At 42.2% G+C, this 48,983-nt stretch carries 43 protein-coding genes and 1 pseudogene; 29 read left to right on the top strand and 15 right to left on the bottom strand.

Going from position 1 to position 48,983, the window contains the following annotated elements; genetic code table 11:
• From OO184_RS17130 to OO184_RS17175, 10 genes and pseudogenes are all read left to right on the top strand, one after another.
• Window positions 1-531: pseudogene (locus OO184_RS17130) on the top strand (type VI secretion system tip protein VgrG); the annotation flags it as partial.
• A 3-nt stretch (window positions 532-534) separates the two neighbouring features.
• Window positions 535-1,893: a VRR-NUC domain-containing protein gene (locus OO184_RS17135; RefSeq protein WP_265380209.1), complete on the top strand. Its 1,359-nt coding sequence runs from the start codon at window positions 535-537 to the stop codon at window positions 1,891-1,893.
• Window positions 1,894-1,907: 14 nt separating this feature from the next.
• Complete coding sequence (locus tag OO184_RS17140) at window positions 1,908-3,059, top strand: DUF3396 domain-containing protein (protein ID WP_265380210.1); 1,152 nt, start codon at window positions 1,908-1,910, stop codon at window positions 3,057-3,059.
• Between the two features lie 3 nt (window positions 3,060-3,062).
• Window positions 3,063-3,335 carry a PAAR domain-containing protein gene (locus OO184_RS17145; RefSeq protein ID WP_265380211.1) on the top strand — a complete coding sequence of 91 codons (273 nt, stop codon included), beginning with the start codon at window positions 3,063-3,065 and terminating at the stop codon, window positions 3,333-3,335.
• An 867-nt stretch (window positions 3,336-4,202) separates the two neighbouring features.
• Window positions 4,203-5,603 (top strand): condensation domain-containing protein, encoded by a 1,401-nt coding sequence (locus OO184_RS17155; RefSeq protein ID WP_265380212.1) that lies wholly within the window; start codon window positions 4,203-4,205, stop codon window positions 5,601-5,603.
• 60 nt (window positions 5,604-5,663) lie between these two features.
• A complete protein-coding gene (locus OO184_RS25275; protein ID WP_376712576.1) occupies window positions 5,664-5,783 on the top strand; it encodes a hypothetical protein in 120 nt (39 codons plus the stop codon).
• A 96-nt stretch (window positions 5,784-5,879) separates the two neighbouring features.
• Window positions 5,880-7,628, top strand: coding sequence for an aminotransferase class III-fold pyridoxal phosphate-dependent enzyme (locus tag OO184_RS17160; RefSeq protein ID WP_265380213.1), 1,749 nt, complete (start codon window positions 5,880-5,882; stop codon window positions 7,626-7,628).
• Window positions 7,629-7,757: 129 nt separating this feature from the next.
• Window positions 7,758-8,246 (top strand): hypothetical protein, encoded by a 489-nt coding sequence (locus tag OO184_RS17165; protein ID WP_265380214.1) that lies wholly within the window; start codon window positions 7,758-7,760, stop codon window positions 8,244-8,246.
• Window positions 8,247-8,341: 95 nt separating this feature from the next.
• On the top strand, window positions 8,342-9,208 hold the full coding sequence (locus tag OO184_RS17170; protein ID WP_265380215.1) for a beta/alpha barrel domain-containing protein: 867 nt from the start codon (window positions 8,342-8,344) through the stop codon (window positions 9,206-9,208).
• A 17-nt stretch (window positions 9,209-9,225) separates the two neighbouring features.
• Window positions 9,226-9,975 (top strand): creatininase family protein, encoded by a 750-nt coding sequence (locus OO184_RS17175; protein WP_265380216.1) that lies wholly within the window; start codon window positions 9,226-9,228, stop codon window positions 9,973-9,975.
• Between the two features lie 252 nt (window positions 9,976-10,227).
• Here OO184_RS17175 and OO184_RS17180 read toward each other — a convergent pair whose 3' ends face one another.
• From OO184_RS17180 to sbcD, 11 genes are all read right to left on the bottom strand, one after another.
• Window positions 10,228-10,530, bottom strand: coding sequence for an addiction module antidote protein (locus tag OO184_RS17180; RefSeq protein WP_088375005.1), 303 nt, complete (start codon window positions 10,528-10,530; stop codon window positions 10,228-10,230).
• Complete coding sequence (locus OO184_RS17185; protein ID WP_265380217.1) at window positions 10,527-10,826, bottom strand: type II toxin-antitoxin system RelE/ParE family toxin; 300 nt, start codon at window positions 10,824-10,826, stop codon at window positions 10,527-10,529. Before OO184_RS17185 ends, OO184_RS17180 begins: the two co-directional genes overlap by 4 nt.
• 1,342 nt (window positions 10,827-12,168) lie before the next feature.
• Window positions 12,169-12,957 (bottom strand): SDR family oxidoreductase, encoded by a 789-nt coding sequence (locus OO184_RS17190; RefSeq protein WP_265380218.1) that lies wholly within the window; start codon window positions 12,955-12,957, stop codon window positions 12,169-12,171.
• Window positions 12,958-12,984: 27 nt separating this feature from the next.
• Window positions 12,985-14,166 (bottom strand): multidrug effflux MFS transporter, encoded by a 1,182-nt coding sequence (locus tag OO184_RS17195; protein ID WP_265380219.1) that lies wholly within the window; start codon window positions 14,164-14,166, stop codon window positions 12,985-12,987.
• 13 nt (window positions 14,167-14,179) lie between these two features.
• A complete protein-coding gene (locus OO184_RS17200) occupies window positions 14,180-15,925 on the bottom strand; it encodes a thiamine pyrophosphate-binding protein (RefSeq protein WP_265380220.1) in 1,746 nt (581 codons plus the stop codon).
• A 3-nt stretch (window positions 15,926-15,928) separates the two neighbouring features.
• Window positions 15,929-16,381 carry a phytanoyl-CoA dioxygenase family protein gene (locus tag OO184_RS17205; protein ID WP_265380221.1) on the bottom strand — a complete coding sequence of 151 codons (453 nt, stop codon included), beginning with the start codon at window positions 16,379-16,381 and terminating at the stop codon, window positions 15,929-15,931.
• Window positions 16,382-16,428: 47 nt separating this feature from the next.
• Window positions 16,429-16,833, bottom strand: coding sequence for a phytanoyl-CoA dioxygenase family protein (locus tag OO184_RS17210; RefSeq protein WP_265380222.1), 405 nt, complete (start codon window positions 16,831-16,833; stop codon window positions 16,429-16,431).
• 19 nt (window positions 16,834-16,852) lie between these two features.
• Window positions 16,853-18,202 carry a 3-phosphoshikimate 1-carboxyvinyltransferase gene (aroA, locus tag OO184_RS17215; RefSeq protein ID WP_265380223.1) on the bottom strand — a complete coding sequence of 450 codons (1,350 nt, stop codon included), beginning with the start codon at window positions 18,200-18,202 and terminating at the stop codon, window positions 16,853-16,855.
• Between the two features lie 610 nt (window positions 18,203-18,812).
• A complete protein-coding gene (locus OO184_RS25280) occupies window positions 18,813-18,944 on the bottom strand; it encodes a Tn3 family transposase (protein WP_376712575.1) in 132 nt (43 codons plus the stop codon).
• A gap of 137 nt (window positions 18,945-19,081) precedes the next feature.
• Window positions 19,082-22,768, bottom strand: a complete 3,687-nt coding sequence (locus tag OO184_RS17220; protein ID WP_265380224.1) for an AAA family ATPase — start codon at window positions 22,766-22,768, stop codon at window positions 19,082-19,084.
• A complete protein-coding gene (sbcD, locus tag OO184_RS17225; RefSeq protein ID WP_265380225.1) occupies window positions 22,765-24,000 on the bottom strand; it encodes an exonuclease subunit SbcD in 1,236 nt (411 codons plus the stop codon). Before sbcD ends, OO184_RS17220 begins: the two co-directional genes overlap by 4 nt.
• A gap of 261 nt (window positions 24,001-24,261) precedes the next feature.
• On the opposite strand from sbcD, the gene phoB reads away from it, so the two are divergent.
• The 3 genes from phoB (at window position 24,262) to brnQ (ending at window position 27,982) form a co-directional block, all read left to right on the top strand.
• Window positions 24,262-24,951, top strand: a complete 690-nt coding sequence (phoB, locus tag OO184_RS17230; RefSeq protein ID WP_265380226.1) for a phosphate regulon transcriptional regulator PhoB — start codon at window positions 24,262-24,264, stop codon at window positions 24,949-24,951.
• A 23-nt stretch (window positions 24,952-24,974) separates the two neighbouring features.
• Window positions 24,975-26,300 carry a phosphate regulon sensor histidine kinase PhoR gene (phoR, locus tag OO184_RS17235; RefSeq protein WP_265380227.1) on the top strand — a complete coding sequence of 442 codons (1,326 nt, stop codon included), beginning with the start codon at window positions 24,975-24,977 and terminating at the stop codon, window positions 26,298-26,300.
• A gap of 350 nt (window positions 26,301-26,650) precedes the next feature.
• Window positions 26,651-27,982, top strand: coding sequence for a branched-chain amino acid transport system II carrier protein (brnQ, locus tag OO184_RS17240; protein WP_265380228.1), 1,332 nt, complete (start codon window positions 26,651-26,653; stop codon window positions 27,980-27,982).
• Between the two features lie 255 nt (window positions 27,983-28,237).
• Here the strand turns inward: brnQ and ggt are convergent, their stop codons facing one another.
• Window positions 28,238-29,998, bottom strand: coding sequence for a gamma-glutamyltransferase (ggt, locus tag OO184_RS17245; protein WP_265380229.1), 1,761 nt, complete (start codon window positions 29,996-29,998; stop codon window positions 28,238-28,240).
• A 220-nt stretch (window positions 29,999-30,218) separates the two neighbouring features.
• Window positions 30,219-30,821 carry a peroxiredoxin C gene (locus OO184_RS17250; RefSeq protein ID WP_139656741.1) on the bottom strand — a complete coding sequence of 201 codons (603 nt, stop codon included), beginning with the start codon at window positions 30,819-30,821 and terminating at the stop codon, window positions 30,219-30,221.
• Between the two features lie 899 nt (window positions 30,822-31,720).
• Here OO184_RS17250 and OO184_RS17255 point away from each other — a divergent pair.
• Genes OO184_RS17255 through OO184_RS17270 form a run of 4 tightly spaced genes read left to right on the top strand, consistent with a single transcriptional unit; the run spans window position 31,721 to window position 36,886 of the window.
• On the top strand, window positions 31,721-34,732 hold the full coding sequence (locus OO184_RS17255) for a toxin VasX (protein WP_265380230.1): 3,012 nt from the start codon (window positions 31,721-31,723) through the stop codon (window positions 34,730-34,732).
• A complete protein-coding gene (locus OO184_RS17260) occupies window positions 34,729-35,697 on the top strand; it encodes a hypothetical protein (RefSeq protein ID WP_265380231.1) in 969 nt (322 codons plus the stop codon). The genes OO184_RS17255 and OO184_RS17260 overlap by 4 nt, the downstream gene beginning before the upstream one ends.
• Window positions 35,694-36,662 carry a hypothetical protein gene (locus OO184_RS17265; RefSeq protein ID WP_265380232.1) on the top strand — a complete coding sequence of 323 codons (969 nt, stop codon included), beginning with the start codon at window positions 35,694-35,696 and terminating at the stop codon, window positions 36,660-36,662. The genes OO184_RS17260 and OO184_RS17265 overlap by 4 nt, the downstream gene beginning before the upstream one ends.
• Window positions 36,659-36,886 carry a hypothetical protein gene (locus OO184_RS17270; protein ID WP_265380233.1) on the top strand — a complete coding sequence of 76 codons (228 nt, stop codon included), beginning with the start codon at window positions 36,659-36,661 and terminating at the stop codon, window positions 36,884-36,886. The genes OO184_RS17265 and OO184_RS17270 overlap by 4 nt, the downstream gene beginning before the upstream one ends.
• Here OO184_RS17270 and OO184_RS17275 read toward each other — a convergent pair.
• A complete protein-coding gene (locus OO184_RS17275) occupies window positions 36,880-37,476 on the bottom strand; it encodes an acyl carrier protein phosphodiesterase (protein WP_265380234.1) in 597 nt (198 codons plus the stop codon). The two genes, OO184_RS17270 and OO184_RS17275, sit on opposite strands and share 7 nt — an antisense overlap.
• 104 nt (window positions 37,477-37,580) lie before the next feature.
• Here OO184_RS17275 and queA point away from each other — a divergent pair, with 104 nt between their 5' ends.
• From queA to OO184_RS17335, 12 genes are all read left to right on the top strand, one after another.
• Window positions 37,581-38,648, top strand: a complete 1,068-nt coding sequence (queA, locus tag OO184_RS17280) for a tRNA preQ1(34) S-adenosylmethionine ribosyltransferase-isomerase QueA (protein WP_265380235.1) — start codon at window positions 37,581-37,583, stop codon at window positions 38,646-38,648.
• A gap of 151 nt (window positions 38,649-38,799) precedes the next feature.
• On the top strand, window positions 38,800-39,924 hold the full coding sequence (gene tgt, locus OO184_RS17285) for a tRNA guanosine(34) transglycosylase Tgt (RefSeq protein ID WP_088375018.1): 1,125 nt from the start codon (window positions 38,800-38,802) through the stop codon (window positions 39,922-39,924).
• A 91-nt stretch (window positions 39,925-40,015) separates the two neighbouring features.
• On the top strand, window positions 40,016-40,345 hold the full coding sequence (gene yajC, locus OO184_RS17290) for a preprotein translocase subunit YajC (protein WP_011148038.1): 330 nt from the start codon (window positions 40,016-40,018) through the stop codon (window positions 40,343-40,345).
• A gap of 27 nt (window positions 40,346-40,372) precedes the next feature.
• The gene (gene secD, locus OO184_RS17295) at window positions 40,373-42,220 is read left to right on the top strand and encodes a protein translocase subunit SecD (RefSeq protein WP_265380236.1); all 1,848 of its coding nucleotides are present in this window, start codon (window positions 40,373-40,375) and stop codon (window positions 42,218-42,220) included.
• A gap of 10 nt (window positions 42,221-42,230) precedes the next feature.
• On the top strand, window positions 42,231-43,199 hold the full coding sequence (secF, locus tag OO184_RS17300) for a protein translocase subunit SecF (protein ID WP_265380237.1): 969 nt from the start codon (window positions 42,231-42,233) through the stop codon (window positions 43,197-43,199).
• Window positions 43,200-43,314: 115 nt separating this feature from the next.
• On the top strand, window positions 43,315-43,764 hold the full coding sequence (gene nrdR, locus OO184_RS17305) for a transcriptional regulator NrdR (protein ID WP_036775072.1): 450 nt from the start codon (window positions 43,315-43,317) through the stop codon (window positions 43,762-43,764).
• A gap of 4 nt (window positions 43,765-43,768) precedes the next feature.
• On the top strand, window positions 43,769-44,878 hold the full coding sequence (gene ribD / locus OO184_RS17310; protein ID WP_265380238.1) for a bifunctional diaminohydroxyphosphoribosylaminopyrimidine deaminase/5-amino-6-(5-phosphoribosylamino)uracil reductase RibD: 1,110 nt from the start codon (window positions 43,769-43,771) through the stop codon (window positions 44,876-44,878).
• A 126-nt stretch (window positions 44,879-45,004) separates the two neighbouring features.
• Entirely contained in the window at window positions 45,005-45,475 is a 471-nt protein-coding gene (gene ribH, locus OO184_RS17315) for a 6,7-dimethyl-8-ribityllumazine synthase (protein WP_088375020.1), read from the top strand.
• Between the two features lie 26 nt (window positions 45,476-45,501).
• Window positions 45,502-45,918: a transcription antitermination factor NusB gene (nusB, locus tag OO184_RS17320; protein WP_265380239.1), complete on the top strand. Its 417-nt coding sequence runs from the start codon at window positions 45,502-45,504 to the stop codon at window positions 45,916-45,918.
• Window positions 45,919-46,017: 99 nt separating this feature from the next.
• Window positions 46,018-47,007 (top strand): thiamine-phosphate kinase, encoded by a 990-nt coding sequence (thiL, locus tag OO184_RS17325; protein ID WP_265380240.1) that lies wholly within the window; start codon window positions 46,018-46,020, stop codon window positions 47,005-47,007.
• Entirely contained in the window at window positions 47,000-47,491 is a 492-nt protein-coding gene (gene pgpA, locus OO184_RS17330; protein ID WP_139656750.1) for a phosphatidylglycerophosphatase A, read from the top strand. Before thiL ends, pgpA begins: the two co-directional genes overlap by 8 nt.
• 106 nt (window positions 47,492-47,597) lie before the next feature.
• Window positions 47,598-47,870 (top strand): type II toxin-antitoxin system RelB/DinJ family antitoxin, encoded by a 273-nt coding sequence (locus OO184_RS17335; protein WP_139656751.1) that lies wholly within the window; start codon window positions 47,598-47,600, stop codon window positions 47,868-47,870.
• A 148-nt stretch (window positions 47,871-48,018) separates the two neighbouring features.
• Here the strand turns inward: OO184_RS17335 and OO184_RS17340 are convergent, their stop codons facing one another.
• Complete coding sequence (locus tag OO184_RS17340) at window positions 48,019-48,420, bottom strand: Abi family protein (protein ID WP_312023708.1); 402 nt, start codon at window positions 48,418-48,420, stop codon at window positions 48,019-48,021.
• Between the last annotated feature and the right edge of the window lie 563 nt (window positions 48,421-48,983).

A 48,983-nucleotide genomic window follows, 5' to 3' on the forward strand; every position in this document is an offset into this window, starting at 1 on the left:
CAGACGCTTGAAGTGGGTCAAAATCAGACGGTGACGATTAAAGGTCAGCAAGCCGTTTCCATTGGTAAAAGTCATCAACTGAACATCGCCGATAACCAGCAAATTACCGTGGGTAAACATATCACGGTGCACTCTGAAAGCGGGCAAATCATCATTGGGAACGCAGGCGGGCAGATAGTCATTGACCCGATAGGCAATATCCGTATCGAAGGGGCCAGCATCACTATGAATGACCATGTTACCGGAAGAAAATCCGCCGATGCGCTGTTTGATTACTCCGCCCGCTATACCCTGCTCAGTGAACAGAGCGGTAAACCACTGGCGCATACCCCCTATACCATTACCACCGCTGGCGGCCAGACCCTTTCCGGTAAAACCGATGGGCTGGGCAGAACCGTGACGGTACAGAGTGAGGCAGAAGAAAATCTGCAACTGAGTTCACCAGAAGCCCCACCGAAACCGAAGCAAACCTTATACCGTGCCAGCGGTAACACGCAGATAGAGTATGTGATGGAATTTACGGAGAAATAAAGTATGGCGATATCCAACAGCAGTAAGATGTGCCCGGCCGTGACCTCAATTAACTGTACGATGGAAATAGGGGTCTTTCCCGCCGATGAAGATCCCTGTTATCTGGCGGAAAAAGCTGAGTATGCTCTGCGTTTGCCCGCAATGATTATCACCAAGCTAGGCGCTATTCGCTTTCTTAATCAAATTATTATGAGTGGATTGATTAAGGTTGAAGAACTTAAACATGACTTTTTATGGCCTTATAAAGCAGAAGTGGTGTTTGCTATTAGAGGAGAGCAGGATGTCCCTTTACCCATGCTGGCGTCCAGTCAAGACTCTAAGCAACGTTATGGTGGTAATTTGCCGCAATCCAGTAATCCGTTCGTCCGGCCTGCTGCCGAAGATGCAGAGAAATTTGGGGTTGTTGGTATCCGTCGCCCCGATATTATTCTGGTTAAAGATGAGTCTCTCCGCTGGCCGGGCAGAAATGCCACCTACTTCGATGGTTCTGTGCACCCTGATAATCTAAAGATGTTGATTGAGGTGAAATTTCCGGGGGATAAGCTTAGTGAAGATCAAGAAATAGATTACATCCAAATTGCGACCGAAGATCGCTTTGGTGTAATGCGCGTCGATGATAATCGCACTGAGGAGCAAAAACAGTATGATGAAGCGTGGCGAAAACATTATCAACCCGGTTCCCAACACTATAAAAACCCCATCCCACTGGCCCCGCTGCCGCCCGGTTCACCGCCTGATGATAAAGCTTTACCCATCCCTCCCGAAGAGGGAGTACCGGGTACCATTTCACAACCTCTAATAAAAAATTTGCCGCTTGTCAGTACCTCCCCGTGGTCTTTCTTACCGAGCTATGAAGACTGGGTTATCCTCGGACAGGAAGTAGCTGGCCTGACAGAACAGGGACTAGATTATATCCGTAATAGTACCCGCAAACTCCTTGCTCAGTTTGGAGCATGGCTCAATCAAGCCGGCAAGTGGGTGTGTGAAGAGATTATTGATCCGGTCACTCATCAAGTCAGCTACGCGTTTTCCTGGGTCAGTGAACAAACGGGGAAAATCGTGACCTGGACGGAGAGTGAGATAAAAGCCCAGTGGCAGATTGTACAAGAGGACTCAGATATCACCCTGGAAGAGCTAAAAAACATTAGCTGGATGCAGATATTAAAAGAGGTGGGTGAAGGCATGCTGGAAGTAGTGGTGATTGTTGCCGGTGTTGCCGTTGTTATCTTGGTCACCCTTGCCGTCGCTGCTGCGCTGATTGCACTGGTGGAAATTTTAGCTGCCGCCGCCGCAGTCAGCGCCGCAGCATTAGCAGCCGTCCTGGCAATATTGGCGAGTGTGACATTCGCCACCGCTTCATAATTAACGGAGAGAATATGGATACTTCAGATTACTTTACCCAGTTGAGATCACAACTGACCTCTTTTCTTTTTCTCAATGCCGATGAACTGACTGTTTCCCGCCTGGGTCTCTCGATTACCCTGTTTTTTAAACAGGGTTATACTCAGGAGAAAAAACAGCGCATTCTGGCTTGTTATCGTCGTTTTCGCGAAGAGTTCGGTACTCACTTGCGTTTTCATAGTCATTCATTAAAGGGGTTAAGCAAATATTCACCGGAAAATATTATTAAGATAGAGGAAGGTATTCTCGCCACGAAAAAAAACCAGCTCTGTGGTTGGGTTGTTAGTAATGCTAAAAATGAAAATGAGGCACCTAATTATCTGATGCGTTATCTGGATTCCCGAGAAATTGATGGTGACGATGGTAGCTCTTACCTGAGTCTGGTGCTGCCCTGGGATTATCTGAAAGAACAAGAGGGCATGACCCGATTTATGGCCTGGCTGGATTTTCTGTGTGAACAACTCGAACCGGACAGTGGGGACTGTGGTTATTGTCTGGTGCTGCCCAGAGATTACCATGACTACTTTCCCTTAGAATACCAGCTAGCGCAACGTTACCCTGCGTTGCAGGTTAATTCTGCGGTTCATACAGCAAAATTACAGTATGGACATTCCATCCGTGGCATTAACTGGATCACCCTGCTGTCCAAACGCTTTGTAAACCGACTGGGTGGGGAATTCTGGATACGCCATATGCTGGCCCGCCACCGCTACCCGGATGTGGTGATTACGCCTTACTCCGATGGTCTGATGATCCGGGCTGGTCAATACCCGGACTTAACACCGCTACCGGGCAGTGTCCCGGAGAGTTATTTTGCCATTAACCAACTGATACGCCCAATACGGGTGATACCTCGTGAAGGCCATTCATTGCACTTCTATGGTGAAGGTCATTTTAATTCAACTTCTACCCTAGCCTGGTATGCCCGTTATGACCGGGGACCGCTGCAAGTGACACCTTTGAGAAGTAACCATCCGGCACTGGTCAGCGGGATCTGGCAAACCGATAGTTTGCCGGGTCGGCAGTACTTCTTTGCTCAGGGTGCGATGGCTTTTGATGTTGAAGGCGCAGAGACGGGCACAACCGTATGGCATTTAATACGAGAAACGGAAAATATAACGGAGTAAATCATGCGAAGTGTAGTGGAAGGAAAAAAAATTATCCTTAAAGGTGATACCACAACGACCGGAGGCGATGTTTTAAATGGTTCTGGTTTGGTAAACCAGCAACTATCGGTTGCCTGTAAAGGTGATCCGGTGTTTTGTCCCGTTTGTAAACAAACCGGCGCTATTGCGGAAGGTTCTAACTTGTTCAATATACAAGGAATACCTGTTGCGCTGGAGGGACACCTTGTTAATTGTGGTTGCCCGACCGGAGCTTGTCGATTAAAGGTACGGTCATAAATATCAAATTCCAAAGCTCTTAATTAAAATACCCACAAAATCAGAGCAGGTTTTTAACTGTGATTAAAAAATTATTTTTTTAACTTATGATTTTGCAGGCTGTTTCAATGCACAAACAGGTAAAGTCACGTATGTCAGTGGAGTAAGAAAGAATTCTGATTTATTTATCACCCTGTTAAAGGAAATGAATCTCCAATATCACCGTGCAGAAAATATCACGTTGATTTTAGATAACGATGGTATTTATAAAAACCGGAAAGTGAGGGTATGGTTAAAGCAAAACGTTAACTAAATTACTTATTTGATAGTAATAATGTATTAATTATTTTGGTCCAGCTCAAATATCTGGATTGATTCGTGGAGGTTTCTTTTTTTATTGCTACTTTTAAAATCGTCACTGTATTTTTAGTACCTTAGTAAATGACGTTAATTATCATTCCATGCGGGGTAGCCGGGTTATCAATTCCCGATGATGAGGCTCAAGAGATACCATTGAGCATAGATATAAATCTATGCCGATACAATGGAGGTGACTATTTCTTCCAGGCCGGATTGCCATCTACAGATTTTACCCCCTCATTTAATGGATCTTTGGTTAGAGATGATTGGAGAACTTGGAATTGAACAGCCGTTTTTCTCTGGTTATTAATAGCATATCCCACCGTTTTCCGCCTTTTATGGTTGCATAAGTAGAGCGCTGCCGTTCTTGGGATCTTGATCGTTGATGAGAGGTTGAAAAGTTGAAATGCTATTTCTGACGGGCTGTTAACTGATGGAGTAACACTAAGCACAAACGTTGCCTTCTCTGTAACGAGGCTCTTAGCTAGAGGGGGATACTGTTTAAGTATTTATGGAGATTGGCGCATTATGTATAAAGATTGCCCACAGATTAGTGATGAAGAATTGTTGTCCATGCAGCAAAGAGATTTATGGTTCATTGACAATTATACCCCTGGCGATTCCAAATATAATATTTCTATGGCATTCCGTATTCACGGATCGTTTCAAATCGATGCTTTTCGCTATGCAGTCAACCGGCTCGTTTCCAGGAATGCCGCCTTGAGAAGCACTTTCGTTAATGTGAATGGCGAACCAAGGTTGGTCATTAACGAACACTTGCTACCAGAATTGGAAGTTTTCGATGCAACGACCTTGAACCGAGAAGCGCTTGAAGATGCAGTTCAGAACTTTCATTCCATCCCTTTTCAATTAGAAAAAGCGTCGTGTTTGCGTTTCGGTATCTACGTCGTTAGTGCGGAAGAATACGTTTTACATATGTGTGTTCACCATATTGTGTCGGATTTTACTTCACTGGGGCTAATGTTGGATCAACTTGAACGCTATTATCTGGCTGAACTTGGCGAAGATGACGATTCCTGGTTACCGCCCGCTGAGGATTTCAAGGATTATGTAGTCAAAGAACGAGAATATTACCAAAGTGAAAGGGCGGAGAAATCGAAAGCTTATTGGAGTGAATGTTTAAAACAGCCGCCGGCAGTGTTGCAATGGGATAGTTTTTGGCGCAAAGGCCCTAATGACAAGTCATCCATTCTGTTTAGTATTGGTGAAGAGACAACCAGAAAAATCAAACGGCTTGCTTCAGAAATACGTGGATCGATCTTTACGGTCATGTTAGCTGCATGGAGTGCTTACATTGCCAGAGAGACAAAGGCTGCCGATATCGCTATGGGGGTGACGGTGTCGATGCGTCACTCGGCTCATCAGCACATTATTGGCTGTTTGTTTAATATGTTGCCCATCCGTTTATCCGTCGAGCAGACATTTCACCACTTCCTATTGGCAGCGAAGGAGCGATTGTTATCGGCCCTTGATAATCGAAATTTTTGCCTCAGCCAAATGGCCGAACACTTGGCTGTAGAACAATATGCTGATCGTAACCCATTATTTCAGGCGGCGGTAAATATGTTAGGGCAGGTGGGGCAATCGCGTTGGGTGGCGCTGGAGATGGCTGACGATTCTGTTCAGGCATCATGGGCGGGACAGACTATTTCCCCATTCAGGGTTTGTCAGCAGGAAGGCTGGTTTGATATTGAACTGTTGTTTGTGGATGCCGGTTCCCACTTAAGATGTGAGTTTAAAGCGAATAAACATTTTTTCTCACATTTAGGCCTTCAGATATTTGCAGAGCGCTTCAAACAAGCGGTTGAAATGCTGATGGCAGATCCTAATGAAGAGATTAATACTTTGTTGGCGCCAAAATCAGAAGTTGCGGATAACCAACCCAAGTGCGATGTCAGAAAATGTTGAATGCAAGAGAAGAGTATTGAAGGAGAATAAGGGAACAAGATATTTGATAATACGATTGCCATCATTGGCGTAACTTGTCGATTACCGGTGGTGAATAGCTTAGATGTGTTATGGGAGAATCTTGTTGCTGGCCGATTCCTATTCTCGACCAGGTTATTTTTACCAGAGCGAATATCGTAAACGGCTCTCGCTTCCAACTTATCCATTTGAAAGAACGGCAATCTGAGCTGTAAAACCGGTAGAGATCGTCTTCATTTTGAGGAAAGTGAGGTTGATATGAGTAATATTGAAATTATTCAGAGAGAAATAATCTCTATTTTTGCAGAGACATTTTGTTTACCGAAACAAGAGATAAAACTGGAAATACCATTAGTTGAATTGGGGACGGAATTACCCCTATTATTCAAAGCATTGGAGTCCATCGACAAACGATTTGGTATAAAACTTTCAGTACGGCAATTTTTCGCAGAATTACAAACGGTTCGTCAACTCAGTGAATATATCTTGATAGCGGATAAAAACAATGTTGTGGAAGATAGCCATGCAGTAATACAGCCCCAACCTGTCTTGGCTGATAAAGAAAAAAGGCTTGATAAACCTGATACGCCAAATATTCCACCGGCTAAGCAAGAAAGCTTTTTTCAATGGATGTCGAGAAGTGCGCTACCGATTGAATCTGAGGAGAGAAAAAAATATCTGTCTTCATTCATACCTAAATATAACGAGCGAACGATTAAATCAAAAACGCATTCGGTAGCGGTACGTAAAAATATTGCCGATAGCCGTTCTGGGATTGGCTTTAAACCTTCCATAAAAGAGCTACTTTATCCGATTGTCTGCACCAAGTTTGCCGGGCCTATCGTCCAGGATATTGATGGTAATGATTACATTGATATGACAATGGGGTTCGGTGTGCATCTGTTTGGTCATAGCCCACCCTTTGTAGTTAAAGCGCTTACTCAGCAAATAGACAACGGTTTTGGTTTGGGAGCCGGGCATGAGATAGGCTTAGAAGTGGCTGAACTTATCAAGGAGATTACTGGCATGGATCGCGTTGCTTTTGTCAATAGTGGAACGGAAGCCGTGATGAATGCGGTTCGGGCCGCGCGGGCGCTTACTCGTCGTAATCATATTGTGCTTTTTTCTAGCAGTTACCACGGGCATTGGGACGCCGTACTGGCGAGAGCCAGTGAATATGATGAAGCTAATACGACAAAACCTGTTTCAGTGGGCATACCTGAAAATATGGTTGCGGATGTTTCGGTGTTTGAGTTTGGTTCCAATGAAGCCATTGAGTTTCTCAAAACCAATAGCACCGATATCGCCGCGGTGTTGGTCGAGCCGGTACCAACTCGTGACCCAGGACTAAGCAATCCAGATTACTTGCGACGTTTGAGTCAAGTGACCAGAGAATTAGATATTCTGCTGATATTTGACGAAATTGTGACAGGTTTCAGAACCCATCCAGTGGGTATCCAAGGATTATTCGGCATTGAAGCGGATATTGTGACCTATGGCAAAACGATAGGTGGTGGAATGCCATTGGGCGTCATTACTGGTAGGAAAAATATGCTTGATTCGATTGACGGTGGAAACTGGAATTTCAACGATGATAGCTTCCCCGCAGCGGAGCCGACATTCTTTGGTGGGACCTATTTTCAACATCCGCTTTGCATGGCCGCTGCGAAGGCCACTTTGCTGGAGATCAAGAGGAGAGGACAATCTTTTACCAACGCATTGACTCGGCGTACTGAATGGTTTGTTTCACGTTTGAATCAACTGTTCTTAAGTCGCCGGGTTCCCATCGAAGTAAGATCGTTTTCCTCATTTTTTAGATTAATCCATCGCGACAACATGGATTTGCTTTACTACAACCTGTTGATGAGAGGAGTTTATATCTGGGAATGGCGTTGCTGGTTTATCTCTGATGCACATGATGACACGCATCTGGAAAAAGTTTATTTGGCATTTGTAGATAGCTTGGATGAACTTGAGGAAAACAACCTGCTTCCTCGATATAGCTAGATCAAACTGGCCTATTGTGAGCGATAACTTATTGAATTACCAAGCATCCTATCCTCTGGCTGTGCTGAATTCGGTGCTCTGAAACGACGGCTCATAGTCTGTTGGGTAAAGAAAATTAAGGAGAGCGTTATGTCGTTGGCAAATAAAAGCGTTTTCATCGGTGGGCCGATCCAATCCGCAATTTACGATGGCGGTTTTCATGAAGAGTTGAGAATGACCATCCAACTGGCGGTTAAGACGGTGGAGACACTGAATGGCAGGGTATTTTCGGCACATTTGACCGAGAAATTTGGCATTGATACACCCCATTATACGCCGGAGATGGTATCGAAACGGGATTTCCAATGGATGCAGCAGTGTGATTTTTTCATGCCTATTCTTCCTGTTCTTCAAGGTGATGAATTACTGCGTACTGACGGTACACATATTGAACTTGGTTGGGCTTCCGCCCTGAAACGGCCCGTCTTGTTGATCACTCAACTACCGATTGTGCGTGGTGGTAGTCATTTATTAAAGGGATTGGAGCATATTTGCAATTTGTCGAAATTGGATATTCAAGATTTTCGTCGAAATCCGGGGCAAATTGGTGAAATTTTCAGGAACTTTGCAGTTGGGTAACTATTGAGCGTCTTTTTAGGATATACCGCCTCTCTATTGAATTGAAAGGCGGGTTAATAGCAAGTTTGCTTGAATGGGTAATTTGTGGAGTTAGGATGAAAAATCAAGTTGTTGAATCATATGATGTTTTAGGTATGAAGATAAAAAATCCAATTATTGTTGGATCGGGTCTGCTTTCTGATCAAGCTAAAAATATTCGTCAGTTTATCGCTCATGGCGCGGGAGCTGTTGTGACGAAAACGATTTACCCGCGTTCAGAAAAATTGCATATAGAAAAGACCTATTTGTTCAGTACAGGGATGTTGAACAATACGACGTATTCGAAGAAAAGCGTTGATTATTGGTTAACACTTCTCCGCGAATTTAAGGAGGAACAGCTTCCGGTGATAGTTTCTATCCATGCTGAATCGCCTGAGGCGTTAGCTTCATTGGCTGTTCGTATCTCGGAAGTGACCGATGCTCCTTTGGAGTTAGGCATTTCATGCTTGCATGCGGACGACTTCACGGAAGATACACCTGAACGTGTATTCAACTACACCAAAGCGGTGAAGGAGCGAACGGATACCCCTTTTGCAGTCAAACTTTCGCTTGGCGATAATTTGTATGGGCGTGTTCAAGCTGCGGTAGAAGCGGGGGCTGATGCGATAACGTTGAGCGATACCATTTCGGGAATTGCATTCGATACAGAGAATGGCGAAGCGCTGCTTAATGGGGTTTGCGGATACTCTGGACCGGGGATCAAACCAATGGTGCTTGCTGCTATTTATAACCTGCGTAAGCGAGGGGTGACGATTCCAATACTTGGATCGGGAGGCGTACAGGATGGTAATGATGTTCATGAATACATGCTAGCAGGCGCAAATACAGTGCAAGTTTATACCGCCTTACATCGGCATATGTATAAAACATTGCAGCGCATTGTTCATGAATATACGCAAGTCATGACGTCAGAAAAAGTATGAGGAAAATGGATAACATCATGAATAATAATAAAATTAGAGAATTTGCGGAACTGACCAGTGAGCAGGTTTTATCCGCGGTTGAAGGTAAAACGTTGATATGGCCGATTGGCGGGATTGAGCAGCATGGGCCTCATCTGCCATTGAATGTGGATTCAGTGATCCCGGAAGCTTTCGCACGGGTGCTGGCGGAGGATATTAATGGCTTCACCTTGCCGGTACAGCCGGTGTCTGCCAGATCATTGCCGCAGAGTGGGGGTGGGCTTGAATTTCCTGGTACGATTTACCTGGATGGATCAACATTTACCGCTTATATCAACCGAACAATTAAGAGCTTGTGTTCATTACCCTTTAAACAACTGGTGATCATTAATGGTCATTTTGAAAATGAAGGTTTTATTTTCGAAGCGGTAGACGCATTACGGGCGGAGGGACATTTTAACGATCGTTCCGTTATCGTATTTAGCTGGTGGAGTTTGGTCTCTGAGGATTGGACTCGTGAACATTTAGTTGATTTTCCCGGTTGGCACGCTGAGCATGCAGGGTTAACAGAAACGAGTTTAATGTTGCATTTGCGTCCTGATTTAGTGAGAGCAGAGCGACCTGATCATGATAAACCGCCACGCGCTGGGATTTATCAAGTGCCGATTAAAAAAGAATTTTCAACGAGAGGCGTTCTTTCTAAAACATCCGGTTCAAGTGCGGAAATAGGCGAACTCATTTTCGAGCATGTCAGACAGCAAATATTGGAACTGATTACTGCGGATTAATCAGTCGTCATATCGCGGTGTTTTTTCGGTTTTGCCCTAGCTATAGGGAAAAGATTTATCGCTTTTATATTATACAAATGCGCCTTAAAACCTCGTCTTTCAGGGGAAGGTTAATAAGGCGCAGTTTTCTGTATACCCGCGTTGCTAATATTTGCTGCGACGACTTGTATAAAGTCATCATGACAATCAGAAAAAAACACGCCATGATTATCATTGAAGATCTACATGTGACCAATATGTTAAAGCTTAGATTTAAATATTAACGTTAGTGGATTGTAACTCAAATCTTAATCCAAGCGCTTTTACTATTTTCAAAATAGTTGTAAAAGTTGGATTTCCTTTTCCTGATAAGGCTTTATATAATCCTTCCCTGCTTATGCCCACTTCTTTTGCAAGCTGGCTCATATTTCTGGCTTTGGCAATATCTCCCAATGCAGATAATATTAGGGTTGGATTATCTTCTTTCATTACCTCCTCTAAATACAGTTGGATATCTTCTTCTGTTTTCAGGTGTTCCGCAATTTCATAGTTGCTGATTTCGATCCCTTTTTTCATAAATACCTCTCAATTTCTTTAATAATTTTCTTTGCTTGTTGTATATCTTTTGACTGTGTGCTTTTATCACCCCCACACAATAATATAATTAATTGTTCTCCATGTGAGGTAATGTAAATCCGATACCCTTTTCCCTCATCAATCCTTAATTCAGATATTCCTTCTCCGACTGGTTTTACATCACCGAAGTTACCAAACTGCAATCGCTTAATCCTGACCTGTATTTTTGCTTTTGCTCTGGTATCTTTCAATTTATCTATCCATTGGTTAAAAATACTTGTGCTTTTAATTTCCATTTTTATCCCCATCTATACTTTGATTATAGGTATAAAACACAGTTGTGTCAACTTTAGTTAACATTTTTATTTTTAAACAGCTTTCCGATTTTAAACTAATTATGCTCTTGTGTTTGTAGTATCAGATAGTCAGGAAGGGATCGTGATTTTAAAAGTGAAATGATATCTGGATAAATTATAAATAAAGAGAAATCTTACCCTAAGATTGGATATGTTTTATCTGTATGTGATAAAGCAGGTATTAATAAAAGCCATTTTTTATTTGTCAGTGTGGTTTTAAAATCGGGAAAAAAGTGGCAAGCGTATTATGAAAAAACAAGTGAAAAGTTTAATCATCAAACGTAACAAGAAGTAGTTAAGGTTCTTTTTCAGCGGATAAAAAATTCGATGCTATATTGGCATTGAAAGAGAAAAAATCAAGAAAAGCAGATTTTAAGTTTATTTTACATGGCTGTAAGAAATTTACGTAAAATCAGAGATAATCGTTAAAGAAAGCAGATGAACTTTTAGGTTAACCAGATTAACAGCATTAAAGATGGTTAAAGAAATATGCTTTTATTTTAATGCTAGTAATGCACCATTTACTCTCTGTTTTTTAAGGATAGAAAAGGAACATAGAATTATTAAAGTAAAAATGAAAAAAACAAGTATCAGTTTAATAAAAATAGGATTGTTAAATACGAAATGGAAAATAGAATTATTTACCTGTTACAGGCTTTATTTATCATCTTTTTAACATGGTTCAGCTTATCTTTTTACTTGCATTTTCACGTCTGGATAATTGCAAGCTGCTTTCTATCGGTGATTAGTTAGCTAAGGATTGAAAAAATAGGTGCTTCATTAATGCCAGATTTTAAAGAAATACAGAGTGGTTAAAAACGGCTGACTCTCTGTTATATTTAATACATTTATCGGCGATGTTATCCTCCGATTATTTTACCTTTATCTAACCTGATACAATTATTTAAAAGTGATAATACGAAGCTATTAAAGATTTTATATGACTAACAAGTGGGTGTTAAAATTATTTTTCATTATTATTTTACGAATAAAACTATAAAAATGACGTAATAAAAAATAGGTAAAACGGTTGTGTGTTACCAGCGTTCTCAATTGCGGCGCAGCATTTCAGTGAATGCCATTTTCATTATGAACTGTGACTGATTTTTTGCTCAGGCACACCGAGGTGCCTGTCACAATTTCACGTTCACTGTTCTGAAAACTCACGACATCATTTAGGTGAAATCCTTCATGCTTTGTATTATTCGCTGCCGTTGTAACATATTTATGCAACTGGAAAAGCAATCATATAGCTTCATGGTAATTGAATTTTTCAGACCCTCTAAAAGACACCGGGATAAGCACCCCCGTCGATAAGAATATTTTGTCCTGTTATATAACCGGCATGGGTACTACATAAAAATGCACAGTAGGCTCCAAATTCTTCTGGAATTCCGAATCTTCCTGCGGGAATTTTCTGGCTACGTTGCATTGCCATATTTTCCGGTGAATCACCACATCTTAATGCTTTTTGTTTAAATGTTTGTCTCAGGCGCTGCGTCTCAAATGCTCCGGGTAATAGATTGTTTATAGTGACATTATTTCTCATTAATAAATGAGATTTTGCCAAACCACTAACGAAAGTTGTTAGCCCTCCTCGTGCTCCATTTGATAATCCCAACTCATTTTGAGGTGCTTTAACTGTACCAGAAGTAATATTGATGATGCGCCCAAAACTACGGTCAGCCATTTTATTGATCACTGCTTGGATCAGGGTTATTGGTGTAAGCATATTGGTGTTAATTGCCTGATACCATATATCATGACTCCATTCAGAAAAATGACCTGTTGGCGGCCCTCCTGCATTTGTGATCAGGATATCCACCATAGGTGAAGCTGTTAATACTGCCTTTTGTGTCTCCGGTTGAGTTATATCACCCGATATCCATCTTATCGACACGGCTGAATTTATCTCTTGCAACTGTAGCGCTGCCATTTCCAATTGTTCAGTTCGTCGTGCATTAATAACAACATTTACACCTTCTGCAACTAACGCCGCTGCGCAAGCAAAGCCCAGACCCTCGCTGGCTGCACATATAACAGCCCAACGCCCCGTTATTTTAAGATCCATATTCTCTCCATATATGTTCTACAAATGTCAGTTTTCTGTTTCAGACACCCAGTACTGGGTACAAACTATTAAAATGAAACAAATCAGAGCAAGAGCAAAAAGTCCCCACATCAAGCCAGTCGCAGTCGTTGTATGACCACTGGAGAAAAACCATAATACAATAGCTGCCCCGGCCATTTTGAGCGCCCCTTGTAAAGCGCTACCCGTTCCTGATAGTTCAGGATGACCATGTAAACTTATCCCGAGTAATAAAGGGGAAGATAGCCCACACCCCAACCCTATCGCAAAACTATAAATAATGATGAAGCCAATTGATAATATCTGAGTGAGGTGAATAAAAATGAGCGCTATCACTGTGAATGACAGTAATAATGGCAAAGATATTTTAAGAATATGTTCAGGTGGAGCGTGTGATAATCCTTTTTTTGTTAACAATGAACCTATTACAATTCCAGCAGAATAGATTATAAATAGATATCCGTTCTGTGATGATGATAACCCAAATTGGGTCTGGAATACGAAAGGACTAGCAGTAAAATAACCAATCGTAATGGCAAATAAGACAGCAGAGACAACACTGTATACAACAAAATTAACATCTGATAATAAAATTCGAAAACCAGCCAGTCTACCATTGCTATTTGGTCTCATCGGAGATGTTTCCGGCAGTGTCATTTTGACAAAAATCGCGCCTAACAACATCATGATGGCTAGCGCGATAAAATTAAATTTCCACGGCAGATACTCAGTGATATAGCCTCCAATAATAGGGGCAAAAGCAGGAGAAACTTGTGATGCCATAGAAAAAATTGCCAGTGATTTTGATAATTCCGTTTTATCCCTAAAAGTATCACTGAGAATTGCTCTGCTAATAACTGGGCATCCACCTGCGCCAATGCCCGTCAGTAGTCTGAATAATGAGAGTGTGTGAAATGATTCTGCGGTAGAAGTTAGATAGTTACCAACAGCAGAAAATAATAAGGAAAATATGATTACAGGAATACGCCCGTATTTATCAGAAAGTGGGCCATAAAAAATCTGAGATACTGCAAAACCAAGGAGATAATAAACAACCAAGCTCTGTGCCTGATTGTCTGTTATTGAGAGCGCCATTTTTATAATGGGAAGTGCTGGATTATAGAGGTCGATAGAAAACAATCCGAGTACTAAGATAACGCACGAGTTGATGATAATTAGTTTTGATTTCATGCCATTGCTCCTTTCATACAAGAGGGAGTGTTTTTATGCGTCCGTTGTATTCCTTATTTGGCGTAGCGTGTTGGCTATCACATTTGATTTCAATCAAAAAAGGGGTGTTTTGCTGCATAATCCCGACTAGGCACTCCTGTAATTGTTCAGGAGAATTCACGCAAAAGCTATTTACCCCTAATCCCTTAGCCAGTTGACACCAATCATAATTAGGAATTTTCGTTAGATCTGCTCTGTTATCTTTATTATTAAAGTAGCTTGCGGCATAAGAAGCATTGTTGAAGACAATAAAAAGTATATTACGATGGTATTTTGATGCAGTGGATAATTCCATTCCCTGCATTAACATACAACCATCACCTGTGATCACCATACATTTCCTGTCTGGTGCTGCGAAGCTAGCGCCTATTCCGGCAGGAATACTCCAGCCCATAGGCCCGAGTGTCGTAGCGGATAAGTATGCTTCAGGTCTGCGGGCGACCCAATAATGACCAAAGAATGAACGATGCGCACCAGAGTCTACACTGACAATTCCATTTTCTGGAAAATGTTCTTGGAGAATATTGATATAGGATGCGGGGTGTCTTTTTGCATCACCTGTTGCACTAAAATCAATAGGAAAATATTTGGGAACGGTACTGAGGTCTTTTACCCATTTTTCCCGTGTTAGGCATCCAGCTATGAGCGTGTTATGGTAGTACTCGCCAAGAGTCTCTAGAAAAGCACTACTATTTGCAGTAATTCCACAAGTAATATCAAGGTATTTACCAAGATATTCAGGATTTGTATCAACCTGAATAGTTCTACCAGAAAGTTGCAATTCTGGAGACCAGAGCATTGTACTCCATTGGGTTGTATCTACCCCCAATAAAATAATGCCCTCCAATCCCGGATCTTTAAATGCTTCAATAGCTCTGGGACTACCTGAATAACCATAAATACCGAGCGACAGAGGATGATCCTCTGGAAATATCCCCTTACCACTAAGTGTTGTTGCTACTGGAAAATGATACTTTTCTGCAAATGCTAACAACATATCAGCAGTTTCAGATGTTTTACTACGTAACCCCGCGAGAATAATGCAATTATGATTTTTATTTATGAATTGTTCAAGTTTAGGTGAGCATATTTTATTAATATCTACTGGGCGATTTTTCCAGGAATCAGAAACAGTTGAACTAATATCGGGGCGGCTTCCATCATATTCATTCAAAATTTCCTTACTTACTCCCAGATACACTGGACCTCTTTCAACTCCTTTCATTGCCCTGAGTGATTCTCTCAGAAACCGACTGATTGATTGACCCGCTTTAGCTTCAAATGTTGCGCGAGTTACTGGAGAAAAAATCACTTGTTGATTAATCCCAGATTGGGTACTGTCCTGTAAAACATTGTGCATTTCCATTGTTGATGAAATTTGTCCAGCTAAAAGTAAAACAGGGAAATTATCTGTATAGGCAGAAGCTATACCTGTCAGAGTATTCGTAACACCGGGACCACCAATGACCAGACATATACCAAAATTGTCAGAGACACGGGCATATCCTTCTGCCATATAAGCGGCCCCCGTTTCACAGGCGGTAACTACTGGGGCAGGAAAAACATCTAATACTGAATCATTATCTTTCGGGTAACATTTCATGAATGCATTTATGAGTTTGCCTGGCACCATGAAGAGATGAGACGCACCTAGCTGGCGTAGTTGCCTCAATATATAAGATGCTCCACTTTCTTTCTGCTTATAATCTAAATATGTCATAGTTCATAGCCCTATAAAGTGTATATTTTGTGTTTTCATTATTTTTAATGAATCTTGATGAAATGAGTCCGGGTATCGAACATTAGGCATATCTGTAAAATAAGGTTTCGGACTTTTGGGTAAATAATCGGAAACATGCATACTATGTTGTGCACGATCCCGAAGATATTGTAGGTATAGTTCATTATGTTGCTCTGATGCAGAAACTGTCCACTGTAACGCTAATTTTGTGTTGTCAGGCACTTTATCAGGATAAGTACTTCTGTGAGTTATTCTATTATCCCAAAGAACAAGATCACCAGCCTTACTCATGATCACTTTTTCGTATGCTTGCGGAGTATTTAGCATATTCTTCACAGTGGTTTGATTCAGTCGATGAGAAAAAGGGATTAATGTTATTCCTCCTCCATAATCAGGATCATTATCCTGCAAATATATATACCCGTCATCTTTCAAGTTGCCTCTTTGTTGGCTGCACTCACTCACCCCGGTCACATAGTTATCTATGCTCCCGGGGATTCGCTCCTTTGCCGTCGCGATGCATCTTGAAATCCATTGGGTATAGCACATTGCATAAATTGCAATGGTGCATCTGGATTGATTACCTCATTCGATAAAAAATACGCATCATTGTGCCAAGGAATATAAACACTTTCCCTAATAGTAAAATTAGGAAATAAAGCAAAAGATTTTCCAAAAATTTCTTTGATAACTGTGATTGATTTATCATTCAAAATAGCATGAAATACTTCAGTGTTTTTTAATATATCTGTTGGTAAAAGAGTAGAAAGATTATTTATTTTGGATGTTTTTTTATAAAAAGACCTGATAATTTCAATTTCTTCTTTTCCTATTGCTTCAGGTATTACAACATAACCCATTTCGTGCATTTTTTTCTTGATATTCATATTTATAACTCTATCTAAATTAATAAACTGATTCTGATTGGAAAATTATTTCTTCGAACGTAATACCAAGTTGCTCAAACTCTTTAAAGAAAGAAGGGAATGAACAATGAACATCTTCATAACCATCAATAAAATTGGCTTGTTGGCAACGTAATGATGCTACAAATAAGGACATAAAAATACGATGATCCCCCCAACTGGAAAGCCTGCAATTTCCTGAATAGGATGGTGCTCCATGAATTTCAAAACCATCATAAACACCATTTATAATCAAAGGCCGAATGTTGACACCCAACTTTTGTAATTCTTGTACCATTGCTTTTATTCTTGGTGATTTGTGAAGGCGGGTAATAGATCCTCCAGTAACTCTGAAACAACCATCGACATACATTCCTATTGAAGCCAGCGTAGGTACAATATTAGGGCAATTACTAACATCAAACTCATAACATCCAGTTAATGAACCTTTTCTATTAATCAACCTGATTTCATTTTCCTGATCATTTCTAATAACATTCAATCCCATTTCTTCAACAAATGTCAGAATAGCCTGCTCACCTTGCAAGCTTTTGCTGTTGATATTTTTTAGTTTAAGGTCACATGGAAATAAAGTTGCGGCGGCAACCAAGTAAGAACACGAAGTATAATCACCGGTTATTGTATATTCAGCAGGATTATATTCACCAGGAAATACCGTAATTTTGGAAAAATTTTCATTATGCTGGAATTTGATGCCAGCTATAGTGAGAATCTCTAGTGTTTGCTGAATATATGATAATGATAAGATCTCTCCTTTGATTTTTATTGTAGTACTTTTTTTAGCAAGGGGAGCTGTGAAAAGAATTGCTGTAATAAATTGAGAACTAATATTTCCTTCGATTTCACATTCACCGCCAATATACCCTCCCCAATTTATAAAAGGTGCTTTTCCGTTCATATGAACACTGGAGATATTTCCCCCTAAATCAGCAAGTGCATTCAATAAAGGTTTCATGACACGTGTTCTGAGAGTAGCATCACCAGAAATTACAGATGGTGTATCGCTATGACAAGCTAAAGCAGTTATTACACGAAAGACTAATCCCGAACCGATAGCATCAATAACATTATTATTAGGTATAATTTTCCCACCAGTGCCATATATAATTAATCGACTAGGCTCTTCAATAATTTTTGCTCCAATACTACGGCATGCCTCCTTCATTGTGGCTGTTTCTGAACAACGCAAATCATTATTTATAATTGATTTTCCATCAGACAAACTGGCAGCTAAAATCGCGCGTTGGGTTTCTGGTTTCGATGACGGTATATAGGCAGAATGAAGTATATAGCTAGATGGACTAACTGCTAGGTATTTTACTAAAGACATAAGCTTTCCTTTTATTTTTTACTAATATACCCGTTATCTTTCAAGTTGCCTCTTTGTTGGCTGCACTCACTCACCCCGGTCACATAGTTATCTATGCTCCCGGGGATTCGCTCCCTTGCCGTCGCGATGCATCTTGAAATCCATTGGGTATATAATAAGTAAATAACTCTTTGATTTAATGATTTCATGATTCACATTTATGTGAAATTCAATAACAAACCTGTTTATAGATTTCTACCAGTTTGTTTTTTATAGCATTATTGCGTTTATCACTTATTTATTATTATGTAAATTTTAATAATTCTATTTAATAACTATTAAGTCATTCTTATATGATATTTAGTAAAATATATTTTTTCCAATTTCTTTTAGTTATCGGGTGATAACTATCTTTTATCAGCAAGTAAATTATTTAATTTAATTTAACATACAAAAAACATCAAAATTTATAAAATGTAGTTAACTAACATATATATAGAATTAATTTTAATTAAAATTTATATTCATATAAACCATTCAGAATAAGGATAATATAAATATATTTTTATTATTACGATTGAATACTATCTTTGTATCCAGTGCAAAAGTCCTCGAAAATCATAAGTCAGGACTATTCATCGTTCCAAATGATTATCAGAGTGTACAGAGAGAGTCCTCGGCCTTTACCCAGATATTTTCTGGAGTAACGAGACTGGAGGGTACTGTCCGTTGTAGAGAATTTTTGCCCATTGGCATCAGCCAATATCTTATTATCGATGAGATCTCATCCGAAATTACCTTCCCGCCTTATTTTGGCGGGAGTGCTCTTTCTAAGGAAAAAATGGCGATATTCAGTTCACTTTGGGAATACTGTTTATTGTTTTCTGCTATTGTCTTCCGCTATTGCTTATCATAACGAAACTCAGGTGAGAGTTTACTTATCCCAAGCCCATTAATTTTTTTAACCTTAATTTGTACGGGTATCCGTTCTTTCATGGCTTCAATGTGGCTGATAACACCAATGGTTTTACCGGAAGCGTTTAAATGATCCAGCGCGTCAAGAGCAATATCAAGGGTTTCTTGATCAAGTGTGCCAAAGCCTTCATCTAGGAATAATGAATCAATACTGGTTTTATTGCTGACTAAATCAGATAGCGCTAAAGCCAAGGCAAGGCTGACCAGAAAACTTTCACCACCAGAAAGCGTTTTGGTATCACGAATAGCATCGGCTTGCCAGGTATCAACCACTTGCAGCTCAAGACCATCACTGTTTTTACGTTGCAAATCGTAGCGTCCGTGCAATTTTTTCAGCCGTTGATTGGCGAGATGAACCAAATGATCCAAGGTTAATCCTTGAGCAAAGCGACGGAATTTAGCGCCATCAGCCGAACCGATCAGGTTATTAAGATAACTCCAGTCATCATAATTTTGTCGGCAATGGCTGATCTCTTCCAATAAGGATTTTTGCTGTTGACGGCGTATTGCATCATTACCAAGTAGGTTTTTCAGTTCTCCTTGTTGTAAGGTGTTTCTTTTTAGCTCATCAATGAGGCTTTCCAACTGTTTAGTCAGTTGGAATTTTGTATATTGATCAAGTAACTCAGGACGATTTTTACGGTGTTGTTGCAGGGCTTCCGATGCTTTCTGGCATAGGACGTTGGCTTGTATCTGCTGTTGTTCAAGCTGTTCTTTCAGTTGTCGTAATTCCTTACGTTGCTCTGGTGATAACAGTGCCGCTTCAAGGGTATGCTGATCGGTAAAGGGGCTTTTTGCTAACGCAACATTGAAGTTTTGTTCTGCTTGCTGTTTTTGTTGTTCAGATTGGTGACAGTTTTTTTCTGTCTCATAAACGGCGCCGGTTAGTTGATTGATGCTGGATTGCGCTTGTTGCAGATGTGACAGTGACTGTTCGTATATTTCCTCCAGCTTTTGAGATTGTTGTTGTAATGCCTGAGTGATTTCCGTAACAGATTGTTCACCAAATAGTTGTTGGCGCTGTTGTTGTGTCTCTGTGAGTTGCTGTGCCTGTTGTTGTACTGTTTGATTAAGCCCATTTAAGCGGGATACATATTCTTCTTTCTGTTTATGCAATGATTCAATCTGATTTTGGATAACCGCTTCTTCTTTTTGGATCTGTTGCCAATTTTCATGGCAGTTTTGATATACCTGCCACTCTTTTCTACGTTGTTGTAGCCAGTTTTCACTTTCATTCAGCATTGGCAGTGATAAATCATATTGCTGTAATTCTGACGTCATTTTTTCGATGACATCCGTTAGTTTACGCTGCTGCTGTTGTATCTCTGGTTGCAGTTCAGATAAGTGTTTTTTCTGTGTATTGTATTGATGTTTACTAAGTTCAATATTTTTCTCAATTTCTTTAATGTGTTCTTGATGAGCGGCCAGTGTTTTTTCTGTTTTCTGGTACGTTTTTTCTGTTAGTTCAAGTTCGGTTAATTGAGTCTGGCAAAGCTGATAAGCAGATTGGTTTTGTTGCACAAATAGTTCAAGGGCAGGTTTATCCGAAAGAGAAATTTCAATCTGTAACATTGCGCAGGTTTCCTGCCATTGTTGAATTAATATATTCAATCGTGGCTCAGCATCAGCAATTTCTTGCAAAATATGGTCGTGTTGTTGCTGTTGGAACTCTTTTTTATTAACCAATGATATTTTGGTGGCTTGTAATTCATCGAATTGCAGACGTAAATCTTTTAACCGTTGTTCTGATTTTGGCAGTTCAATATTTTGATAAGCCTGAATTGCAGGATGATGTTCAGAACCGCACAGTGGGCAAGGGGAGCCTTCCTTGAGTTGTGCCCGTTCTTTTTCCAGGCTGACAATCTTTTGTTCTAACTGAATACGTTGAGTAAGATCGGCTAAATGTTGCTGTTTGTCTGAGAGTTGTTTATCAATGGATTCAATTTGAGCAGGAAGTTCCTTTAATAATTTTTCCGGTTGTTGTAAGCGAATATGATGACTGGTAATAGCGGCTTGTAATTGTAATATTTGCGGCGACAGGATTTCCAGTTTATGTTGCAGTGGTAGCTGTTCCTGATATTGAGTTAATTGTTTTTTTAATTTCTCCGGCGAATATTGCTTTTGCAGAGTAAAAAATTGTTGTTTAGCCTGCTTAAATGCCAGTTCCAGCGGTTGGTTATTTTCAATCTGTTGTTTTAAGTCTTCTCCTTGTTTGTTCAGATTATTGTTAAGTTGCGCGATTTCAGTGGTGAGCTCGCCAACTTTTTGCATTTGGTGATCAATTTGTTGTTGCTGTTCTTGCCGCCAAGAGAATTGGTGTTGCCAAAAAGCCAGTTTTTCACCGAAATATTGATGATAAGGTTGTTGTTCGAAATAGTTTTCCAGTTGTTTTCTTTGATTGGTGAATGATAGGGCGCGCTGGTTTGCTGTGTCATATTGCTGACAACGGTTTTCAAGTGTGGTTTTCTGTTCGCTGATTTGTTGCTGAGTAAGATTAAGCTCTTTAGTCTGCACTGCAATTTGATGATCTAATGGAATCACCTGTTCTGTTATCAGCTTTTCTTGTTGTTGCCGGTGTTGTTGATGCTTTGCTCTGGCAGAGTCTGCATGAGTCACGTTTTGCTGTATCGGCGTGAGCGTCTGTTGTTGTTGGTGAAGTTGCTGATGCATCTCTGCCAACTGTTTGCTGATTCTCTGATGTTCATATTGCGTTCGGTTTTTATCATCCAGCAATGGGCGCAGTGTTTCTGCGGGTTCACTGCTAGCCAGTTTTTGCAGTTGCGGTTCTGCATGAGTCAGCGCTTTTTCTGCCTGCTGTAAGGCAGTGTTGTTTTCAGTAACAAGTTGCTCAAGTTCTTCCTCACGTGTCAGCCATTGTGCCGAATGTTGCAATGTTTTTATCTGCTGGTTGAGTTGTGATTCCGCATGGGTGAGTTGTTGCTGTTGTTCCAGATATTGTTGATGCTGCTCTGCTGTTAGCAAATCAATGGCGGATGCTTTGGCTTGCAGAATATCCAGCTCTGACTGTGCTTGTTTATGTTGTTGGTAAATTTGTTGGGATAAAATGCCGTAAATTTCAGTGCCGGTTAACTCTTCCAATAAATCAGCCCGTTCGTTTGGCTGAGCATTAAGGAAAGCAGCGAAATCTCCTTGGGATAGCAATATGGATTTGGTGAAACGGCCGTAATCTAATCCAGTAATTTCAATGATTTTCTCTTTTTTATCTTGGATTTTATCGGCCAGAATTTTACCACTGCGGCTAAGAGCGAGTTCCACTTTAGGGGCTTGCAGATTGCCATTCGGTTGATTACGCGCTCGCCGTTGGCTCCAGAAAGCACGGTAAGCGACACCTTTCACTTCAAACTCAACTTCGGCTAGTGATTCTGAGGTGTGTCGGGTCATTAACTCATTTTGTGAGGTAGAAATCGTCAAGCGTGGTGTTTCGTGATAAAGCGCAAGGCAAATAGCATCCAATAAGGTCGTTTTACCCGCACCGGTAGGGCCGGTTATGGCGAACAGGCCATTACTGGCAAACGGCTCTGCTGTGAAGTCAATTTTCCATTCACCTTGTAATGAATTAATGTTTTTTAGCCGTAGACTCAAAATCTTCATGCCTGTTCCTCCTTGTTTTTAGCCTGATAGATATCGTTCAGTGTTTGTTCGAAAAGAGTGGTCAGACGTTTTTTATGCTCTTCATCTTCGAGTGACGATTGTGCAAGCCGTCGGGCAAAAACCTCATTTACGCTAAGTTCTGTCAGCGTTTCTCTGTTTTCTTGTGCGAGCCTGTTTTGCTGCTGCGTTTTACTACGTCGTAGCAGAATGACTTCCACAGGAAGTTCTGCAACCATTGATTGAACCCTTTTCTGGATATCATGGAGGTAATCTTGGGTGGCAACTTCAATATCCAACCAGACGGGTTGCTCTCCTTGGTAGTTATTAAAAGTTTGTAACTGTTGTTCAATTTGTTGCAGGTTGCCCTTGATAAGTTGCATAGGCTGGTATTGCGGAATGGGTAAAAGCTTAATAGATGCCAGTTTATCCTGGGTAAATTCCACCAAACAGACGCTTTTTTCTTGCCCGATTTCATCGAAACTAAGAGGAATAGGGGAGCCGCTGTAGCGAATATGTTCAGATTTAGCCACTATTTGTGGCCGGTGAATATGCCCAAGCGCAATATAGTCTACTGGCGGGAAAGCTTGCGCCGGGAAGGCATCCAATGTACCAATATAAATATCCCGCACTGAATCTGTAACCGTGGCGCCAATGGTCGTCAGATGCCCGGTCGCAATAATAGGTAAGGGCAAATTCAAGTCATCACGTAATTTACACGCTTGCTGATAGAGTCGATGATAATGTTCTGCAATGGCTTCTTGTAATACGAGTTGTTTCTGTTCTCCTGACTGACCGGCCAGGCTGATCGTAATATCCCTTGGCCGCAGAAAAGGGATTGCACAAAGAATTGCACCGGTATTGCCTTGTTTGGTGGTGAGTACTTTTATCTGTTTTTGTGGATCTTTTTCTGCGTGAGCAATAACGGCAGTATTCAGGCAGGAAAGGAGCTCTTTTGATTCATTTAATGTCGCTACTGAATCATGGTTGCCGCCAAGGATAATTAACTGGCAACCGGTCGGTTGTAGCTCAACGACAAAGCGATTATATAGCTCACGGGCGTAACTAGGCGGTGAGCCGGTATCAAATACATCTCCGGCAACAATTAGTGCATCGACCTGATAATGTTCAACCTGTTTAATCAGCCAGCGCAGAAAATGTTGATGTTCGGCAGCCCGGCTTTTTGTAAAAAAATATTGGCCAAGATGCCAGTCCGAAGTGTGAATAATACGCATAGTTTCGCCGTCATTGGTTAAAGTGAAGCATGATTATAATCGCTGTATTCTCGATGTCGCTTTTAAATCTGATTTCGTGAATATATCTTCGAACGGCTTCGCATTCATTATGAAATATGACAATTGTTGAGTTAATTATTGCGAAATAGATTGCAGATGGAGGATAACCAAGGCAGGATTTCATAAATTTGTCATAAAACTGACGCATAATGCTTTTTCAAACTGAGTAGCGTTTATCTCAATATATTAACGGGATTAATCATGGCAAGACGCATTCTGGTAGTTGAAGATGAAGCTCCGATTCGTGAGATGGTCTGTTTTGTTCTGGAAAAAAATGGGTATCAGCCGGTAGAAGCAGAGGATTATGATTCTGCGTTGGCATGTTTATCTGAGCCATATCCTGATTTAGTATTATTGGATTGGATGCTTCCCGGCGGTTCTGGTTTGCAGATAATTAAACAGATGAAACGGAATAGTAATATCCGTGATATTCCGGTGATGATGCTAACTGCCCGCGGTGAAGAGGAAGATCGGGTGCGTGGCCTTGAAGTTGGGGCAGATGACTATATTACCAAGCCTTTCTCTCCTAAAGAGCTGGTTGCCAGAGTTAAAGCGGTATTGCGGCGTATTTCGCCGATGGTCATGGAAGATATTATCGAAATGAATGGCTTGGTTTTGGATTCAACGTCCCATCGAGTGACCAGCCAGGATAAAGCGCTGGATATGGGGCCGACGGAATTTAAATTACTGCACTTCTTTATGACTCACCCTGAACGGGTCTATAGCCGTGAACAGTTGCTTAATTATGTTTGGGGAGCAAATGTTTATGTTGAAGATAGAACTGTTGATGTCCATATTCGCCGTTTACGTAAAGTATTAGAGATTGGCGGCCATGATAAAATGGTGCAGACCGTTCGTGGTACGGGTTATCGTTTTTCTACCCGTTACTAAATCCACGCACCGGAGAATCTAATGTGTTAGAACGTTTATCTTGGAAGAAACTGGTTTCAGAACTGTTTCTCTTTTGTTTACCTGCGTTAATTTTGTCGATATTTATTGGTCATTTATCCTGGTGTTTATTTGTTTCGGTATTGTTGGTGTTGATATGGCATGGTTATAACTTGCTGAAACTTTCGAATTGGTTATGGTTGGATCGCAGTATGTTGCCGCCGTCGGGGAGAGGAGGGTGGGAGCCTATTTTTTATGGTATTCACCAGATGCAGCAACGGAATCGAAAGCGGCGTCGTGAGTTGGCGCTGTTGATCAAACGGTTTCGTAGCGGGGCGGAATCATTGCCTGATGCCATTGTAATGATGACGACGGAAGGTAATATTTTTTGGTGCAACCGTTTGGCGCAACATTTACTCGGTTTTCGTTGGCCTGAAGACAATGGGCAGCACATTTTCAATTTACTTCGCTACCCTGATTTTAGCCGATATATTCTTTCCAGAGATTTTTCACGTCCTTTATCCATTGAGTTAAATAATGGTTTCACTGTTGAGTTTCGGGTGATGCCTTATTCTGAGGGCCAGTTCTTAATGGTTGCCAGAGATGTGACTCAGAAACGAACACTGGAAAATGCCCGTCGTGATTTTTTTGCCAATGTCAGTCATGAAATGCGTACCCCTTTAACTGTCTTGCAGGGTTATTTGGAAATGATGCAGGATAATCCGCTAAATAAGAAAGCGTTGAATACGATGCAGGAGCAAACCCGAAGGCTGGACAGTTTGGTGAAGCAATTGTTGCAACTGTCTAAAATTGAAGTCGCTCCCCAGATTGATATGAATGAAGTGGTTGATGTGCCTTTGATGCTTAAAGTATTGCGTCAGGAAGCCACAGCGCTGGGTAATGAATGTTATAAGATTAATTTTGATATTGGTGAAGGACTTAAAGTGTTCGGCAATGAAGAGCAGCTTCGCAGCGCAATGTCGAATTTGGTTTATAACGCAGTTAACCATACCCCTAAAGGGACTCAAATTGATGTCAGTTGGAAAAAGAATTCCCACGGTGCTGAGTTTACCGTGAAAGATAATGGGCAAGGTATCAGCGCTGAACATCTACCTCGTTTGACCGAACGTTTTTATCGGGTAGATAAAGCGCGTTCCAGACAAACGGGAGGAAGTGGTCTTGGTCTTGCGATTGTTAAACATGCCTTACATCATCACCATTCTCATCTTAAAATTTCCAGCGAAGTAGGGAAAGGGACGATCTTTAGTTTTACTCTACCGACAGGATTGATTGTACCTGTCAAAATAACCAGCAAGAGAGATAGGAATAGTTTGATTAACAGTAATAATTAATCTTTGCAATTGATTATTATTTTTTCAGGTTAAAAAAAACGCAAATCATATAGTGTTTATTCAATGATAGCTAACAGCAATCACTAGTTTTGAAAAAGAGTACGGCATATACTTCTGCATTCTGGTTTATCTATTGCCTTCTGGCACTATAAAAGTTTTACTTGTGGGCAGTTGTTGGCGATTCTATCTATAATAACCACTATAAATCTGTCTTCAACAGATACCTGGTGAATATTATTTTGATAATAAATCGTTAAATTAGGGTTCAATATTGTCAATATGGGCTTAGCTATTGACAGTATTTATATTATTCAGGCCATAAATATGGTAACAAAATATTAATAATCATTATGACACATCGTTTATCATCTAAGGATATTTGGGCATTAGGGTTTATGACTTTTGCTCTGTTTGTGGGGGCGGGAAATATTATTTTTCCCCCGATGGTGGGGTTACAATCAGGTGAATACGTTTGGTTAGCCGCTCTAGGCTTTCTAACGACAGCGGTTGGTTTACCCGTCATTACAATCATCGCATTGGCAAAAGTTGGCGGTGGTATTGAAGAGCTGAGTTCACCTATTGGTAGAGTTGCTGGTTTGCTGCTGGCGACAGTTTGTTATTTGGCTGTTGGTCCTTTATTCGCTATCCCTCGGACTGCGACGGTCTCTTTTGAAGTCGGCATTGCTCCGCTTACCAGTACCGGTGAGTTACCCCTGTTTATCTACAGTCTTATTTATTTTGTGCTGGTAATTGCTGTTTCCCTTTACCCTGGTCGTTTGCTTGATACTGTCGGGCATGTGTTAGCACCCATCAAGATGTTGGCGTTAGGTATACTTGGTGTTGCTGCTTTACTTTGGCCAGCCGGTAGTTCAATTCCCGCGATTGATATTTATCAGCAAATTCCATTCTCCAGTGGTTTCGTCAATGGTTATTTGACGATGGATACGCTGGGAGCGATGGTGTTTGGGATTGTTATTGTTAACGCTGCACGTTCAAGAGGCGTTGCCTCATCTTCATTATTAACTCGTTATGCAATGTGGGCAGGTTTTATTGCTGGCTTTGGTCTGATACTGGTTTATCTTTCCCTGTTTAAGTTGGGAGCTGGTAGTGGAGAGTTAGTGCCTCATGCAGAAAATGGCGCGGTTATTTTGCATGCCTATGTTCATCATACTTTTGGTGGCGTTGGCAGTATTTTCCTGGCTGTGCTGATTTTTGTCGCCTGTATGGTGACTGCGGTTGGATTAACCTGTGCATGTGCTGAGTTTTTCAGCCGCTATTTGCCCCTGTCTTATCGTTCGCTGGTTTTGATCCTTGGAGGGTTCTCCATGTTGACTTCTAACCTTGGTTTGAGTCATTTGATTAAGATTTCTATACCGGTACTGACAGCTATTTATCCACCTTGTATCGTTCTGATTGTGTTGAGTTTTACGCTGTGCTGGTGGCACAATTTCACCCGTATTTTGGCTCCAGTAATGTTAATTAGTCTGATATTTGGTATTTTGGATGCGATTAAGTCGTCTGAAGCACTGGCTTATTTGTTACCAAACTGGGCAACACGTTTACCATTGGCGGATCAAGGACTAGCTTGGTTAGCGCCATCCTTGTTGGTTTTAGTTGTGGCTGGTATTTATGACCGTGTTTTAGGGCGTTCTGGTACCCGCGAGACTCAAATGCATCAGTGATGATATTTGTTTCTCTGACTGTTTGCCATCGTCAGATGTTCAGGGAAAGCGTGGGATGGGGTTCCTAAGAGAAGGATATCCCATCCCGATATTGCCTATACCCGTTATCTTTCAAGTTGTCTCTTTGTTGGCTGCACTCACTCACCCCGGTCACATAGTTATCTATGCTCCCGGGGATTCGCTCCCTTGCCGTCGCGATGCATCTTGAAATCCATAGGGTATATACAGATTAGCTATTTTTTAATTATTGGACCATTAGTAACCAATAGCCGCGCCGGCCGGGCGTCGGACATCATTGGCTCCATAAAAATGGTTTTCACGAACTTTACCCGATACGGCTGCATCATTGCCGGAAGAATTAGCTGAAGCGTCAGCGGCTTTAGGTAAGCCAACCATAATTACTTCAGCGGCGCCCCACGGTATCTGTTCCACCATCTTGTATCCCATTTTTTCTAGCAAATTCAGCGAGTCTTTAGAAATACCACGTTGCTCATAATAAACTTCATCGGGTAACCATTGATGATGAATGCGGGGGCTATTAACCGCTTCTTGAGGAGGCATTCCGTGTTCAATGATGTTTAAGGCAGTTTGCAGGGTAATAGAGATAATACGGGAACCGCCGGGTGAGCCCAGAACAAGGAATATCTTGTTGTCTTTTGTGACAAGTGTCGGGCTCATTGAGGATAGTGGGCGCTTACCAGGGGCAATAGAGTTAGTCGCGCCTTGAATGAGACCATAAAGATTCTTCTCACCAATTTTAGTGGTGAAGTCATCCATCTCATCATTGAGAAAGAAACCTGTCCCGGGGGCGATGACGACAGCACCAAAAAGTCCATTGATAGTATAGGTGGTTGAAACTGCATTACCTTCTTTGTCAACAATGGAATAGTGCGTGGTTTCTGGTTTTTCATGAGGGCCAATGCCTGGTTGAACATTCTCTGATAATGTAGCTTTACCTGGCTCTATTTTTTTACGTAGAGATTCAGCATAACTCTTACTCAGTAAGCGATCGATGGGATTTTTAACAAATTCTGGATCACCGAGGTAAGTATTTCTATCCATGTAAGCATGACGCATGGCTTCTGTCAGGGTATGAATATAATCAGCCGAGTTGAATCCCATTTCTTTGAGGTTGTAGCCTTCCAAAATATTCAGAATTTCACACATGGTTACTCCGCCTGAACTCGGTGGCGGTGATGAGATAAATTTATAACCGCGATAGTTACAGGTGACGGGGGTTGTTTCTGAGATTTTATAGTTGGCGAAATCAGCTTCGGTAATAATGCCGCCGGATTTTTTAGCCGCTTCGGCGACCAGTTTAGGAATATTTCCGTGATAGAAAGATTCTTGTCCTTTTTTGGCAATTAACTCCAGCGTATTCGCCAGATCGGTTTGTATCAGCCTGTCACCCGGTTGATAAGGAGATCCATCTTTGCGTAGGAAGATGCGGGCTGCTTCTGGATCTTTGCGGAAGCGTTTGATTGAGGTATCCAGAATATCAGTGTCTGCACGGGTCAGTATAAAGCCTTCTCGAGCCAGCTTAATCGCAGGCGCCATGACTTGTTCACGGCTCAATTTACCATATTTTTTTAGGGCGCTGTCTAACCCCATCACGGTTCCCGGCACACCAGCCGCGCGGTAACCATATAAACTGGCTTCTTTAATGACATTGCCTTCTTTATCCAGATACATATCGGCACTTGCCGCACTTGGCGCGGTTTCGCGGAAGTTAATAAAAGTATTGGTACCATCAGCCAAATGAATTGTCATAAAGCCACCACCACCGATGTTTCCACAACATGGATTAACAACGGCTTGGGCATAACCAACGGCAACGGCTGCATCAACCGCGTTTCCACCCATTTTGAGAATATCGACGCCAACTTGTGAAGCAAGATGTTGGGCTGAAACGACCATGCCATTTTTAGCTTCAACAGCCGGTTGCGAAGCGGCATAAAGGTGGGACGAGACGAGCAAGGATATGATTGCCAGTGGTGTTTTCCATGTTTTCAACATGTTGTGAGCTCCTGTCTTTTGGCGAGGTTATTTTGTCAGTTAATGACTTGTTTTATTTGCACTGATTTTAATGTTAAACAATTGTAAATTTAATTGTAAGTGGTGATAGTTATCGGTAAGAGGAAGTTTTTGTGCGCAAGGTGGCAAAACGAGGAATTTCAGCGATAAAAAACCAGCCGGAATAACCGGCTGGTCTGAATATGGTAAGTAATATCTGAGGTTATAGTTTAGTCGCGTTTTGCGACAGGTATTTAGCTACGCCGTCTGGAGAAGCGCTCATACCTTCTTTACCTTTTTCCCACTGTGCAGGACAGACATCGCCGTGCTCTTCGTGGAATTGCAGTGCGTCAACCATCCGCAGCATTTCGTCAATGTTACGGCCCAGAGGCAGATCGTTAACGACTTGATGACGAACTACGCCATTTTTGTCGATCAGGAAAGAACCGCGCAGAGCGACACCCGCATCTGGATGCTCAATGCCGTATGCTTTTTGAATTTCACGTTTAGTATCGGCAACCATTGCATATTTAACTTCGCCAATACCACCTTGATCGATAGGAGTTTTACGCCATGCGTTATGGACGAATTCAGAATCAAAAGAAACACCTATAACTTCAACACCGCGTTTTTTGAACTCTTCGTAGCGGTGATCAAATGCGATCAGCTCAGAAGGGCATACGAAAGTAAAGTCCATTGGCCAGAAAAAGATAACCGCAGGTTTACCATTTAGGTGTTTTTTTAGGTTGAAATTCCCAACTATTTCGCCGTTGCCGAGGACCGCTGCTGCTGTAAAGTCAGGGGCTTGACGAGTTACCAGAACCATGAGTTACTCCTGTAGTTTTACGGGGTTTATGTAAAAATTGGATATAGAATAAAGAATTAGCGTACACCAATAAAGGGTAAAATACTAATCTTTGCAATAGATTTTACCTATTAATACTTTATTTTTATTTTCTTTACCTTAATAAGATAAGGGATTTTTGCAAGGGCTTGGTCGAATTCAAACTAAGAGACTATTTCATTAGACTTTTTGCTTTTTATAGATAGAGCAAGTCTAAGCGATGTTCAGGTAAAAAAATCGTTATTTTTCGAATGCACTCTGGTGTAGCACGTCAGCGTGGGCGAAGGGAGTCATTCTCACCTATTATTTACCTGCATGTGCTCTATCCGTGTCCACCTTTTATTCTCCAGCATAGGCTGGCAATGGCGGTTATTGGGGTAAGAACTTACTGAAATAAATTAAATAATTATGTTACTTAAACATTTATAAAATATATATTATTGACTGTTTTGAGCAAAAATTTACATTTACTTAAACTATCAACTTTGATATTTATTGAGAATAAATATAAATTTATATTAACTTTATAACGCAAAAAACAGGGGGTGGAAATGAGAAATCTTAAAGACGCCAGTAGGGGAAAACTTTTACGAATAAAACATAATGTGAATGAGTTGGCGCGAGAAAACCCATATTTTTCCCTGCTGATTTCTCCTGTTTCATGCAATATCTGGTCCATACTTCTGCATCCTATCCCTCCAAACAGCTTTTTGAAATGCGGTTAAATCATTTGCGTAAGTTCACCGCTTGAACAATGAACTTATTCAGGATTGTAACCAGTGAAAATATTCTCTCCCTTTGGTTGTATGAACTTTTTTGAATAATTAACAGTAGCAGCGGTGTATCCATGACATCCTAAAATTAACAACCAAGGAAATATTATGACCACCAACATTCAGGAACTTCTCGATCAATATATCGAAAAAGCTTACGAACTGTTCCCGCAAAATCTTGAGGTAGATAATTATATGCAGCCCTGTGACTGCAACATTAAACCGATTTACCCGGTTCGTTATGCCTATGTGAACTTTTTCGGCAAAGAACTGGAAAAACCAGAAGCGCCCCCGGATATCCACACCCTGATGTTCTCCTCGTCACTCCAGCAAACCAAAGGCTATGCCGCCCGCCTGCTGCGTCCCGGCTGGATATATATCAAGGAAGAAGACCCGTTGACCACCCGGGGCAGTAAAGCCCGCGGTTATCTGCACATCTTTAAATACTGTGTATCAGAGAGAGAGATTAACGGCAAAAAGCAGCGGGTAGAGAAATTTAAAAAGTACATGTTTCTCAACCGCAAAGACGCCAGTGAAGGACTCATCCCTGAACCCGGCATTCGGGGCGAGGGGCATCCATTCCTGTTTGTCGCCAAAGATGTCATCAATATCAGTATCGCTTACAGTGAACACCCGTGGCACTCCTCCGTACTGGCTAAGATTGACAACAGTCTTGAACTGCGGCAGAAAACCATGCAGTTCATCAACCTCGAACAGGAACAGTCCCCCTTTGCGGTTAACGCCTCAGAAAAGTATTTTCGAAAACTGATTGTCGATTACAAAATCCGGCAGGAGCAGTTTGCCAACATCAAGGCCACCATTGAAAAAGACATCAATGAACTGGATTTGTCTGACGTCGGGATTGATACGCTGACCACTCAGAACAGCTACGAGATGGACGCCGACCTGATTATCAAGCGAATCAACAGTTATCTGCACCTGGATGAACAGGCGCGGATTGTGATCCTGCATGACCCGGTAGGCCGTCAGCGGGATATTGTGGAAGCCTACTCTATCCTGAATTTGTGGCAACAGAGCTATAACGCCTCCAACATCTACCCGCTGACCATCGGCTTCTATGTCGAAAATCTCAAAGCCACCAAAAACCCGGAGCTGAAAAAGAAAATAGATGACAGTATTGACTCTGACGCCTGGGAAAATGACTGGCCGAAACTGAAAAAAGTCACCGAAGATTTTGAAGCGCGTCAGGCGATGTTTATGAAGCTGTTTGAAGCCTTTGCAGACAACCCGGACCTCAGTTATCAAGTCGGCGGGCTGAAAAATTATTTCCACTACTTCTTTTCACTGCAAGATGAAAAAGAGACGCTTGAAGAAGAGGATGCGTTGGAGTTCCAGTTTTTCAGTGAAATACTCTCCGGCCTGCTCGGCAATCTGCAATCCTCCCTGCCCGGCCAGCAGGTGCTGGCAAAGCTGGCGGCTAAAGAGTCGGACAGCAACGGAGATGGCAACTTCTGGCGCACCATTACCACCGGGGTTGTCACCGTACTGAATAACGACAAAGTCAAATCTCCGCTACTTAAAGGGCCATTTATTCAGGGAGTCGATAATATTCTGCTGGGGATGGGGACATTTCTGGCAACCGTCTGCGCCTATACCCATCAGGCGATTTATCAGGGCTCAAGTTATGTCCGGCAACTTCCCCAGAAAGCGATTGACCAGATAACCCAACAACTGGTTCCGGCCCTGTTGTCCACGCTGGGAGTAGTGATTGAACCGGATGGCAGAGTGGCACTCAGCGAACAGAGCTATCAGGAAGTGCTGAAACGACTGGAATCGAAAGCGAATCGCCACCTCCCTGACCCGGCAGTGCGTCAACAGGCTATCGGGGAACGGATGATTAACTGGAGTAAACGTCTGGAATCACTTGGCAACAAACCGGTGATAACCCTGCCTGAGGTTAAAACCAGTGTGGACTCTCCGGTTCAGCTTTTTACTTTAGACGGGGCTGGCAAACCTTCCCTTGGTTTACTGTTTGATTCTTCATTGACCGGTGTCAGCCTGTTTCTGAATGCCTTTACCCTGACCGATGTGATCATGCAGACAGAATATGCCCGCAACAACCCTTTACAACCCGGACCTACCTATATGAATCTGTTGCGCTTTAGCACCGCAGTGATTGGGATGAGTGCCGATTTGGCTTCTATCGGTTCAACATTAGCCAGCAAAGTAAACTCACCCATAGTCAAGGCGCTGATGAGCGGGATAAAAGTGCCTGCCGTCAATATCGCAATGGTCAATCAATTCTCCCGTGTTGCCGGTAGCGTGACGGGCTATTTAGGGGCAATTATCTCCTTTTATGATGCGAGTAACGCCTTTAAAGTAGGTAATAGTGTGGAAGGTTATAGCCAAGTCGCTATAGGGACAGGTTCTACCATTTTAACAACAGCAGTCTTGATCGGAGCTGCGGCAGGAACCTTCCTGACGGCGGGTGTACTTACTGCGATAATCGCCGGGGCCAGTTTGCTTCTCGGTGGTAGCATTGTACAAGCCAGCAGTGCCTGGTCAGATTTAGAGAAAGTACTGAATAATTGTTTCTGGGGAGCAGGAGATAAGTATGGTTTTTGGGGAGATGATAGTAGACCAAGTATATTAAGACAGCTAGAAAATGCACGAAAAATGAATGCTACGACTCAAAATAATTTTACTATCGAAAACCAAGAGTTCTTAAACCTCTTTATTCAGCCACAACTGAAAATACAACAGGGATTTGGAGTCACTACCTATCGTTTCACTTTGCCTGCTTTTCAGATGAGTCTCTCAAATATCCGCTGGATCTTTGTGACTTCTCCCAAAACTTCTTACTGGGGAGAAAAAGTTGATTACATTGAAATTAACCGTCGCAAATATACCCCTGATACTTTCCGCAATACCAAATTTAAGGAAGCTCAGAAAAAAGCCAAACTCACACTGAATGGCGATATCGCAACGCTGGAGGTGGTATTTACCGAAACGAAGGGCGTTTTCCCCCGTAGTAGTGAACTGTACTGGTACTATGAACAATCAGCAAATGTTATCGCCCCTTTGCGTTATCTCTGGGGAGAAGAACCTACAGCAGAAAATACCATTAAGGGCAGTTTTGGCGGAGAGCGTACACTATGAAACAACGATTAAAATATTTACTTAAAAAATGGTTTCCCACTATTCATCCATTACCAGCCAAACGGCTGGCCCGTTGGGAAAAAGAACTTCTGGCTGCACCACCAGATATTAAGGATAAAGAAACCATCAAACATGTGGAAACATTGGACTATCTTGATAATAAGGAATGTCATATTCGTAATACTCAACGCCGCGCCCGGAGTATTGCCTTGATCCCGGTAACACTAGGACTAATTACCAGTCTGCTATTAACAGTAAATGATTTTATAAAAGAACGAAGAAGTGCTGAAAATAATCTTCATGATTGGATCGAGTTAGTAAAGGAAAAATATGGAGAAGAATTTTATCTACGCAATGATTTACCCGATTATATGGAAGATGCTCGTTATATTGGTAACGATAAAGAGATCTCTCTGAAAAAATATCTTCACTATCGCTATACCTTTTACCCAAGTAGTTCCCGGCTTCTCATAATTGATATAAGTTTCCTATTGCTTTATCTACTAATTATTCCACCTTTCTTATGGGCCATATTTTTTTTACGCCGTCAGGCACCATTAATTATCGATCGCGAACGGCAGATTTTTTACACCTGGTATAAAGGTAAAGCCTACGCCGCTCGCTATCCACAAGTCGGCATGGCCGAAAAAACAAATATTTTTTTCCTCAAAGTTTATGGCCTGGATGAAAATAATAACCTTATTGGACGGGGTTTTATCCCCAACGTCAGCAGCTATTCTTTTGCTTTCTTAAGCAGTGGCAATGATAAGGGATTGGCAGTGGCCTTTATGGTGAAATTTTTATTAAAAGGCAAAGAAGCAGTCAGTAAAGTGGATTATAAACGCCGTGAGCCGCTTATCTGGTGGAGTAAAGATAAAAGGCCCGCCGATTTAGAAGCCCAAATTCCGTTGATTTTAGCAGAATTGGATCGCTTAGGTCCCCCTGATGAAGATCTTTCCGAATGAAACAGCGATTAAAACATTTACTTAAAAAATGGTTTCCTACTATTCATCCAATGCCAGCCAAGAGGTTGGCTCGATGGGAAAAAGAAATCTTGGCGGTACCTCCGGATATTAAAAACGAGGAAACCATTAAGCATGTGGAAATATTGGATTGCCTTAATGATAAGGAGTGCTGGGTTAGAAATCCCCAGCGTCGCTTCCGAAATATCACCTTAATCCCAGTAACATTAGGAATTATCAGTAGCTTGGTGTTAAGCGTTAACGATTTTATAGAATCAAGAAAAAAAAATGAGGAAGCTATACATCGATGGGTTGGTTATGCCAAAAAGAAATATGGTGAAGAATTCTACCTGCGTAATGATCTACCAGCGGATATGGAAGATGTACGTTATATCGGCAATGATAAAGAAATTTCACTAAGAAAATATTTGTATTACCGTTATACCTACTACCCCAGTAGCCCCCAACTTCTAATAATTGATATAAGTTTCCTGCTATTCTATCTATTAATTATCCCTCCCTTTGTCTATTGTGTATTTTTCTGGCAGAGCCAAGCGCCATTAATTATTGATCGAGAACAGCAAATTTTTTACACCTGGTACAAAGGTAAAGCTTATGCCGCCCGTTATCCACAAGTAGGCATGGTAGAAAAAACTAACATTCTGTATCTCAAAGTCTACGGACTGGATGAAAATAATAACCTTATCGGGCGTGGCTTTATCCCTAATATCACCAGTTACACCTTTGCAGCCTTAAGCAGCGGCAATGATAAGGGACTGGCAGTGGCCTTTATGGTGAAATTTTTATTAAATGGCAAAGAAGCGGTCAGCAAAGTGGATTATAAACGCCGTGAACCGCTTATCTGGTGGAGTAAAGATAAAAGACCTGCGGATTTAGAAGCTCAAATTCCATTGATTTTGGCGGAATTGGATCGCTTAGGTCCCCCTGATGAAGATCTTTCTGAATGAAGCAACGATTAAAATATTTACTTAAAAAATGGTTTCCCATTATTCATCCATTGCTAGCCAAACGGCTGGCCCGTTGGGAAAAAGAAATTCTGGTGGCACCGCCGGATATAAAGGATAAAGAAACCATTAAACATGCGGAAAGATCGTATTGCCTGAATGATTTTTTTGCTATCTGCATCCACGACGTATTTCGCAAGCTAATATGCAACAACAATGCTTATTGAGATGGACAGTAAAAATCCTTATTTTCTGCTTTTTCCATCATATAGGGATAAAATTGCCAGAATAGTGCTTCAAAATCAGCATAATGTTGTTCTATATCCTGAAATGATCCAGATAAAGCTGATAATCTGGGATGTCTTCGAGCCATGCCTGTTAATACATCGGCGATAAATGCAAGATCTGCATAGCGGATCAGCCAGTTTTGCGGCCATAAAAATTCATTCAGTTCCTGAAACTTTTCGGGAGTGTAATAAAGATGAGGTTCAATCTGGTTGCGGGCATGGAGAATAAATGTCGGTAATGAATAAGTGGGAACTAATTTATCCCAATACAAGGAGAGGAAGTGATCCCAGATAATATCTAACGTGATCGGAGCAACCCGTCGATATGGATTACTGAACAGGTGACGGGCTTGAATAACCAATGGATGGGTATCTGTTAATACGTCAACTCGCCGATGCATGCGAATACCTGCAACCACATCAGCGCTGTATTGCCCCTCTGGATTACCGCGTACAAAATCTGCCATCAGATTTCCTAGCAGGGAACTGTCAGCCAGAGTAGCTAAATGAAGGTGAGCGAGAAAATTCATTTGGTGATTATAATATAAATCCGTGAAGTTATGTGCTTATTTGTTGCACCCTTAGGGTTGCGGCACTAGACTAGTCCGCCTGTTTTTCTGAATGATTAAATATAATGCGTGTCTCCGATTTTACTTTTGAACTTCCTGACGAAATGATTGCTCATTACCCTCAACCACAACGCAGTGGCTGCCGTTTGCTCTCGCTTGATGGTGAAACAGGGGCATTAACGCATGGTATTTTTACGGATGTTCTCGATAAGCTGAATGCCGGAGATTTACTGGTTTTCAATAATACTCGAGTTATACCTGCGCGTATTTTCGGTCGAAAAGCTACAGGCGGTAAGCTGGAAGTACTGGTTGAACGGGTGTTGGATGATAAACGGGTACTTGCACATGTGCGTGCTTCCAAGGCGCCAAAAGAGGGAACTGAGTTGTTGTTGGGCGACAATGAAAGTCTTAAGGCAACCATGTTGGCCCGTCATGATAGTCTGTTCGAAATACGTTTTGATGATAAGCGTGATGTGCTGTCCATTTTGGATGATATAGGTCATATGCCTTTGCCGCCTTATATTGATCGTCCTGATGAAGAGGCAGACCGTGAGCTGTATCAAACTGTATACAGTGAACGACCCGGCGCAGTAGCTGCGCCAACCGCGGGTCTTCATTTTGATGAACCATTGCTGGAAGCGCTGCGTAAAAAAGGCGTGGAAATGGTTTTTGTGACATTGCATGTCGGTGCCGGTACTTTCCAACCCGTGCGGGTGGAGACTATTGAAGACCATATCATGCATGCCGAATATGCAGAGGTGCCACAGGATGTGGTTGATGCAGTGTTGGCATGTAAGGCGAGAGGTAACAAAGTTGTTGCCGTTGGAACAACCTCAGTGCGATCGCTGGAAAGTGCCGCGAAAGCCTGTCAGGATGGGTTAATTGCGCCGTTTTTTAATGACACGCAAATTTTTATCTATCCGGGTTTTGAATATCAGGTTGTGGACGCGTTGATTACTAATTTCCATTTACCAGAATCGACACTTATTATGTTGGTTTCTGCGTTTGCAGGTTATAAAAATACGATGAATGCCTATAAAGAGGCGGTTGCAGAAAAATACCGTTTCTTTAGTTACGGCGATGCTATGTTTATTCGTCGTAATCCTTTGGCTTGCAAGGAAAAGATTTCTTAATTCAATGTGATGATTATGGCATTGACTGGAATATATTGTTGAAGTTGTTGAAAATAGGGTTATGTGAAATATCTCAGCTCAACGGTAAATTTTAATTTTGTCTGGTTTCAAACAACAGCATCGGACTGTTTATCTGATGCCTGGAGGTTAAGTGAAATTTGAACTACAAACTACCAACGGCCAAGCCCGTCGTGGTCGTCTGATTTTTGAGCGTGGCGTGGTAGAAACGCCGGCATTTATGCCAGTTGGGACTTATGGCACGGTAAAAGGGATGACGCCGGAAGAGGTAAAAGAAACTGGTGCGCAGATCCTGCTTGGCAATACTTTCCATTTGTGGCTACGCCCAGGGCAGGAAATCATGAAACTTCATGGCGACCTGCATGGGTTTATGCAATGGCATGGTCCAATCTTGACGGATTCAGGCGGTTTTCAGGTATTCAGCCTTGGCGCAATGCGTAAAATCAAAGAGGAAGGTGTACATTTCCGTAACCCAATCAATGGTACCCCGGTTTTCCTTAGCCCGGAAAAATCGATGGAAATCCAGTATGATTTAGGCTCTGATATTGTCATGATTTTTGATGAATGTACGCCATATCCTGCTGATTGGGATTATGCGAAACGTTCGATGGAGATGTCCTTACGTTGGGCGGCGCGTAGTCGTAAGCGTTTTGATGAATTACAGAATAAAAACGCTTTGTTTGGTATTATTCAGGGAAGTGTTTACGAAGATTTACGTGACATTTCAGTAAAAGGTCTGGTAGAGATTGGTTTTGATGGATACGCTGTGGGTGGTTTGGCGGTAGGCGAGCCTAAAGAGGATATGCACCGTATTCTTGAACATGTCTGTCCGCAAATCCCGCAGGATAAACCGCGTTATCTGATGGGGGTAGGGAAACCAGAAGATTTGGTGGAAGGGGTTCGTCGCGGTATTGATATGTTCGATTGTGTGATGCCAACTCGAAATGCCCGTAATGGTCATCTTTTTGTGACCAATGGTGTGATTAAAATCCGTAATGCCAAACATAAAGAGGATACTTCGCCACTGGATGAACAGTGTGACTGTTATACTTGTCGGAATTATAGTCGGGCATATTTGCATCATCTTGACCGTTGTAATGAAATTCTCGGTGCAAGGCTGAATACTATCCATAATTTGCGGTATTATCAGCGCCTGATGGCTAAGATCCGTCAAGCTATCGAAGAAGGTAATCTTGAACAGTTTGTTGAAGATTTTTATCAACGGATTGGTAAACCCGTTCCGGCATTAAGTATTTGACTTAAGTGGTGATTGACTGGTTTCAGTGTGTATAGCATATTGCGGCTGGTTTTTGATTACTATTGAATTTGATAACAATGAGGGAAGTTTAATGAGTATTATTTCTGAAGCAGCAGCATCTGCTGGCGCACCGGCTCAGGGAAGCCCATATTCTTTGATCATCATGCTGGTTGTTTTCGGCCTGATCTTCTACTTCATGATCCTGCGTCCACAACAGAAACGTACCAAGGAACACAGAAAGCTGATGGATTCTATTTCCAAAGGCGATGAGGTGATGACCAATGGCGGTTTGATTGGTCGAGTCACTAAAGTTTCTGACACGGGTTATATCGTTGTAGCACTGAATGATACTACTGAAGTGACCATTAAACGTGATTTCGTCGCTGCCGTTTTACCGAAAGGTACAATGAAAGCTTTATAATTTCTGATTTTCCCGAAGGGAACTGCCGTGCTAAACCGTTATCCTTTGTGGAAGTATCTGATGCTGATCGCTGCGATCCTCATCGGTTTGCTTTATGCGCTTCCCAACCTTTATGGTGAGGATCCGGCTGTACAAATCACTGGCGCGCGAGGTATTGCCGCCAGTGAGCAAACGCTGGCTCAAGTCCATAATGTTTTAGAAAAAAATCAAATCGCGAGTAAATCTATTGCGCTGGAAAATGGTGCGATTCTTGCTCGTTTCAATAATTCCGATATTCAACTTCGTGCCCGTGAAGTATTGATGTCCACATTAGGCGATCAGTACGTGGTGGCATTGAACCTGGCGCCAGCGACACCAACCTGGTTAAGTAAGGTTGGCGCCGAGCCAATGAAGCTGGGCCTTGATTTGCGAGGTGGGGTGCACTTCCTGATGGAAGTGGATATGGAAACCGCATTAGGCAAACTGCAAGAGCAGAATATTGATGGCTTGCGCACTGGTTTGCGCGAAAAAGGTATTCCTTATTCTACTGTTCGTAAAATTGATAATTACGGTGTAGAAATCCGCTTCCGCGATGAAAAAGCGCGTGACGAGGCAGAAAACTATCTTACTGGCCGTCACCGCGATTTAGTTTTCAGTATTGGAGCCAATAATACCCTGAAAGCGGTGATGAGTGATGAACGTCAGCGCGAAGCCCGTTCTTATGCGGTGCAGCAGAACATTACTATTCTGCGTAATCGTGTTAATCAACTAGGGGTGGCTGAACCATTGGTTCAGCGTCAGGGCGCTGACCGTATTGTGGTTGAGTTACCGGGTATTCAGGATACTGCTCGCGCAAAAGAGATTCTTGGTGCGACAGCAACGCTGGAATTTCGTCTGGTTAATACCAGTATTGACTCTACCGCGGCTGCATCAGGCCGTGTACCCGGTGATTCTGAGGTGAAAGACACCCGTGATGGTAATCCGGTTGTGCTATATAAGCGTGTTATTTTGACCGGTGATCACATTACAGATTCAATCTCGGATGCCGATGAATACGGTAATCCACAGGTGAGTATTTCACTGGACAGTGCCGGTGGCACAGCAATGTCTAATTTCACCAAAGACAATGTTGGTAAGCCAATGGCAACACTGTTTGTGGAATATAAAGACAGCGGTAAGAAAGATGCTAATGGTCGGGCAGTGTTAGTTAAGCATGAAGAAGTGATTAACATTGCTAATATTCAGACTCGCTTGGGGAACAATTTCCGTATCACAGGCCTTTCCAACGCAACCGAAGCGCGTCAGTTATCCTTACTGTTGCGTGCGGGGGCTCTGATTGCGCCGATTCAGATTGTGGAAGAACGTACCATTGGGCCAACCCTTGGTCTGCAAAACATTGAACAAGGTTTAGAAGCTTGTCTGTGGGGCTTAATGGCATCAATTCTGTTTATGGTGATTTACTATCGCAAATTCGGTGTGATCGCGAGTAGTGCGTTGTTGGCTAACTTAGTGCTGATTGTTGGTGTCATGTCTTTGTTACCAGGGGCGACGTTAACCATGCCGGGGATCGCGGGTATTGTGCTAACGCTTGCGGTGGCGGTTGATGCTAACGTACTGATTAACGAACGTATCAAAGAAGAATTGCGTAATGGCCGGACAGTACAACAAGCGATACATGAAGGCTATAAAGGGGCTTTCTCCAGTATTATTGACGCTAACCTGACCACGTTGATTACTGCGGTCATTCTTTATGCTGTTGGTACCGGGTCAATTAAAGGTTTTGCGATAACAACGTCAATTGGTGTCGCGACTTCTATGTTCACTGCTATTGTAGGTACTCGAGGGATCGTTAACCTGCTATACGGCGGTAAGCGTATTAAGAAGTTGTCAATTTAAGGAGCACGTTGTGGCACAGGATTATACTGTTGAACAATTGAACTACGGTCGCAGAGTCTATGACTTTATGCGCTGGGACAACGTTGCTTTCGGAATTTCGTTGCTGCTATTGGTAGCTTCTGTTTTTGTGATGGCAACCCGTGGGTTTAACTGGGGACTCGATTTTACCGGTGGGACGGTAATCGAAATCAAACTCAGTCAATCTGCTGATCTGGATAAGATGCGTGATAGCCTGGCAAAAGCGGGTTTTGAAGATCCGTTATTGCAAAATTTCGGTAGTAGCCGTGATGTGATGGTGCGTATGCCACCGGTTATGGGGGCGGCTAACGAGGAGCTGGGTAAAAAGGTTATTAAGGTCATTAATGACACCATTGATAAAGATGCGAGTGTTACTCGTGTTGAAATTGTTGGGCCAAGTGTTGGTGCTGAGCTCGCCCAAGATGGTGCAATGGCGTTACTGGCGGCGCTTATCTGTATCTTGATTTATGTTGGATTCCGTTTTGAATGGCGTTTAGCATTGGGTGCGGTTCTCGCCCTTGCCCATGACGTCATCATCACGCTAGGGGTTCTGTCACTGTTCCATATCGAGATTGACCTGACAATTGTGGCATCGCTGATGTCGGTGATCGGTTACTCATTGAATGACAGTATCGTGGTTTCTGACCGTATCCGTGAGAACTTCCGTAAGATCCGTCGTGGTACGTCGTATGAAATTATGAACGTTTCTCTGACGCAAACATTGAGCCGTACAATCATGACATCCGCAACTACCTTACTGGTGGTGCTGATGTTATATATTTTCGGTGGCGCAATGTTGAAAGGTTTCTCACTAGCGATGTTAATCGGTGTTTCTATCGGTACGATATCTTCTATCTACGTTGCTTCCGCTTTAGCGTTGAAACTGGGTATGAAGCGTGAACACATGATCCAACAAAAGGTTGAGAAGGAAGGGGCTGATCAGCCATCTTTATTGCCTTAATTATTCGACCTTGATGCTGTTCAAACACCCTGTGAGTATCCGGCTGACAGGGTGTTTTTTATTCAGATTAAGGATAAACTGTAAATTTAGTTTGGATTAACCATCAGGAAAAGATATGCATTGCCCATTTTGTGCTGCTGTTGATACCAAAGTGATTGATTCTCGTTTGGTAGGGGATGGTTCGCAGGTGCGCCGGCGGCGCCAGTGTCTTGAGTGTCATGAACGATTCACCACTTTTGAAATGGCTGAGCTGGTTATGCCTAGAGTAATAAAAAGTGACGATATCCGAGAGCCGTTCGATGAAGAGAAGTTGCGCCGTGGTATGCAAAAAGCACTGGAGAAGCGTCCGGTCAGTTCTGATGATGTAGAAATGGCGATTAGCTATATTAAATCTCAGTTGCGTGCTACCGGTGAGCGGGAAGTTCCATCTAAAATGATTGGTAATCTGGTCATGGATGAATTGAAGAAGTTGGATAAAGTTGCTTATATCCGTTTTGCTTCTGTCTATCGCAGTTTTGAAGATATTCGTGAATTTGGCGAAGAGATTGCTAAATTGCAAGGTTAAGTCAATGAATAACGATAAAAAATATATGGCGCGCGCCTTGGAATTGGCGCGTCAAGGGCGCTTTACCACGTCACCCAATCCTAACGTCGGTTGTGTGATTGTGTGTGATGGACAGATTGTTGGGGAAGGTTTTCATCTACGTTCTGGCGAGCCACATGCTGAGGTTCACGCTTTACGGATGGCCGGAGATAAAGCTAAAGGCGCAACTGTTTATGTTACGCTTGAGCCATGCAGTCATCACGGTAAAACACCGCCTTGTGCCGATGCGTTGATTGCGGCTGGCGTTAGCCGAGTGGTTGCGGCGATGCAAGATCCTAATCCACAGGTAGCAGGAAGGGGGCTTTATAAGCTGCAACAGGCTGGTATTGCAGTAGAACATGGGCTGATGATGGAAGAAGCTGAATCTCTCAACCGGGGATTTTTGAAGCGGATGCGTACTGGGTTCCCGTATGTTCAGTTGAAGATGGCTTCTTCTCTTGATGGGCGAACGGCGTTGATTTCTGGCGAAAGTAAATGGATTACATCACCTCAAGCTCGCTATGATGTGCAAAAATTTCGTGCTCAATGTAGCGCGATTCTGAGTTCCAGTAGCACTGTTCTGGCTGATGATCCTCACTTGACGGTTCGTTGGAGTGAATTGGATGCGGAAACTCAGGCGGTTTATCCTGAGGAGAATCTTTGTCAACCGGTACGTGTTATTGTTGACAGTCAGAATCGTGTTGGTCCTCAGCATCAGGTGATACAACAGCCCGGTTATTGTTGGCTGGCTCGCACTAAAGCAGATGAATATGGATTATCTGAAAATGTAGAACAGATACTGTTACCTGCTCATGGTGCTGGAGTAGATTTAGTGTCATTGATGATGCAATTGGGGAAGCGCCAGATTAATACGGTCTGGACTGAGTGCGGGGCATTGCTGGCGGGGGCATTGCTAACTTTAGGGTTGGTGGATGAACTGGTTCTTTACGTTGCGCCAAAAGTGTTAGGTGATACGGCTTGTGGATTGTTTACTATTCCTGAACTCAAAAATCTGGCAGAGGCGCCGGAATTTGACATTTTTGATGTTCAGCAAGTTGGACCTGATCTTCGTCTACGCTTGCGGCCTGTATACTGACTGAATAGGTGAGTATGAGTTAGTTTGCTTGTTTTTATGCTCTGTTGCTAAATCCGCAGGCGCGGCTAACGAAAGAATATGATAGAATCCGCCCCCCTGCGGATATCAACAGATAGGAGGAAGGCTATGAACGTAATCAAAGGTGTTGTTGCAGCTCCACAAGCTCGTGTGGCGATTGCCATTGCGCGTTTTAACAACTTCATTAATGACAGTCTGTTAAGCGGCGCAGTAGATGCGCTTGAACGTATCGGTCAGGTTGCCTCAGAGAATATCACTGTTGTCTGGGTTCCTGGTGCTTACGAGTTACCATTGACAGTGAAGACATTGGTCGAAACCCGTAAATATGACGCCGTTGTCGCGCTAGGTACAGTTATCCGTGGTGGTACCGCTCATTTTGAGTACGTTGCTGGTGAATGCAGTTCTGGTCTGTCTAATGTGGCGATGTCCAGTGAAATCCCAGTGGCATTTGGTGTTCTGACTACAGAAAGCATTGAACAGGCGATTGAGCGCGCTGGAACCAAAGCGGGTAATAAAGGTGCAGAAGCTGCATTAACCGCACTGGAAATGGTCAATGTAATTAATGCCATTAAAGGCTGATTTTAGTTTTAATTAAGGGGAATCTTGTGAAACCTGCTGCTCGTCGTCGTGCTCGTGAGTGCGCTGTTCAGGCTATATATTCATGGCAATTATCTGGCAATAGCATTGCTGATGTTGAATTACAGTTTCTGTCGGAGCAGGACGTCACTGGTGTTGACGTAACCTATTTTCGTGAATTGCTGTCAGGAGTAGCTGTGAATGCAGTTAAGCTGGATGCTTTGATGGCTCCTTATCTTTCCCGTCAGCTCGAAGAGTTAGGTCAGGTAGAAAAAGCCATTTTGCGTATTGCTATGTTTGAACTAAGTTATCGTGATGATGTCCCTTATAAAGTGGCTATTAACGAAGCTATCGAATTGGCAAAAGTCTTCGGTGCTGAAGATAGTCACAAATTCGTGAACGGAGTATTGGATAAATCTGCTCCGGCAGTACGCAGAAAAAGATAAGCGACTGCCTGTCGGGTTTTTCCCGCCGTAGACGATGATTTGTAAGGCCGGGATACCGGCCTTATGTTCATGATCATCAGTAATTTTTGGGATTTTATTATGGCATGTGGCGAATTTGACCTCATTGCACGTTATTTTGATCGCCAGGAGACTAACCGGCGTGATGTAAATTTAGGTATTGGCGATGACTGCGCACTGATGACGTTGGCCGATAAACAACAATTGGCGGTTAGTACGGATACCTTAGTTTCAGGCATTCATTTTTTACCTGATATCTCCCCTGAAGATTTAGCTTACAAATCTCTCGCTGTGAATCTTAGTGATCTGGCTGCGGTCGGCGCTGATCCTGCCTGGCTTTCATTGGCGTTAACATTACCGGAAGTGGATGAACGCTGGCTGAGTAGTTTCAGTGACAGTCTGTTTGAGCAATTGCGTTATTACGGTATGCAGCTTATTGGTGGTGACACTACGCGTGGCCCGATGAGTCTGACGTTGACGATTCATGGTTTGGTTCCCGCAGGCAGGGCGTTACTGCGTACTGGCGCAAAAAATGGCGATTGGATTTATGTGAGTGGATCGTTGGGTGATAGTGCGGCAGGTTTGGCCCTGTTACAAAACCGTCTGCAAATTTCTGATCCGGTATCCCACAACTGGTTGGTTCAGCGCCATCTCAGGCCGCAACCTCGTATTTTGCAAGGGCAAGCACTACGTGGCTTGGCAACATCAGCTATTGATTTGTCTGATGGTTTGATTTCCGATTTGAGTCACATTCTGAAAGCCAGCCGATGTGGAGCCAGAATAAATCTGGATGCGATTCCTTACTCTGATGCGATGAAACAATATGTTGAACCACAACAAGCTTTGATGTGGGCTTTGAGTGGCGGGGAGGATTATGAATTATGTTTTACCGTCCCCGAGAGAAATCGTGGTGCGTTGGAAATTGCGTTGGCGCATACCGGTGCTAGTTTTAGCTGTGTTGGACAGATTATGGCGGAATCGGAGGGAGTTCGTTATTACAGTAATAATAAAGAGATTAAATTAGATCTGAAAGGGTTCGATCACTTTATTACCGAGGAAGCACATGGATAAGGCAAAGCGCCGTTTACGGATGAGTAATCCCTGGCATCTATTAGCGACAGGTTTTGGTAGTGGATTGTCGCCGGTTGTGCCGGGGACAATGGGATCGGCAGCGGCTATTCCATTCTGGTTATTACTGATTCAGTTGCCGGAATGGATTTGCTGGTTGGTTATTATTATCGGTTTTTTTTGCGGCATAGTGATTTGTCAGCGTACTTCTGATGATATGAAGGTTCATGACCACGGTAGTATTGTCTGGGATGAATTTATCGGTATGTGGATCACATTGATGGCAATCCCTGTGGTTAACTGGCAGTGGGTTTTGACCGGTTTTATAGTGTTCCGTATTCTGGATATGTGGAAACCGTGGCCAATTCGCTGGTTTGATCGCTATGTTCATGGCGGATTAGGCATCATGTTGGATGATATTATCGCGGGTGTATTTTCTTTCGTTATCGTTTGGTTATTGGCGTTTTATCAGGTTTTGACTTTTTGAGGTACGGTGTATTGATTGTTAAGCCTATTGAGATTGTCACTGAAAGGTAATATCTCAACTCAACCCTACGATAGTACTACAAAAATCAGCATGTACGAGGTATTAAATGGGTATTGAAACTTATGTTCGTACACGCATAGACCCGGTAATTAAGCAAGAGGCAACCGATGTTTTAGCCGATATTGGGGTTAAAATGTCTGACTTTTTACGCATTGCTGTAACGATGGTGGCTAAAGAAAAGGCACTACCTTTCGAGATCAAGAAAATCCCTAACAGAGTTACTGTTGAGGCTATGAATGAGGCGAGAAGCTCAATGAATGCGCGTTTTAACGATGAGGATGATTTAATTCATGACATCGAAAAAGACTGCGGCAAATAAGCGCGCTAGCCCGCCGAAACTTAAAATTTCTACCGAAATATTGACGGGAGAAAGATCTGAATAAGATCTTTTTTCTTATTACTAATGTTCTTGTTATCAGTAGAGTCATTGTAAATAAGTAATCCACCATCATCAGTTCTATTCTTGATCACTCTATATCAAATAATACTCGGGGGAATCCATCATTATTAGGTAGCCCCATTGCTGTTAAATTGCATCCGGGTAGTTCTGGCTTGTTATCTATTAAGTCTGCTACAGTGGATATCCATTTTGAACTTGGGACTATCTCTTTAATCAAGAACCATAATATAGCAATCATGCCGTACATTCTTTCATAGGAATCATCAGTTAATCCTAATTTATTAAAAAAAGGATGATTTGGTAGTGGCTTTAGTTTTGGTTCGTTAACTTTATTCCAAATCCGGGAGTGATGTGCGCATAGATTCCTAAGTACATTCATTGCACTTAGCCAGTTCTGTAATATTGGGCCATTTCCTGGGGGAATACCTAACCTAGCAAGAATATCATTCCTGTATTTGAGCAGTAATATTTATACCCTATGGATTTCAAGATGCATCGCGACGGCAAGGGAGCGAATCCCCGGGAGCATAGATAACTATGTGACCGGGGTGAGTGAGCGCAGCCAACAAAGAGGCAACTTGAAAGATAACGGGTATATATCTCGAAATTGTAATAGATCGACTAGTCTGTCATATTCTTTATGAACTTTGACTGGTTCAGTCACAGCGTTGTAATTTTCATAGTTCGAATATAAGAAGGCCCAGCCATAACAATCATCTCATTAAGTAAGATTTAAGCCAGGGGGCCGGGCTCAGTTGTGGATAATTTATACTAATTAAGGGATGAAAACAATGGTATATTTATTGTAGCCATCCCTACTATATTTCGGAGGGATGAAAGAAGTATTGAGGAGAAGTTTTATATTGCAGTATTAACCTATGTACCGTATTGGCGTTTTGTATAATATGACACTATAATGTGACTGCGTGCTATATTGTTTTCTAAAATACATTTTAGCTAATTGATAATCTGTTTTTTACAGGCTCTGTTTTTGTTGTGTAAATATATTTAATCACAGAGTTAAAGTGTTTA

This window comes from Photorhabdus aballayi (genome assembly GCF_026153155.1).
Taxonomy (GTDB): Bacteria; Pseudomonadota; Gammaproteobacteria; order Enterobacterales; family Enterobacteriaceae; genus Photorhabdus; species Photorhabdus luminescens.

What these genes read in the sequence shown, in the direction of transcription:
- OO184_RS17250 (WP_139656741.1), bottom strand. Translation starts at nt 30,821, where the DNA reads ATGGTTCTGGTAACTCGTCAAGCCCCTGACTTTACAGCAGCAGCGGTC.
- phoB (WP_265380226.1), top strand. Translation starts at nt 24,262, where the DNA reads ATGGCAAGACGCATTCTGGTAGTTGAAGATGAAGCTCCGATTCGTGAG.
- OO184_RS17135 (WP_265380209.1), top strand. Translation starts at nt 535, where the DNA reads ATGGCGATATCCAACAGCAGTAAGATGTGCCCGGCCGTGACCTCAATT.
- aroA (WP_265380223.1), bottom strand. Translation starts at nt 18,202, where the DNA reads ATGTCTTTAGTAAAATACCTAGCAGTTAGTCCATCTAGCTATATACTT.
- sbcD (WP_265380225.1), bottom strand. Translation starts at nt 24,000, where the DNA reads ATGCGTATTATTCACACTTCGGACTGGCATCTTGGCCAATATTTTTTT.
- ggt (WP_265380229.1), bottom strand. Translation starts at nt 29,998, where the DNA reads ATGTTGAAAACATGGAAAACACCACTGGCAATCATATCCTTGCTCGTC.
- brnQ (WP_265380228.1), top strand. Translation starts at nt 26,651, where the DNA reads ATGACACATCGTTTATCATCTAAGGATATTTGGGCATTAGGGTTTATG.
- ribH (WP_088375020.1), top strand. Translation starts at nt 45,005, where the DNA reads ATGAACGTAATCAAAGGTGTTGTTGCAGCTCCACAAGCTCGTGTGGCG.
- OO184_RS17160 (WP_265380213.1), top strand. Translation starts at nt 5,880, where the DNA reads ATGAGTAATATTGAAATTATTCAGAGAGAAATAATCTCTATTTTTGCA.
- ribD (WP_265380238.1), top strand. Translation starts at nt 43,769, where the DNA reads ATGAATAACGATAAAAAATATATGGCGCGCGCCTTGGAATTGGCGCGT.
- OO184_RS17220 (WP_265380224.1), bottom strand. Translation starts at nt 22,768, where the DNA reads ATGAAGATTTTGAGTCTACGGCTAAAAAACATTAATTCATTACAAGGT.
- OO184_RS17190 (WP_265380218.1), bottom strand. Translation starts at nt 12,957, where the DNA reads ATGGATCTTAAAATAACGGGGCGTTGGGCTGTTATATGTGCAGCCAGC.
- OO184_RS17145 (WP_265380211.1), top strand. Translation starts at nt 3,063, where the DNA reads ATGCGAAGTGTAGTGGAAGGAAAAAAAATTATCCTTAAAGGTGATACC.
- OO184_RS17165 (WP_265380214.1), top strand. Translation starts at nt 7,758, where the DNA reads ATGTCGTTGGCAAATAAAAGCGTTTTCATCGGTGGGCCGATCCAATCC.
- nrdR (WP_036775072.1), top strand. Translation starts at nt 43,315, where the DNA reads ATGCATTGCCCATTTTGTGCTGCTGTTGATACCAAAGTGATTGATTCT.
- OO184_RS17180 (WP_088375005.1), bottom strand. Translation starts at nt 10,530, where the DNA reads ATGAAAAAAGGGATCGAAATCAGCAACTATGAAATTGCGGAACACCTG.
- OO184_RS17170 (WP_265380215.1), top strand. Translation starts at nt 8,342, where the DNA reads ATGAAAAATCAAGTTGTTGAATCATATGATGTTTTAGGTATGAAGATA.
- OO184_RS17175 (WP_265380216.1), top strand. Translation starts at nt 9,226, where the DNA reads ATGAATAATAATAAAATTAGAGAATTTGCGGAACTGACCAGTGAGCAG.
- thiL (WP_265380240.1), top strand. Translation starts at nt 46,018, where the DNA reads ATGGCATGTGGCGAATTTGACCTCATTGCACGTTATTTTGATCGCCAG.
- OO184_RS17155 (WP_265380212.1), top strand. Translation starts at nt 4,203, where the DNA reads ATGTATAAAGATTGCCCACAGATTAGTGATGAAGAATTGTTGTCCATG.
- queA (WP_265380235.1), top strand. Translation starts at nt 37,581, where the DNA reads ATGCGTGTCTCCGATTTTACTTTTGAACTTCCTGACGAAATGATTGCT.
- OO184_RS17210 (WP_265380222.1), bottom strand. Translation starts at nt 16,833, where the DNA reads ATGAATATCAAGAAAAAAATGCACGAAATGGGTTATGTTGTAATACCT.
- OO184_RS17255 (WP_265380230.1), top strand. Translation starts at nt 31,721, where the DNA reads ATGACCACCAACATTCAGGAACTTCTCGATCAATATATCGAAAAAGCT.
- OO184_RS17195 (WP_265380219.1), bottom strand. Translation starts at nt 14,166, where the DNA reads ATGAAATCAAAACTAATTATCATCAACTCGTGCGTTATCTTAGTACTC.
- OO184_RS17260 (WP_265380231.1), top strand. Translation starts at nt 34,729, where the DNA reads ATGAAACAACGATTAAAATATTTACTTAAAAAATGGTTTCCCACTATT.
- OO184_RS17200 (WP_265380220.1), bottom strand. Translation starts at nt 15,925, where the DNA reads ATGACATATTTAGATTATAAGCAGAAAGAAAGTGGAGCATCTTATATA.
- OO184_RS17185 (WP_265380217.1), bottom strand. Translation starts at nt 10,826, where the DNA reads ATGGAAATTAAAAGCACAAGTATTTTTAACCAATGGATAGATAAATTG.
- yajC (WP_011148038.1), top strand. Translation starts at nt 40,016, where the DNA reads ATGAGTATTATTTCTGAAGCAGCAGCATCTGCTGGCGCACCGGCTCAG.
- OO184_RS17140 (WP_265380210.1), top strand. Translation starts at nt 1,908, where the DNA reads ATGGATACTTCAGATTACTTTACCCAGTTGAGATCACAACTGACCTCT.
- pgpA (WP_139656750.1), top strand. Translation starts at nt 47,000, where the DNA reads ATGGATAAGGCAAAGCGCCGTTTACGGATGAGTAATCCCTGGCATCTA.
- OO184_RS17265 (WP_265380232.1), top strand. Translation starts at nt 35,694, where the DNA reads ATGAAACAGCGATTAAAACATTTACTTAAAAAATGGTTTCCTACTATT.
- OO184_RS17275 (WP_265380234.1), bottom strand. Translation starts at nt 37,476, where the DNA reads ATGAATTTTCTCGCTCACCTTCATTTAGCTACTCTGGCTGACAGTTCC.
- OO184_RS17335 (WP_139656751.1), top strand. Translation starts at nt 47,598, where the DNA reads ATGGGTATTGAAACTTATGTTCGTACACGCATAGACCCGGTAATTAAG.
- OO184_RS17270 (WP_265380233.1), top strand. Translation starts at nt 36,659, where the DNA reads ATGAAGCAACGATTAAAATATTTACTTAAAAAATGGTTTCCCATTATT.